Raw genomic sequence first — 57,671 nt, forward strand, 5'->3', positions numbered from 1 at the left:
GCACGGTTTTTCATGCGATAAAAAGCTCTTGTAATTATGGATTTCTTCGGCTGTTCATTTTGTTGACGTTCAATCCATCTTTCTGTAACCGCAGATGCAGCATACATAAACGCCATACTTCTGTCTGCCTTTTTTACTTTTAATATATGAAGAAAATCTCGTATGTTAGACCATTTCTTATGTTGTTCTATTGCTTTTACATATACATCAAATATACGTTCATTATTCACATCTTTTTGTATCACTTTCATCGCAATTTCAATTGCCTTTGCATTTCTATTTTTCACTAATACTTTTGCATAATGATATAAAACTTCTGTATGCTCGCCATCTAATCGTAGTGCCTCTTCAATCTGTGCTTGTTCTTTATCTATTTCATCCATCGCTCCATACACATATGCAATCGCATCTAATCGCCATATTTCAGGTACTTCGTCCGCTAATTGTTCTAGTTCAGCCAGCAATTCTTCCTGAAGATTCATTTCTACTGAAAGCTGTGCCAAATATTCCATATTAATATGCAACGGCTCTTCTTTCATCGCCTGAACCATATGACTTTGTTCTTTAGAACGATTTTCTTCTTTTTCGTATATTTCTGCAAGCTGTAAATGTACACCAATGAAATTCCCATCAAGCTCTAAACATCTTTCATACGCTTGTTTTGCTTCCGTTAATTGTCCTAATGCCATAAGTGTTTCACCAATTCGGTAATACGGTAATGCCGTTTCTTTTTGTTCTATCGCCTTATTATATCTTTTCATCGCCTGGCCGTACTGTCCAATCGACTCATATAAAATACCTGTATAACAGCCATATTCACTTACGTCATTTCTTTCTTTTTGTAACGTTCTTAAGAATGCTATTCCTCGTTGTACAAATACCGTTCCTTTCATTCGATTCACATATTCATCTAACGCACTTGCTACATTATATTCGCTCTGCTTTATACCACTCTCTAACTTAGACAATGCTACTTTAAATCCTTCTTCACTTCCACCAAGTTCAACCTCAGCATCCCATAAAACCATTCCAGCGTTCATAAGGAAATCTTGGCTCTTTTCAATTTGTTTTTCGATACTGAGAATATATTCTTTTGCTTCCTTATATTGTTCTCTTGCCATATAAACTTGCGTAAGTCCGAAGTGAGAATATACATCATCATGATTTTCTTCTAAAGCACGAGTATACGATGTTTCCGCTTCTTCCAGACTATCCTTTTGAAAATGGTAGTCACCGAGTTTTACGTATAGAGATGCCTTATCATCACAATTCTCAATACCTTTTAATAAAACTTCTTTCGTACTTTCTTCATCCTTCAAATCAGATTCGTATATTTCTGCAAGTTTCGTATAAATGTATGGTGCATTACTATCCAAATGAATTGCTATTTTAAGCCCTTTTATCGCTAAATATAATTTCCCTAAATGATGCGCACATCTCGCTCGCTCATACCATACATGTGCTTCATTTTTATATTCTTTTAACAAATCATTAAAGATTTCATACGCTTCTTCATATCTTTCTAAATCTATTAATATTAACCCGTGATTCGTTAAAGTAAATCGTTCAGGGCTACGTTCCAAGGCGACTTGAGAAAACTGCAACGCCTTTTCAGATTGATCGATATACATATATGATAAAGCGAGAAAACTCCAAGCAATCGGCTGATCCGCGTCTAATTGTAACGAGGAACGAAAACTTGAAATCGCTTCTAAATAACTTTCCTGCTCAAAAGCATACCTTCCGTTTATGAAATGATATAAGGCACGATTATTTTTCTTCTCAACACTCGCAAGCATGTGTCCAGCTTTTTCTAACTCTTCAAGGCGAATAAAGCACTGTGCACCATGTAATTTAACAAAATCTGAGTTAGGAAATTTCTCCATTAACTTTTCTATACAATATAAAATAAATTCTTTATCTACTTCAACATCTAAATGCTTAACCGTATATAACCACGTATTCGGATTATCACTCGTCCCTTTTAAAAACTGTACTAAGTCATGAATCCCCTCTTTATCTTGTTCATCCAAATGATCTGTTAAAGAAAAAATAGATTTAAAATAATGATGTTCTTCTTCATTTAAAGATGATAGTAGTTCCTTTTTTTCTTTCGGAACAAACGTAATCGCTAAGCAGCCTGTATAACGATATTTTTCTTGCAACTTACTATATTCCACAATAACTGGTTCGATAAAATTCGGATCTTGAACATAAAAAGCTTGTAACATATCATCGTATCCAGCTAGCACTTGCACATGTGACGCATGCTCAATATCTATACTTAATAAAACGGGAATCCCCTGATCTAACAGTCTCTTATAATTTTCTACATTCCCTTTAAAATAACGATATTCATAACCTAATTCTTCTAAATAAGAAACAGTATCTGAAAACTTCGATCCCGTCATATCAAAAATAAACTCTGCTATCTCATCTTGTGTACGTTTGTCTCCCCATAACTGCAACATCATTTCTAAACTTGTCGGTACACAATAATTATCCTTTTGTACAATTGGAACGATTGGTAAGTGAACCTTTTTGCCATCTGGATTTTTTTCTAAATTATGATATAAAGACTCTTTTAAACTTTTTTCTTCTTTTAATAACTGTTGTAAATCTACAATTTTATTCATTTTGTAAAGCGCTTCTGCACGTAAATGTACAAAGTAAGTTTTATACGCATGATAAGGAAGCTGCTTATTTATGTTATCAATTACCACTAACATTTCTTCATACTTCCCTAAATCTAATAAATATTTCACCTTTTCAAAATGAAAATATGGTACTTGCGGGAACTTTACAATCGCATCATCAATTAGCTGTAATGCACGTTTTTGTTCTCCCTTATTCGCATATAACTGTGATAATAAATAGGTAGATAACTCTTCACAATCTTTATGCTGCATACCAGCTATAAATTGTTCTTCTGCTTTCTCCCATTCACCTGTATGCATATACACGTAGCCCCATTTATCAAATACTGCACGTGCACTGTACTCCTCTGCCTTTTGCATATAAAAAAGAGCTTCTTCATTTCGTTTCATTTCCAACAAACATCGTACTAATGTAAAATATGTTTTCGCTAAAAGATCAACGTCTATCTCTTCTTTGTTTACCTCTTCTAATGAGTCTTTTAACAACTGTTCTACTTCAAGTATTTTCCGCTCATCAATTAACTCATCACAATATAAAGAGAGCGTTCTCATATTTGGGAATTTTTTATAGGCATAGCGAATGAGGAATGAACTGTATTGGTGCATAAGCCCTTCATCAGTAAGACGTATTAATATATCAAACTCCTTATGTGAAGGAATATTAGCAAGCCACTTTTTCACATAAGATAAAGTATTCGTTTCTTTTATATATGAAATTTCATTATTTATTCCCTGTAATCCATCTATAAATCTCTTGTCTTTCAAACAAGCATCTAACTGCTCAAAATCTAGCATGTATTCACCTCAAATTTATATTTAAACTGCTACTTGCTTAGATTTTACACATCATATTGTAGGTATTCAACTAAAATCTCCTATAATGGATAGTATTATTTAATATTATTCGAATTTATAACAAAATATAGTAAAATTGATTGTTTTTCTCTGTATTTTGTTTGATTAACTGGAATAACGTAACATATGGATCTTATTTTTATATAGTTGAAATCAGTACATGAAATTATATAGGCGATAATTTAAATATATCAGCGATTCTTTCGTTTTATCGGCGATTTTCAAATTATATCAGCGATTATATGTCGAATATCGACTTACCGACATTAAGCGACATTTTTCATCGTATTGCTCCTTTAACATTCTATTTCACCAAATGTAATTTTCATATTCGGAGCATATACTATAGAGGAATGTAGATGAAACGCTCTAAAAAATTTGAGTTCAGCTTCATATTGAGCTAACGCATCATCATATGTTAATCCTCTGTCTATTAAACGTTCTACAAATTGTTGCTTATCACCGGGATTACCAGCAATCCCTTCTTCTTTTAATGATTGATACAAATCGTTTTTATCATTATGATGCATATTAGAATCTAAAAAGTTCACTTTATCACTTACTCTACATTGAATATTTTTTACGCCTAGTTCACTTAAAAACATTGGTATTTTCATACCAATATTTCCATCTTTTCCGCTTCTCTGCATGTCACTTTCAAATAAATTCTGCAAAGCTCCTAGCCTAATAATTTCCGATTGATTCTCTCCATTTAAAAAGTATGAAGACATATTTGATATCCAATGTGGTTCAAAACAGATTATTTTTCCGCCCTTTTTAATTGAATGTATCATTTTTTCTAGCATCGTTTTTGGTGAACTCATATGTAACAAAAAGGCATGACAGATTGCTATATCGTATTTATCGTTTAATTCTATTTCTGTAGCATCCCCCTCCATAAATTCTGACTCATATGGAAGTAAACGAAATAACGCTCTCGCTTCAGCTAATAAAGTTTCTCCACTATCAATGCCGGTATACTTTGATCCTTTTGGAAGTAATGGCATTAATACTAAGCCTAAATAACCATATCCACAACCGTAATCAACGATATGTACAGGCTTAGTAATCTTCCAAACTGTATTTACTAAAAAGCTTACATAATCGTCGTTGTAATATAAATCTCTCGTGTTTTTTAAATATGTTAGTTTATTGTTCCAATCATACGTTTCCAACATCTAACGCCTCCTTTTATATACAAAACTAAAGTTCTCTATAGAATAGTCGTATTCCTACACTTTTCTTAAAATTTCAAAGCAAAAAGCTAGTGTATTATTAAAAATACACTAGCTTTTTATTTGGAAGAAAAATTTAACAAGTACAATCACAATCAAAACAATCCGTACAGTCTAAATCGTCACAATCTGCTTTCCTATTTCTTTTGTTTCTTTTAAGATAATAATACAGTAGCCCAAACAATAGTATACAAATAACAAAAGCTATTATTGCTTCTGTATACTTATTTTGAGTCATAAAACCAATTCCACTTCCGCCTGAAATAAAAATTAGAATTAAATAAATCCAGAACATCTATGTAAATACCTCCATTACTATATATCTTAAGATAATATCCATATAACACCAGAGGAAATGAATAATCCCATACCATTACCGCTTAATACACCAGTAGTTATTCTTAGCAAATTTGAGCTACTTCTCCATTTCCACTTTTGGGTGAACCCATCGATAAGTAACGGAATTTGGGCGAAAAATGATAGTATGATTGCGAAAAGAAATGAAGGTGTCATATAAAAATAAATTGGAAACATTAAAATACCAATAAGCATGCCTGTACAACGCGCACATAAAGGTATGTACTTTTGTAGTTTAAAAAAACTCCTATCTAATCTTCTATGACAAGGAATTTGTAAAATAAAAGTTCGAATCAATATGAATCACCCTCTCTAAAAAGATTTTAATTGATTTTGCAAAAAAAATATATATCCAATAAAAAAACAAACCAGGTTTATACTAGACCCAGTTTGTCAGTTTACTACTATGTTACATCTCCTCAGGTGCCTCCACCCCAAGTAAACGTAATCCTTCTTTTAATACAATCGTCACAGCATAAACCAATGCGAGTCTGCTGTCTTTTTCTTTACTCTCTTCTAATATACGAACATTACCATAATATTTATTGAATGATTGTGCTACATCTAATATATATTTCGAAATAATCGATGGCTCATTTTTATTGAAAGCTGCTTCAATTATTTGCGGGAATTTATTTAGGAATTTTACGACACTCCAGCTATGATCGTCTTTTAAAGCAAATGTACATGTTTCAAATTCTACACTTTCTTTTCTTAAAATAGAGCAAGCACGTGCATGTGTGTACTGTACGTACGGTCCTGTTTCTCCTTCAAATTTCAGCATATTTTCTAATGAAAATTCGATATTGTGCATACGCTCATTTTTTAAATCGTGGAAGATAACTGCGCCAACACCGACTTGCTTCGCTACTTCTTCTTTTTGTTTTAAGTTTGGATTTTTCTCTTCAATATTTTGTTTTGCAAGTTCGATTGCTTCCTCAAGTACTTCTTCGAGTAAAATAACTCTTCCTTTACGTGTCGACATTTTCTTACCATCTTTTAAAATGAACCCAAACGGTACATGTTCCATGCCGTCAACCCAAGTGTAACCCAGCTTTTTTAATACAGTGAAAAATTGATTGAAGTGTAAACTTTGTTCTGGGCCAACTACATATAGCGCTTTATCAAAACTAAATGTGTTTTGACGATATAGTGCTGCTGTTAAGTCACGCGTTGCATAAATCGTCGCACCATCTGATTTTCTAATTAAGCAAGGCGGCATTCCCTCTTCTTCTAAATTAACGACTAATGCACCTTCTGACTCTTCAAGTAAATCATGTTCCTCTAAAATCCCAATAAAGTCTTCCATTAAATTATTATAAAAAGCTTCTCCTTGAAAATTAGTAAATTCAACACCGAGAAGTTCATAAATACGAGAAAATTCTTTTAAAGATTCGTGGCGGAACCAATTCCAAAGCTCAACAGCTTCTTCATCACCTTCTTCTAATTTCTTAAACCAAGCGCGTCCTTCTTCTTCTAATTCTTCGTTGTCTTTTACCTCTTCATGGAATTGAACATATAACTTAAATAGTTCACGGATTGGATCCTCTTTCACTACTGCTTCATTGCCCCATTTTTTATAAGCGGTAATTAACTTTCCAAACTGTGTTCCCCAGTCTCCAATATAATTAATCCCTACAACTTCATAGCCACATTTTTCAGCGATATGTTTCAGTGAATTTCCAATCATTGTAGAACGTAAATGCCCCATTGAAAAAGGTTTCGCAATATTAGGAGACGAATAATCGATAACTACAGTCTTTTCACATCCAAAATGATTTTGACCGTACTCTTCTTTCTCCGCTAAAATCGTTTTTAATACTTCATCACTTACTGTTTCACGATTAAAAAAGACATTTACGTAAGGACCAACAGCCTCTACTTTCGCAAAAAACGGATCACTTAATTTCTCTGCAACTTCCTTTGCGATAATAGCTGGTGATTTTTTATATTGCTTCGCAAGTGAAAAACATGGAAATGCAACATCTCCGAATTCATCTTGTTTCGGTGTTTCAATTAAATCTAAAATTTGCTTTTGCGTTAATTCATTCGTAAAAATATTAGATAAACTTTCTGCAAACTGCTTTTTATAATCCATGCTACAACCTCCTTCATTTTTAAAATACAAAAAACTCGTCTCTAAAAAAGAGACGAGTTTGAACCCGTGGTACCACCCTTGTTGTTCATTACGAACCACTTTCCCGTTTATAACGAGGACAGGGGGCCTCGGCTTACTCTACTATTCGTTCAAGAAGCATCTCCGAAGTGCGCTTCATCTTTTTCTTCCGCACTAGGCTCACACCATCCCTAGCTCGCTTTCCTTCTAAAAAAGACTACTCTCTTCATCACAGACAGTATATTTAATTAATTATTGCTTATTATACATCTTTTCAAACAATTAGCAAGGGTCAATTACACCAAAGTGAAACTTAGCACTTTTTCTTTTGTATACGTAAAAATTATGTTTTTCAAATCTAGAACTACGGAAATGGTCTTTCAGAACGACACGCTTTCTAGCCACACGCTTCGCTTCCGCAATTGTTTCATCAGTAATATCATGATACAAAGCGAAGTGTTTTAATCCTTTTATTCCATCTGATTCTATAACAGTTTCTTCAAACATCGGATCAAGATATACGACATCATAACTATTATCTTCACATTGTTTTAAAAATGCGTAATGCTCAGTTTGCTTTACATCAATTCGTTGCATTGCTTTATCAATTTCAGAAACGGATGAAGACCATGTTTTCAAACCATTTTCCATAATATAAGCCATATACTCATTGCCTTCAAGTCCGGTTACTTTTCCGCTTTCACCAACAATATAGCTAGCCACAATACTATCTGATGCCATACCGAGCGTACAATCTAATACTGTCATTCCGCTTTCTAATTTAGCAGCTTGTACGAACGGATCGTGTTCTCCGCGCATTAATCTCTTCACACGAAACATCGCTGAGTTTGGATGAAAGAAAAACGACTCCTCTGTTCCTTTTGGATAAATGGCTAATCGATTTTTGCCTACGACAAGTACATCTTGTTCATACTGCTCATGCAGTTTATGTACTGGTATATCATTACGTTTAACGAATGAACGATTTAATTCTGCGGCTACCTGCTTTGCATAATCTATCATTTCTTTATTCGTTCTTCCTGCTGTTGTTACTATCATTGTTTCACCTCTATATAAAGAAAAGAGGGAGATTTACTCTCCCCCTTCTTTAGCAATTCTTTTCGAAAGCTTGCTCTAAGTTCGTAATAATTTCGTCCATAGTTGCACCTTCAATTTCATGACGGTGAATGAAGTGAACAACTTCTTTTCCTTTTAATAATGCCATAGATGGTGAAGATGGAGGAATTTCTCCGAAGTATTCACGCATTTTTGCAGTAGCATCTTTATCTTGACCTGCGAATACAGTTACAAGATGATCAGGTTGTTTTTCAGCACGAACAACTGCTTGACCTGCTGATGGACGTGCTAAACCAGCTGCACAACCACAAACAGAGTTTACAACTACTAAAGTTGTACCTGTTGTGTTTTCCATAAATTCTGTTACAGCTTCTTCTGTAGTTAACTCTTCAAACCCAGAACGCACTAATTCTTGACGCATTGGGATTACCATTTGGCGCATGTATTCTTCATAAGCATTTGACATCTTGCAATCTCTCCTTCAACTTTCATTCCAAATTCATCATATCACGCTCTATTAATAGGTGCAAAAGAAAGATAACGATGATTTCATTTTTTTGTAGGGATTTCACAAACCCCACCGCGGCAATGTCCAACTGGGACAAGTTTTCTATTGTTAGCGATATAATCATATACGTTACTTCCAAATCCAAGTACGATAGATAGCTTTATAAAAGGCACCGCAAACCAATAAGATGGAATGGACTTTGCTAATACATGTATGCTATGAATGCCGTCATACCACTTATTATTTTTAAAAATATACAATCTTTGTTCCATCTTACTTTGTAGTTCTTGAGAAAGTTCATACTTCTCAACTACATCTTCATCTCGAAATGAAACAAATTTCACCTTACCCTTTTTATCTAATTTCTTCGTACGTTCTGCAACCGCCGTACACATCGGACACCAACTATCATAGAAAACAATCATACATTATTCCCCTTTACGAGACTCCGTCATTTGTTTCCATACGGAACCTTTTGCTTCTTCTCCGCCTTCAATACGCTCTAACGCTAGACGTGCTTGCATTGCTACTTCAAACTCTGGATCATCTTGCGCTGCTTTTAATGCTGGAATTGCACTTTCATCTCCAAGTTCAAATAAGAACATCGCTGCACGCCAGCGTACTAATTTACTTGGATCTTTCAGAGATTTAATCATAACGAACATCGCCGCCGGATCACCTACATCTGATAAACAATCTCCTGCAGTACGACGAACACTTACAGAGCGATCTAATAAGGCTTTATATAATAACGGTAATACTTCATCACCTTTTACCATACCTAAATATGCTGTTGCTAAACGGCGAATCGAAACTTTTTCATCATCTAACGCCATCTTCAACACTGGAATATCTTCTTCAGTAGGATCCATTTGTTCTAAAGCTGCAAAACGTTTTTTCCAGTCAGCATCTTTCATCATCTCTTCTGTTACTTTATATGGCTCACGCTTTTGAATCGTTACTTCAACAGCACCTGCCTGATTTAATAATTCTTTGACCGTTTCATTTATACGTTCTTCCGGATAAGCAGCAACAATCTCTTCTACTACTTCTTTCCCGATTTCTTCAAAATTACCGTAACGTGTACTTTGTTCCACCCATTTACGTTCTTTTACAACGTTTGGTGCAGACATTTGAACTTTCATAATTGATTCTTTAAAACGGTCAGGTAAACCAACACGTTCTTCCGTCGTTCCATCTGTTAACTTTACTTGCATTGGGATAGTAAAGAACATTTGAACAAATACTTTCACTTCTCCAAAATGAGCAAGTTGTTGTTCTTCACTTTCTTCTACTACTTCTTCGCCAAAAACAGCACGAACTTGCTGTAATAAAACTTTCCAGTCATACTTTGCATTTCGCTCCACTGCTAAAAAGTCGGCTACATGATATACACCTTTAATACCTTCAATTTTCAAAATTTCTTGCACTTGCATTGGCGCTTGTTCTTTATTTTCATTTGTATAATTATTACGTGCTCCTGATGGTAATACTTCATTCAAAATAACTTTCATTGTATTTGGACTTGGCGTCGGTTCAATTGCTTTAATCTTCACGTAAAAAACTCTCCTTTATTGCATGTTCTTAGCTGTATTGTAACATGTTATCACTCTATACTCCTACTCGGATGCTTAATTTTACTATTTACTTTTCTACATTGCTGGGAAGTTTCATTCATTCTATTTTCACCTAATCATTCCATAACTATAGTTAAAAGTATAATTGACAATTACATAAAAAGGGATTAACCTTAACTCATAAAATGACCAAGGTCATTTTATGAACAAAGTCATTTTATGAACAAAGTCATTCAAAGGTGGAGTGATAACAAATGAACAATGTCATAATTATTGGTGGCGGTATTGCTGGACTTTGCGCAGCAATTTCCTTACAAAAAATAGGAATAGAAGTAAAAGTATATGATAAAAACACTGAGCCTACTGTTGCTGGTACGGGTATTATCATTGCTCCGAATGCAATGCAAGCACTTGAGCCATACGGAATTTCTGAGAAAATCAAAAAATTCGGCAACGAAAGTGACGGTTTTAACCTTGTATCCGAAAAAGGAACTGTTTTCAATAAATTGATTATCCCATCTTGTTATCCAAAAATGTACTCTATTCATAGAAAAGATTTACATCAATTGCTACTTTCTGAACTACAAGAAGATACTGTCGAATGGAGAAAAGAATGTGTAAAAATAGAACGAAATGAGGAAGACGCCTTAAAAATAGTATTTCAAGATGGTAGTGAAGCATTTGGCAATATACTGATTTCTGCCGATGGTATTCATTCTGTCGTTCGAAAACAAGTAACACAAAGGGATAATTATCGTTATGCAGGATATACGTGTTGGCGTGGCATAACTCCTACTAATAATCTTTCTTTAACAAATGATTTTATTGAAACTTGGGGAACGAACGGTAGATTTGGTATCGTCCCTCTTCCCAACAACGAAGTATACTGGTATGCGCTCATAAACGCGAAAGCTAGAGATCCAAAATACAAAGCTTACACAACAGAAGATTTATATAATCATTTCAAATCTTACCACAATCCCATACCATCTATTTTGCATAATGCATCGGACGTTCATATGATTCATCGTGATATTGTAGACATTATGCCAATGAATCAGTTTTTTGAAAAACGCATCGTTTTTATTGGGGATGCTGCCCATGCACTTACTCCGAATTTAGGCCAAGGTGCTTGCCAAGCAATTGAAGATGCGATTATTTTGGCTGAATGCATCAAAAATAATGCCCATTATCGTCAAGCATTTATAGAATACGAACAAAAAAGACGAGATAGAATTGAAAAAATCTCAAACACTGCGTGGACAGTTGGAAAAATGGCGCAAATAGAAAGTAAACCTTTAACTATAGTAAGAAATGAAGTAATGAAACGTATTCCAAAATGGATTTCTGAAAGGCAAGCACATGAACTATATAACTTTCATTTATAATAATAATAAGAAACAGCATTCTCTATCCTTCTTTCAATTACATTAAACTTAATCATGAAGTAAGATTTTATTTGAGATTATCTATTAAACAGATATAATTGTTTGTGTTAGGAGTAGATTATATGCTGAGAGAAACGAGAAAAAAAGAATTAAAAGAACTTATATTCCTAAAAGCAGTACAACTCTTCCAAGAACGCGGGTACGAAAATGTAACGGTTCAAGATATTACTACTGCATGCGGGATTGCAAAAGGAACTTTCTTCAATTACTTTCCGAAAAAAGAAAACATATTATTATTTTTAGGTGATTCTCAAATTGAACTATGGAATGAAAGTTTAAAAACATATGCAAATGTAGAACATCCAAAAGAAAGAATTAAACTTGTTCTAGGAGACTTACTAGACCGTTTTACTGGACATGGTGATTTAATGAAGCATGCCGTCTTTGAGATTATAAAGTCTAATTACTTAGTAGAAAATGAAGTAAAAAGTATACAGCAGCTACAAAAAGGTTTGTCTTCAATTATTACAGAGGCGAAAGAGACAGGAAAATTAAACAGTCAATGGGATATACATATTATCACTTCTACTATTATGAGTACTTATTTTTATACATTAATGTCCCATTCACTATTACATGCTAATGAAATAAACGCGAAAAATACACTCAACCAACAATTAGATGTTGTTTGGGAAGGGATCAATCAAAAGTGATAGAGGGCTATATTACTAAGCCCTCTTCTTACGATGCGCCCTCCCTCCTTCTCTCCAAAAATGTAATGCTCTCAATCACAACTTCCGTTATATATATTCTCTTTCCTTGATTATCCTCGTAATTCCTCGTATGAATACGTCCAGTAATTCCAACAAGTGAACCTTTCGTACAATATTCAGTTACATTCTCAGCTGACCTTCTCCATACGACGCAATTAATAAAATCTACTTGCTGCTCACCTAAGCTATTTCGAAAACCTCTATTCACCGCAACACATACTCGTGCATACGCGACGCCTTGCTTTGTGTAGTATAATTCTGGCTCCTTTGTCAATCTACCGATTAATACAACTCGATTCATCATAAGTTATACCACCTCTCATATTTTTCTTCATTGTAAAGAAAAATATATGAAGGGTAAAAAGCTTAAAATAATATACTTTATAATAAAAAATATATTTTTATACCTTATAAAAACTAAAAAGAAACCTTACATACTTTAAACATGTAAGGTTTCAAAAAATTATACTTCACTGCATGAAATGTAATATCCTCCGCGGGCCATCTTTACTTCCGCACGATATAATACTTCTTCTAAGTAGAAAGTTATCGGTTTTACTTTACTCTCAAATTTCAGTTGTTCATTACATTCAGCTGCATAACTTTCAATAGCTGAAGTAATAACTTCTCCCGATGGATACGTTAAAGCATCATCTAGTTCTATGAAAAAACTTTTAGAAAATAGTTTTTTCATAATCCCTTTCTTCTCTTTCATCATATTCCATCCCCTTCAATTTAAGGTTACCAACATCCATATTATACCACATCATCAATATATCTTTGAAAATAAAAAATCCTGCATTTTTCACGCAGGATTTTTTTATTAGTCATTTTTCGTAAAGTAAGAAACGAAACGAAGAATTTCTAAGTATAACCATACTAATGTAAGCATTAGTCCCATTGCAGTGTACCACTCCATATATTTCGGAGCTTGACTACGTACACCATTTTCGATTAAATCGAAATCTAGTAATAAGTTTAATGCAGCAACTACGATAACAACTGCACTAATAATAATACCGATCGTACCACCTTGGTGAATGTACGGAACAGTTACACCAAACATGTTTAGTAGAAATACGACTAAATACATAACCATAATTCCAAGTGTTGCTGCCATCACGCCTGTACGGAATTTATCCGTTACTTTTACTACGCGTGTTGCATATAACACTAACATCGCAAATAGAATTGAGATTGTTAGTAATACAGCATTTAAAACGATAGAATCTCCAAACTTCATTGTATAAACAGCTGAAATACTACCTAATACAACCCCTTCTACCGCCGCATAGATTGGTGCACCAAAAGGTGAAATACGCGGGAAGAACATAGACGCAAATGCGATGATTGCCGCAACGATTAAAGCGCCAATTAATACTGGCATCTTCATCGTACCCTCTATCATCTGTATGTATGAATAGACAGACGTTGCAAGTAGCAAGATAAGCATAATAAACGTTTTGCCTACTGTTCCGCCAATAGTCATCGCAGAAGCACTTGCTCCTTCTTTACGGAATGCCTCTTTTTTCAACATTGGATTAGATGTTCTCATTTTTTCCCTCCTAAAATAGGTTCTACCAATAGTGTAAAGTTTTTCTCTTTACTTTTCAATATATGCAGCTTGTTTTTATTTTAATCCTTCAACAATGTCGGATAGTTCACTCCATCTTTCCATCGTTTTTTCTAACTCTTCTTCTGTTTTTTGCTGTGCTTCAGACAATTCTTGCGCTTTCGTAAAATCAGAACCAACATTCGCAAGCTCTTCTCCAATTGATTCTAGCTTTTCTTCAAGTTCCGCAATTGTATCTTCAATTGTTTCCCATTCGCGCTGCTCGTTATATGAAAGTTTACGCTTACGTTGTTGTTTCGGTGCTTCTTCTACTACTTTTTTCTCTTTCTGTACTTCCGCTTTCTCAATAAGTTCTCTCGTTTTTTCCATTTCTAAGTAATCCGTATAACTACCTAGAAATTCGCGCACTTCTCCTTCTCCCGTAAAGATGAACAATTCATCTACTACTTTATCTAAGAAGTAACGGTCATGCGATACAGTTAAAACGACACCTGGGAAATCTTCTAAATAATCTTCCAACACCGTTAATGTTTGTGTATCTAGATCATTCGTAGGCTCATCTAGTAATAGTACGTTCGGTTCTCCCATTAATATACGTAATAAGTATAAACGTCTTCTTTCACCGCCAGATAATTTGCCAAGAGGTGTACCATGTGAATGCGGCGGGAATAAGAAACGTTCTAACATTTGAGACGCACCAATTACTTTTCCATCTGTCGTATGAATAACTTCCGCAATTTCTTTAATGTATTCAATCATACGTTGATTTAAATTCATTTCTTCATTTTCTTGCGTATAGTAAGCAATTTTTACTGTTTGTCCAACTTCAATTTCACCACTATCAGGAGATATTTTACCTGCAAGCATATTTAATAGTGAAGATTTCCCGCTTCCATTCGCTCCAATAATTCCGATACGATCGCCTGGTTTCACGATATGATTGAAGTTGTTTAATACTGTTTTATCGCCAAATTTTTTCGTTACATCTTTTAACTCAAGTACTTTTTTCCCAAGGCGACTACCGCTAAGCGCAATATCAACTGACTGTTTTGCAGCTGGACCTTCTTGACCTTTTAACTCTTCAAATCGTTGAATACGTGCCTTTTGCTTTGTCGAACGAGCTTTTGCACCACGGCGAATCCACGCTAGTTCACGGCGATATAAGTTTTGACGTTTTGATTCTTGCGCAAGTTCTTGTTCTTCCCGAAGTGCTTTCGCTTCTAAAAACGTACTGTAATTTCCTTCATAACTATACAATTTTCCATTATCTAATTCGAAAATACGATTCGTCACACGATCTAAGAAATAACGATCATGGGTTACAAGTAATACCGCACCTGTGTACCTTGCTAAATATTCCTCTAACCACTCAACTGTCTCATGGTCAAGATGGTTCGTAGGCTCATCTAAAATTAATAGATCCGGTGTTTCAATAAAACACTGCGCCATCGCAATACGTTTTTTCTGTCCACCAGATAAATTTCCAACAATTGCTGTGAAATCAGTAATTCCTAATTTCGTTAATAACGATTTTGCATTCGCATTTGCTTCCCACGCACTCATCGCATCCATACGTTGTTGCACTGCAAATAATTGTTCCTGTACCTTTTCATTACTTGGATCTTTTTCGATATGTAATAGCGCCTTTTCATAATCACGAAGAAGACGAATTAAAGGTGTATCACCATGGAAGACTTGCTCTAATACTGTTAATTGTTCATCAAACTCTGGTTGCTGTGATAAATAACTAATTGTATATCCACGTGAATGAGTCATATCACCTGTATCAGGAATTTCTGCCCCTGCAATAATTTTTAATAAAGTTGATTTACCAGTACCGTTTACACCGATAATTCCGGCACGTTGTCCTTCTGCAATACTAAATGATAATCCATCAAATAACGGTTTTTCTCCATATGATTTTGATAAGTTTTCCACAGTTAACATTTTCATATTTGTGCATTCCACTCTTTCATAAATTGTTCAATAAACTGTTCCATATAACGATGACGAACTTCCGCCTCTTGTTTTGCTGCATTCGTATTCATTAAGCCTTTTAGTTTTAAAAGTTTTTCATAAAAATGATTTAAAGATGGGTCATTATTTTTTCTATATTCATCTTTCGTCATCACTTCACGAGGAGGAATAGTTGGATCATACATTAATCTCCCTTTCGCCCCGCCATACGCAAATGTGCGAGCTATTCCAATTGCACCAAGAGCGTCTAAGCGATCTGCATCTTGAACAATCTTCCCTTCAATTGACTCCACTTTACCGCCATGACCACCTTTATAAGACATATTGGCGATAATATGAAGAACATGCTTACTTTCCTCTTCTTCAACATGTAACTCTTCTAACCAATCAGAAACTTTTTTCATTCCTGCTTCTTCACTTTCATTTAACTTCTCATCTGCCACATCGTGAAGTAATGCTGCCATTTCAATTATAAAACGATTTCCTCCTTCTTGCTCGAATAAAGAAATCGCCAGTTTATGTACGCGCTCAATATGATACCAATCATGCCCACTCGCATCTTTTTCTAAAATATGTTTTACAAAAGTAATTGTTTTTTCTATCTTTTCTTGTTTTGTCATTTTATCTTCACCCAGTTACTTATTGTAACACGCCCGCATTTTTTCATCACATATTTTCTTGTCCGCCCATACACTAGGTGGTAGGCATCATCATGAAGGAGGAATAAATATGTTCTATAATAATCAACCGCCTTACCCACAACAACCATTTTACCCTCAGGCGCAGGAACAAGAACAAAGATATACAGAACAATATGAAGAACAAGAGCAACAATATGAACAAAATCCATATGCAGCGCCACAAACTCAAGAACAACAATTTCAGCAAAATCCATATGACACACGTCCAAGTTACGAATATCCTCAAAATCCATATGCAGTACCACAAACTCAAGAGCAACAATTTCAACAAAATCCATATGTAGCACCGCAAACTCAAGAACAACAATTTCAACAAAATCCATATGTAGCAACACAAACTCAAGAACAACAGTTTCAACAAAACCCATACCCAACTCAGCCACAACAACCTCAATATCAACAACAAATGTATCAACCAAACTACGACGCACGTGTCTCACCACCTAAACCACCAACAGTAGATATTACACAACCACAAATTTTACCACCTGGACCAACATTAGATATTACACAGCCACAAATCTTACCACCTGGACCAATTACAGAACCAACGCAACAACAAATTCAACAAGTTGTCGGTACACAGTTCTTACCTTTAAAGAAACCTGTACTAGATTTCGTAAAACCTTGGGTAGATTACGGTTTAAATGAAGCAAAACATACATCACACAAACACGCTTTAACAGAAGTTGCTGCCATTATGTTTTTAGTTGGGAAAGGATTCAATCCGACGATTGCACATTATATTGTGGAATCTTGGGAGAAGAATGAGCAGTTTTAGAGGTTTTTATTCTTACAAAACTATAAAAGTGTCACAAATGCCTGGTTTATAGCATTTGTGACACTTTTTTGTTTGTTATGTTAAATGTCATTTCAATAGTGAATTACTGCAGTTACCTTTTCTTCCTAGGACCTATAATTAATTTAATCGCCGTTCTTTCTTGTTCATTAATCGTAACCTCTTGAAATGCTGGAACGAAGGCTAAATCGATACCACTTGGAGCAACAAATCCTCTTGCGATTGCTATTGCTTTAATCGCTTGATTTAAAGAACCAGCCCCAATCGCTTGAATTTCTACATTGCCACTTGTTCTTAGTACACCTGCTATTGCACCTGCAACTGAATTTGGGCTTGATTTTGAAGATACCTTTAATATATTTTCCATGTAAGTTGCTCCTTCTATAATTTAATCGTTCTTTCGTTACGGTTTAAAATATTTCAACGTATCTTTTACTATTATTCACACCAAAAGCAAACAATGCTACATATGTACATTCATTCGATACTTTTCGTCTTCTTCCTGCCCATCTACATAAATAAAAAGCGATAACTAAAGACTCTAATATACCAACATTCAAATCATAGAAATTCACTACTCGATAACATTAGTGCAACTGAAGATAATAATGTTTCCTTTTCAAGTGAAATTAATATAATAATCATTTCTCCTATACTTCAATCTATTAAGAACCTCGGCTCATTTTTCTAGCAATTCATTAACCTCCTTCAAAAAATTCACAAATAATATCCTAATACTATATTTCATTATTTGAGCACGTTATCTTCCAAATCTATTATCTTTTCTTCTATATAGTACAAGCATACAAACAAATTTCCTCCCATTTACATAAACTACTATGTGTCTTAAATCTATTAATAATAGGAGGTAATAGATTGAATCCTCACTTTCATTCTTCAAAATCGTTTAAAAGATGTTCCTGCCCCTGTCCCCCCAGCTCACACAAACCATCCGGTCCAGCTTATGGGGCTTTTTGGCAAACTGAATTTATAACTGTTTCTTTTGGCGATCCTTTTCCATTTAATCACTTCGGCCCTATAGCAGGAGGAGTTTCCTTACTAAATCCTACTACTATACAATTTAGTCAAGCTGGTGATTATAGAGTTTCTTTCATTTCAACTATTAACACTACTTTAAATCCTGTATTTCCACATATTCCAGTCATGACTATATTCTTAAATAACAATCCCCTTGCTAATAGCCAAGGAGATTTCGCAATTCAAATGACTAATTCAGCAAATAACGAATGTCTTCAACTCGTTGGTGAAACAATTGTTACGGTACCAGAAAATTCTACCATTCAACTTAGAAATAACAGCGGTTTTAATAAGCAAAAAATTGTAACTTGTGATAATGGTATAAATTCACTTGAATTAACTGTAACAAAATTAAGTAAATAAAAAGCCGCCTTAGATTAAGATGCTAGCTCAGCATCTTTTTTTAATAACTAATCCTCTTCTTCAATTTCTAGTCTCTCTTATAGAACATAAACGCCCACTGAATATTATCCCGCAAATAGCGGGATAATATTCAAAAAAGTGCAGAAATCTTTCTAACACAAGATTTCTACACTTTTATATTAATATCTATTCGTCCTTACTTCTCCACATAAACCGACTTAACAATTGTACGATTATAAGGCAGTCCTTCTTTATTCATCCCTTTTATATCCATCGTAACGTTATATACTCCTGGTTGCTTTATGTCCTTCAAAGCACCAGTAAATGTATTGTTATTAACATTTTGCAATTCATTAAATTCAGAGACTAGTTTCCCTTCTTCATTCACAACTCTTACTGTTATGGAAAGATCCCCTTTCATTTCAGGTGCTACAGGTGATTTTTTCAGTTTATACTCAGGTTTATTTACTTTAACTTTGGTAGGCATTTGAAGAACAAATGGTGCGTCATTCTTGTAATCGCTTATAACTAGATATGCATCTTTCGACTGCTTCGCCATCATTTTAACTTTCCATTCTCCTACATCCATTTTATCAAATTTAAATGTTCTAATTGTTGCACCACCAAAGAAAGATTCTTCTTCACCAGTAGTTATAACGCTATCCTTATTTGTATACATTTTTCCTTTTGGTGATATCATTTGTACTTCTACATTAGACGAAGCAGTTAATATAGAAACGATTCCTTCTGACTTTTTATCAACTGTAACAGTTTGCTCTATCCACTGATTTTGTGGCAATTCTCCGCCTAAAATGTTTTGGTTTGAAGTTGTATTTAATTGTTCTATGTTTTCATTTGAACTAGTGCTGGATGCTACTAAAGCTGGTACGGCTACATTTGATGTACGTAAATATGGTTCAATTCGTGAGAACACAGCAGATCCTTTTCGTATATTATCATGATCAAATCTGGAATCTGTAAATAAATGAGTTCCATACGGCAACTTAGCACTCCACTCATTTACTAGTCCATCATTTGAACCGTATGATGACAAATATAATCCGCCCATGGATAACGCCGAGAATACAGGGCCCCAACTAGTTCCCGTAACTGTATAATAACGGTTTAATTTAGCTGCTGGATTATTATCAATCGTTGAACGAAATTTTGCCATTTCGCCCATTTGTAATGAGTACGTACCATCATCTTTTTGACCTAATATAGAGGCAAGCCATCCCGCCCACCAACTATATGATAAATCAGCTAAGTTTGATCCATGATGTGGTGTCGCAAGCGTAATAACATTTCCGACAAATCGATTTGCACCATATCCTACTAATGCAGCCTGTGTATCGATACCGCCTTTACTATGTGCTACAATATTAACTTTTTTACCGAAATGATTATATATTTCTTCTAATTTTTGTGCTAACAATTTTCCGTTGTCCCACTGACTAGCTGATCCTTTTCCAGCAGCATCATATAATTGTATAAATACTGTTTGATAGCCTGCTTTCAAAGCATAGTCATACATATCATTTATATCGTGATACACTGTCTTTCCATACCAACTATCAGCATTCCCATTCCTTCCTTGTACAAAAAGAATTGGAGGTTTATTCTCATCATAATTTGCAGGTTTTTGCCCTAAAAACCAATCTCCAGGTGTAAAGACTTCTTGATCTGGAAAGCCTGTTTTAAGCTCTTTTACAACTTCTGCTCGTACATTTGTGCTAATCATTGGAACCATGATAAAAAATACAATTAGTAAGGCAACACATCTTCTCATCAATCGCATGTTACTCCCCCCACTTTTTTTGAAAGAAGGTGCTCTTTGTAATTTTTTATCTTCTTTCTTAATACTAGATAATCTTTTTACTTTAACAAAATCTTGTCCCTATTCTCAAGAGATTACTAGTACCCCTTCTTCCTTAACACACGTTATTCTCTTTGTTTCTATCTCTTCCTTTTGAGAGAACACTATAAAAAAGTTTCTCAATAATTGTTAACCGTACTAAATCCAAATATCTCTTAATCATCATTGTCTATATAAAGTATACAAATCTTGAAAAAACTTTAGAAAAATAACACTTTATTACTACCTAGTTATAAAAAAAGAGGAATGAAGATATGTACTTTTATTTAATTTAATACAAAACAAACGAATAGAAGCTTATGCTGTAAGACTTTCCTACGCCGAAAGATTAAACTGAAATTTCTAAATAGATAATAAGGTTTTCAGAAACATATATTATGATAATTTTCGCAGACTTGAATTAAACTTTTAGAAGTACTAACCTAGCGGTGAGCAGAAGAAAATTCTGTAAAAAGAAAGGAGAATGCTTTATGTTGACCAATTTACAAAAGGAGTTTTTTAAACGACTAAAAATTCCTGTAAAAGAAGTAACATTTGATGATTTAAATGAAATCCTCTTAAAGATGGGCTTGATTCTTCCCTATGAAAATCTCGATATTATGGCTGGTACGATTAAAGATATCTCAAAAAAGAACTTAGTAGAAAAATTACTTATTCAAAAACGAGGCGGTCTTTGTTATGAATTAAACTCCTTATTGTATTACTTTTTAATGGATTGTGGGTTTCAAGTATATAAAGTAGCTGGTACTGTTTATGATCTTTACGATAATAAATGGAAACCCGATGATGGTCATGTCATTATCATATTAAATCATAATAATAAAGATTATGTTATAGACGCGGGTTTTGCATCTCATCTACCTTTACATCCAGTCCCCTTTACCGGAGAAGTCATCTCTTCTCAAACGGGAGAATATCGAATTCGCAAACAAATGACCCGAAAAGGTACACACATTTTAGAAATGAGAAAAGGAGCTAACGGGGAATCTACAAATTTCTTGCAATCTGAACCTTCAGATGAATGGAAAATAGGCTATGCCTTTACTTTAGATTCAATAGATGAGAAAAAGGTGAATAACATTCAAAAAGTGATTGTGGAACATAAAGAATCTCCTTTTAATAAAGGGGCTATTACTTGTAAATTAACTGATTATGGGCACGTATCATTAACAAATAAAAATTATACAGAAACCTTTAAAGGCATCAAAAATAAACGACCAATAGAATCAAAAGATTATGCTCGCATTCTTCATGAATCTTTCGGAATAACACAAGAAAAATATGTAGGAAAAACACTAGAAAGAGGCTAGTTGACTAGAATTATTTCATAATAAAGCAGATTCCATATTTAGAATCTGCTTTATTTTATATTTTGTTATAAAGGAATTTATTTTTGCTGGTACCCTTTAATTTTCAATGATATACTCATCATCATATTTATCATATTGGAGGCCTGATCCTATTTTTGATTCCGTAACTTGATCTCTTAAAAACGGTGCAGCTTCCATTTTGCTAGTTGCAATTTCAATTCCATATTTTTTCGTTAAATGGGCTAATTCTATTAAAAACCACTCTCTTCGTAATGTGACTGGAATATCAAATGTTCTTCTTTTCATATATAATAGCACCTCTTTAATTTTCATAACTTAAAAAACATTATAGTATATGCATGTCCATTCTAAATGTGCTATTACTAAAATAACATTTTAGTTTACATAAAATAATTATGTATTAGTAGAAAGAGGCTTGTCCTCCTCTTTCTACTGTAGAGATTTAAATTAAGAACATCTTGGTACACCTAAAGCTAAGAATAAACCTGCTACTCCCGCAGTAATCGGTACTTTTAACGTAATTACATCGTCTACCTTCGTTACTAAAAAGTAAGCATTACCTTCTTGTAATATACAATTCACTAACAATTGAAATTCCATTCAAATCCCCTCCTTTCAATCGATATATTATACTTTATGAATTTTGTTTAAAAACGTAATAGGAAATATATCTATTTTCCTTATATACGAAATAAATGTTTATAAGTCTATTAAAAATACTAATTTTCTAAATTTATATAAATCGTGTACTATCCAATGAATTCCTATATAATCAATAGTGAAAATCTTACAAATGGAGGTATAAAAATGACGATTTTGAGTAATATTGGTGCAGCTTTATTTTTTATTGCTTTTATTCTTTTCATTCTATGTATCATCTCGTTTTTCAAGAAAAATGGAAAAGCAAAACAATATGGTCGTCCTGCCGTTATTCTTTTTATGATTTCAATTCTCTTAACAGGAATAGGCACTACAAAATCTGAACACCCAGTCATCGATTTTTTTGCTACTTTAAGTTTAATTTTATTTATTTTTTTCCTTGTTCTAGCAATCTTATCCGTAATTAAAAAGACAGGTGTAGCAAAAAAACAATTTATTATCACTGCTATTTTATTTGTCATTTTTGGTGCGTTATCAAGCATTTCAAACCCTACTTCTGAAAAAACAGCAGCAACTAGTAAAAAAGTTACTTCTAACAATGCAGAAGAAAAAGAGAGCGAGAAGAAAAAAGAACTAGAAAAGAAAGAAGCGGACGAAAAAACTCAAAAACAAGAAGATGAGAAGCATCAAGCTGAAGAACAAACTCGTAAGCAAGAGGATGAAAAACGTCAAGCCGAGGAACAAGCTCGTAAGCAAGAAGATGAAAAACGTCTCGCTGATGAGCAAGCTCGTAAACAACAAGAAGAACAAAAGCGCCAAGCTGATGAGCAAGCTCGTAAACAACAAGAAGAGCAAAAACGCCTCGCTGATGAGCAAGCTCGTAAACAACAAGAAGAGCAAAAACGCCAAGCTGATGAACAAGCTCGCAAACAACAAGAAGAGCAAAAACGCCAAGCTGATGAACAAGCTCGCAAACAACAAGAGGAACAGAAAAAAGCACAGCAAACTCAAACACAACCTGCTTCAGGAAATACTAGTAGTGCATATTACAAAAATTGTGCTGCAGTTAGAGCTGCTGGGAAAGCTCCCCTATATAAAGGACAACCAGGTTATGCCTCACATCTTGATCGTGATGGCGATGGAGTTGCATGTGAAAAATAGTAGTAAAAAAGAAGCTTCTAGTAAGCTTCTTTTTTACTATTACGTATAGTAGCAATGCGCATGTCCTACTTTTATTCACGCTTCATCATCCTCTCAATCCAAATAACTACATTTCCTATTCGCTTCTCTTTTCACATTAAACTACAAATCATTATTTACCATATTGCCCTAAGTTACGGAAACAATTATACTAGATGTAATCAGAGTAAATAATCTGAATATTCTTAGAATTAAAGTTGAAATCTTTACTGCCCTCAATTAGATGGATACATTCTATTTTCCACTAAATAGATTAGAAAACGATAATAACACATTAGGAGGATTACGATGCACCAGCTTGATTCATTACATCCCATTATAGAAAAAATAATTAACAATATTGAAAAGTTAATGGTCGGAAAGCGAAAAGAAACACTATTAGCTTTAACAGCTCTCTTAGCTGAAGGTCATGTACTATTAGAAGATGTTCCTGGCGTTGGGAAAACGATGTTAGTACGTGCTCTTTCTAAATCTATTGATGCTGATTACAAACGTATTCAATTTACACCTGATTTACTTCCATCAGATGTAACAGGTGTTTCTATTTACAATCCGAAAGAGCTCCAATTTGAGTTCAAGCCTGGACCAATCATGGGGAATTTTATACTTGCTGATGAAATTAATCGTACATCTCCCAAAACACAATCCGCCTTACTTGAAAGTATGGAAGAAGGCAATATTACAATTGATGGTATGACAAGACCGTTACCCAAGCCATTCTTTGTAATGGCTACACAAAATCCTGTTGAATATGAGGGAACATATCCTTTACCAGAAGCACAGCTCGATCGTTTCTTGTTGAAACTAAAAATGGGATATCCTACACAAGAAGAAGAATTTGAAATTTTAAACCGGATGGAAAAAACAACCCCCCTCTCCCATTTACAAGCTATTACTACAATAGAAGAATTACTTTATTTGCAACAAAGCGTCCGGGAAATAAGCATGGACAAAGCCATTAAGCATTACATTGTAAAGCTTGTTAGTCAAACTCGGTCTTATAGTTCTATACAACTAGGTGCAAGTCCGCGTGGCTCGATTGCTTTAATGAAAGCTTCACAAGCTTATGCATTTATCCATGGCAGAAATTATGTTATTCCAGACGATGTTAAATTTTTAGCTCCTTACGTGTTGGCTCACAGACTCATTTTAAAAATGGAAGCAAAATTTGAAGGAATAACAGGAGAACAAGTTATCGCAAAAATCGTTGCACGAACTACCGTGCCTACCCAAAGGAAGATGAACCTTTGATGAAAAGGATTCTACGAGTACTCTATCATTTTACTAAGTTATCATTCATTCCGTTATGCCTAGTCTTAACATTTTTATACGCTATGCTTCAAGGAGGATTTGTAAGTTGGTTTTTGTTTTACAGTACAATTCCTATTGGCCTTTATTCACTATTACTCCCCTTCTATGCTTTGCGGAACGCTGAAGTAATACGAATAACAAATCAAGACGAATATGCAGCAGGAGAACCTTTTTTAAGCACCATTACAATAAAAAGAAGATTTTCTTTTCCATTACTTTACTTAATTATAGAAGATGAATTACCATCACAATTTACAAAGTGTAAACAAACGAAGATGAATAAAGTAATACTTTTTCCAGGATTGAAGCGAAATATTTCGTTTCAATATGCAATCGACACAATCCCTAGAGGAGAGCATACTTTTTCAAGCGTACGTGTCAAAACTGGCGATTTATTCGGTATGATGGAGAAAGAAGTAATTTTTTCAGTTCCAGATACATTTTTAGTCTACCCTCAGTATGTAGATATAACATATCGACAAATGGAAAATCATTTCGAACAAGGAGCACTTTCAGCAAATATAAATTTAGTAAAAGACTCTACCATTTCTGTCGGTGTGAGAGACTATAAACCTGGTGACCGCTTTTCATGGATTGATTGGAAAGCAACTGCACGAACAAACAACATTATGACAAAAGAGTTTGAACAACAGCGCAGCCATAATATTATGATATTCATGGACAGAACCCCGTCCCCTCTATTCGAATCAGTCGTCACATTTACTGCCTCTATTGTCAGATCTGTTTTGAAGCAAAATTCACCGGCGTCATTCGTATCTGTCGGAAAAGAACGAACCTTTTTCCCTTTAGACAATGGAGATAGTCAGTTACATCAAATCTTTTGTCATTTAGCGAAAGTACAAGCGGACAGTGTATTCCCGCTCTCCCAAAGTGTAGAAATGGAATTAAGAAAAGTTTATGAACCCGTAACGATTATACTCGTGACAAGTGATCTTTCTCCCGATATTCAAAAGGCAGCTGACTATGCTGCTATAAAAAATAGAAAATTAATGGTGTTTGTCGTAAAAGAAAAAGCAAATCAACTATCACATCGAGAACTTAGTATTCTAGAAACTCTACAAAAACGAAAAATATTTGTAAATGTGGTTTATGGAAACCAGTATACAAACGTGTTTTTTGAGGTGAGCAAATGATAACATTACAGACAAAAAAACAATGGGATATGACTAGATTTTTCATGCATGCATGCGCATTTCTACTTTTACTAGAATGGCTAAGGCCCCTCATCGGTATTACAAACGTAGGTAGATTAGATATTTTTGTAATATTTATAGGGATTTGCTTCACTCTCTCTTTTTTTCAAACAAAGTGGCAGATTCCAATAAAAGTCTTCACGATTTTATTCACCATTCATTTCTTATACTATAAAAATGCTTTTATAAATCCATCTTGGTTAACAAAATTTTTTAATGATATTTCTCAAAATTCCTCTCTGTTATTTCAAGGGAATTTGCTAGATATTTCTCCAGTTTTTCCAACACTTTTATTTTTTTTATCATTTTGGTTTTTGAGTGCTTTCATCTCCTTTTGGATGATTCATAAAAAACGTGGGTTGTTATTTCTTATATTGACTATTATTTATATCACCGTTTTTCATAACTTACATGTATACAATGCAAACTACGCTATTATTCGTACTGTTGTCATCGGCTTTTTTATGCTTAGTCTTCTTCGCATAGAACGAATAAAAGAGAGTGAACACTTACAAAATTATGCTAGAGAAATCTCCAAATTACTTAGACCTCTTACATTATTTATTATATTGTCAGCAACCATCGCATACTTTGCTCCAAAATTTGGCCCTCAATGGCCAAACCCAATGGATTTTTTACAATTCAACACATCCGAAGCAAGTAAAAAACAAGAAGTTTCTAAAATTGGATATGGTTTAGATGACTCGCGATTAGGTGGTCCTTTTAAAGCAGATCCTACAATTGTTTTTACAGCAGCAACACAAAACAAACAATATTGGAGAGTCGAAACGAAAGATTTTTATACCGGAAAAGGCTGGGAAGTTTCTGAAAATCAAAAGAAGGTTTCTTTTAAAAATAAAAATGACGTCGTGAGTTGGTACGAACAAAATACAAAAACGGAGACAACAAAGGCAACAATCAACATGCAAAAAAGTTATCCTCACCTTACCTATCCAGCAGGGTTAATATCAGTTGAGGCTTCTTCAGATGTATCATACAGCGTTGACCCATTTTCTGAAAAAATCTATACGATGGATGGAGATTCTTCTACTACTTTACATTCATATAAAGTAACGTATGAGGTCCCGGAGTTTTCCATAGAAAACTTAAAAGCTGTAAAAACGAATGAAGGTCAAGAATCAAATCCTTATTTCATGACAAAGTACACGCAACTTCCAGAAGCATTACCGCAGCGAGTAAGAGACTTAGCTAGTAGTCTAACAAAGGATAAAGACACCCGATACGATAAAGTATTAGCTATTGAAAACTATTTCACCGACCATTCTTTTGTATATGAAACAACGAATGTCTCATTCCCTGCCCAAAACCAAGATTATGTAGATCAATTTCTTTTCGATACAAAAAGCGGCTACTGTAATAATTTCTCGACATCTATGATCGTGTTACTTCGTTCTGCCGGGATTCCAGCTCGCTGGGTAAAAGGTTATACAGAAGGAACTCTTGACAATACGCTGGTGGGTGCTGAAGGTGAGGATGTTTATAAAGTCGCGAACGATAACGCACACTCTTGGGTCGAAGTATATTTCCCAGAATACGGATGGATTCCATTCGAACCGACAAAAGGATTTACGAATCCCTATAATTTTATAAATAATACTCCTGCTCCTACTCTACAAAATAGCGAAGAAACTAATTCTCAAAACGCGCAAATGCACGAAAGAAACAATGAAGCAAAGCTTAAAAGTTTAATAGAAGATACTGAAGAAACTCCTACTAAAAAAATTACAAATGCTAAAAATAAATTTTCTTGGTGGTACGTATTCCTTTCTACGATACCAATTAGTATCATCGGCTACACTCTCTTCGCTACTAGAATGAAATGGATTACATTTTTTATCATTCTTTTCTATAAATATCGAAAAGATGATGCTGTTTATACAAAAGCTTACGATTCTCTCCTAAAACAATTTGCACGAATTGGTATACGACGAGACGAGAGTCAAACATTCCGAGAATATGCTCTCCATGTTGATACACTTTACAACTCGACGGATATGCAACAACTTACTTTCAATTATGAGAGTGCTATATATCAAAAAGGACAAGCCGCAGCAGAATGGAAAAAATCCGTACACTTATGGGAAGTACTTATGAAAAAAGCAACTTCTCCGCCTAAATCAAATGACTTCCATTCAGCCATTTAATCTTGGTAATGTGAATGTAAAGAAAACGCCTCAAAGAACAAAGTAGTTCTTTGAGGCATTTTTTAATTAAGTGAAACTCCTAGTTATTCCCCAAGTACCTTCTCAATCTCAACCTCTAAATCAACCGGCTTCGTTTGCGGCGCAAAACGCCCTACTACTTTTCCGTCTTTTCCAATTAGAAATTTTGTAAAGTTCCATTTTACTGCTTTCATACCGAGTAAACCTGGTGCTTGTTCTGTCATGTATGTATACAGCGGATGAGCTTTATCACCTTTCACATCAATTTTTGCAAACATCGGGAAATTCACACCATAGTTTAACTCACAAAAACTAGTAATATCTGCTTCTGTACCTGGTTCTTGTCCTCCGAATTGGTTACAAGGGAAACCGAGTATTTCTAGCCCTTGTTCTTTATATTTATCATATACTTCTTGTAATCCTTTATACTGTGGTGTAAACCCGCATTTACTAGCTACATTTACAATAAGAAGCGCTTTTCCTTCGTAATCTTTTAACGATTTTTCTTCCCCTGTTATCGTTTTAGCTGAAAAATCATAAACTGTCATTATCCTTGCCCCTCTCTTCACTATCATTCTATGTTTATACTATACTACATTCGTGAATATACAGCTCTTATTACGTACTTACAACCAGAAATGATAGCGCTTTACTTTTGTTCGAAAATTCGACACAAACTACTAGACTTTTAAGATGTAAAGTTTTACAATTAAATTGTGAACAAAATGTGACAGTTTATATTCTATTATTATAGAAAAGGATGGTGTTCGATATGAAAACTGCACAACATGAAACGATTTCAAATCGCGAGTTTTATTTCGTACTATATATGATGTTATTGTATGTGATTGGCTGGGTAATCGATGTAAATGGTTTATTTTTAAGCTCCTACTTTAATTTAGCAGGAGAAATTATGCTTCCATTAGTTGGCGGCATTGTTGGGCTGTTCGTTATGTCTATCAATAAACAACAAAAGCAATAATTACAATACAAAAAGGCAGAAAACGAGGCTTTCGTTTTCTGCCTTTTTGTATTTTTAACGTATAATAGTTACATACCGTATATAAGGAGTGATAAAGATGAAAAAAGTAGAGCAATTATCTTCTCACCTATATCTTATTGATGATTTCGATTTACAACATAATGAACGAACTGGTACGTACGTTTTATTAGGTGACGATATTACTTTAATTGAAACTTGTGCAGCCCCTTCTCTTCCGTATATTTTAGATGGCTTACAACAATTACATATTGACTTAAACGATGTAAAAAACATTATCGTTACACACGTTCATTTAGATCACGCCGGTGCAGCTGGTTTAATGATGAAACAGTGTCCAAATGCTACTTTATATGTACATTCTCGTGGTGCTCGTCATATGATTGATCCAACAAAACTCATTTTAGGCGCAAAAGCTGTGTACAAAGAAGATTTCGATAAACTTTTCGATCCCATTCTTCCTATAGAAGAAGAACGTGTTCGTATTGTACAAAATGGTGATACGTTAAAAATTGCAGAAGACCGTACACTTACATTTTACGATACACCAGGACATGCGAAGCACCATATTAGCATTCACGATTCATTAACAAATGGTATTTTCACTGGCGATACAATTGGAATTTATTATAGAGAACTTGCAGACCTTGGTGTAGAACTATATTTACCATCAACGTCCCCTTCACAATTCCAACCAGATGCGATGATTGCTTCTAAAAATCATATTCAAAGTATGAATGTAGATACTATTTATTTCGGCCATTACGGCGCATCATCCAATGTTACAGAAGTATATAAGCAACTAGAACATTGGTTACCTATTTTCGTTCATACTGGTAAAGAGGTCTTTGAAAAATATAATGATTTCGATGAGGCTACTAAAGCTTTGCAAACTGTATTAATGGATAAGGTCTCTTCTCACCTTACAAAGTTAAACGTTCCATCAGATCATTCCGTTTATAACATTTTACATCTAGATATAGAAATTAGTGCGATGGGCATTATAGATTATTTCACGAAGCAAGAAAAAGCAAACGCCACTATTAAATAACCGTAAAAGAAGAGATATACAGCAGTAGTTATTGTATATCCCTTCTTTTTTTGAATATATTTTGAGTAAAGGATGGTGGAATATAATGCAAAAAGTGATGCTATACCTCTGCTTTACATTATTTATCGTCTTATTATTATTTGTCGGAGTGAAAATTCAATTTTATTTAGATACAGATGCCCAGGCGAACTTTAACGTTTATCCAAGATTATTCTACTTTACACTCTTCCCTCTTATCGTTGGCATTTTATTACGATTCCTCCAATCTATTAATCGCGAAACGAGTAAACAAAACTGGCGCTTTCAACCGGATAAATTTATTGCTATTACGTTGCCTATGCTATTCATTTCCTTTTCTCCAGCCCTACTCTTTTCACCAGTTGGTTCGTACTTACCTTATTTAGCTAATATTATTCTTATAAATACATCTTTTGTTACGATAATTAGTTTAATAGCTGGTTATTCACTGTTAGATTGTTTTATAAAAAAAGACATTGCAAATATGAAAAAATATAATTGATAACCAATACTTAAATGTCATTGGTTTCGGCGGTTTATTTATAAATGCAATATTACTTGTAAAAGTCGCTATCCACGAGAAAAGGAAATTTATGTTAAACTAAAGAAAATTAAGTACTAAGTCAAATTACATTTCAATCAAGGGAGAATTATTATGTATAGACTTTTTGGATTCTCGTGTCTAATGTTTCTCGCAAGTATATGTTCTTTCTTTATTCTAAGAGGACCTCATACAAATTTAACCTTAATTATTACGATTCTAGGTATACTTTCATTACTAGGTATTATTTTTGCAATCGCATCAAAAAATTGGTTATTCAGAATAGTTGGTACTGCATTAAATGGCGTAATATTAGTAGTTGTATACTTCCTATTGCTAGCAAACGGCATAGGTGGTTAATATATTTACGTTTCAATAAGAAAAGCTCGGAGCTTAGACTCTGAGCTTTTTTACTTATCTCACCTTTTCATCTACATACTCCATAAACTGCTCCGCTTTCATAAATCTTTCTTTATATGCCTCAGGTACTTCTTCTACTTTTATTGCACCAGTTGATTTTGTTTTCACTCGTACTATTTCATGTGTCATTAAAGCTTCCATATAGCGATCAAACTCTTCTTGCGTTAATACTTCTTTACTAGATTTATGACCATTTAATTTATCAAAGTATGGTTGAAGGCCCATACTTACCGTTTTCATTTCTTCTCTTTTTTCTGGTGATAATGCATCATAATCAATATTACCGTTCGCATCTCCGTACACAAGCTTTGCATTTGTTAATTTCTTTAGTTCTTTTGTAAACACTTCATATTCTTTTGTCCCCATTTCATCTTTCGCTTCTGATAGCTTTGCACTAAAACGCATGTACGCCTCTAATGTCATCGTTCCAGCATGTTTTTTTACATTCTCAAAAGATCCGTATATACCATCTGCCATAATAGATTGATACGCAAAACCAGTCGTCGGGATTAAAAAAGCTGCTGCAAGCACTCCTGCAATAAGATGTTTCTTTCTCTTACGTCCTCCTTGATTCATTTTAATTTGAACGATTACTTTTTCTTTTAACTCCGGCGGGGCAACAATCCCCTTCGCTTCTTCTCGTATAGATTCTCTAACTCTACAATCTAAACTCATTTCACATTCCCTACCTCTCCTAAAAAGATTTCTTCTACTTGCTCTTTTTGACGTAGTTTTTTTAATGCCGCGTGAATTCTAGATTTCACAGTACCAATTGGAATATGTAATATTTGTGCTACTTCTTCTTGTGAATAATCGTGTAAGTATCTTAAGATAATAACTTGTTTCAATTTATACGGTAATTTATGAATAAGTTCGATTAGTTTTTGGTTTGATATTTTACTTATTACATCGTTAGAAAAATCAATTTGTACTGGTTTTCTTTGCTCTTCTGCTTTTTTTATAATTCGTAGTCGCATCCACCTCTTTCTTCTATAAGAGTGAATTTGTTTAATCGCAAGTCCAATTAGCCAAGGACGAAATGGCTTCTCGCTATCATACTTACGAAGCGATTCATATAGTTGTATGTATATTTCTTGAACGACATCATCTACATCCGTTTTATCTTCAATCAAAAAATGTGCTGTTTTATATACTTCTTGAATCGTTTTATCATACAATTCGCTATACGCTTCTTTATTTCCCGATAAAGTTAATTGGATTAAATCTGTATACACTGTTTCATCCTTCATATACCATCCCTCCTTTGTCTTACACTATATATTGGAAAGTAATCCATATTTCGTTCGATTTTTTCAAAAGTTTTTTTATATAGATTAATATAATGATTCAATATGTTCATAAGCTCCACTTATAATCACACATAACTATTATATAATTTTCCAATTTCTAATGAAGACTTAAAATGATTTAGATAGTCAAATTTAGGAGGATATATAATGAAAGCTATCATTGTAACGTCGTTCGGTGGTCCTGAAGTGATGAAATATACAGATGTGGATATTCCAGCTATTTCAAAAGATCAAGTTTTAATTCGTGTTGTTGCTACAAGTGTTAATTTTGCTGACATTAAATCACGTTATGGCAAAAAAGGAAATAAATCACTACCTTTTATTCCAGGGATAGATGCCGCTGGTATTGTAGAACGTGTCGGTTCTCATGTGAAAAATATTTATCCTGGACAGCGTGTCATTGCATTTCCTCAAAATGGATCATACGCTGAATATGTTGTTGCAAATGAAAATCTTACTTTCGTATTACCTGATGAAATTAATTTCCAAACTGCAGCTGCTTGTCCAATCGTATCTTTTACAAGCTATAATTTACTCGCAAAGGTAGCAAGGCTTCAACAAGGCGAATCAGTACTCATTCATGCGGCTGCTGGCGGAATTGGTACTACAGCTATTCAACTTGCAAAACTATTAGGGGCTGGAAAAGTTATCGGTACTGTCGGAAGTGAAGCAAAAAAAGAAATTGCTTTATATGCCGGAGCTGATTATGTTATTTGTCATCAAGATGAAGATTTTGTAGAGAAAGTCAATGAGCTGACAAATAGAGAAGGCGTAAATATCATTTTAGACTCTATTTCTGGATCTGTTTCGGAAAGAAGTTTAAAATGTCTTGCTTATTACGGTCGCCTCGTTCATTTCGGTAATGCTAGTGGTGAAATTGGCAATTTCCATACGAAAGATTTACATGCAAGTTGCCGTTCTATACTCGGTTTTAGCTTTGGAACTACACGAAAAAAACGTCCTGAACTACTCCAAGAAACTGCAAATGAAGTATTCCGTTATTTGCGTGACGGGCGTTTGCAAATCAATGCTACAAAATCTTTTCCACTCCAAGATGCAGGGAAAGCACATGAATGGGTCGAAAGTAGAAAAAGTACAGGGAAAGTAATACTAACTGTTCAGTCATCTTCCTGAAATGAATACTTGAAACCGAGGTGTCATTCATGGGATCACGAATTATGCATGCTATTATTGCTAACAGGATTGCCGAGAAATTATGTATTCAAGATAAAACTTCTTTCATACTTGGAGGTGTAGCCCCTGATGCAGTTCATTCAGCAGAAGAAAAAGGAACTTCACATTTTTACGCAGGCACGACGAAAAACTATACGCGAAGGATAGATTTCAATTCTTTTTTTCAAAAATATAAAGTTCATATGAATTCCCCTTTTCTCTTAGGCTATTACACCCATCTCATTGCCGATGATAATTGGCTAAGTGGCTTTTTTCTACCTTGGCTAAAAAATAGAATAGAAAATGATGAAACGATCGCACCTATGTACTATAACGATTTTAAATTGTTAAATGCAAAATTGCTTCATCATTACGATAAAGAACAACAGCTCTTCTCTCTTCTCAATCAAGAGGCTCACATTGTCGATATTGAAGAGGTTTCTAAAGAAAACGTTTTTTCTTTTCGAAAGTATCTTTTTGAAGATATGTTGTATCCGGAGCAAAATTTGCATGAAGACTTACAAGTATTTACGTTTAATCAAATCGTTGGTTATATTGAGACAGCTATTGAAAAAGGCGTATTTTATATTAATCAATTCTCTAATGAAAAATCCACTTCAAACATGTAATCCCCCTCAATATATTTGATGGGGATTTTCACATAGTAATATTATTATTTGTTCTTTTCCATAACCGCAAAATAATTCCCTTCACTATCAGCAAAGTTAAATACTTTACCAGAAGGCATAGTTACCATTTCGCCAACAGTAACATTTTTATTTTTTAAATCTGCATATAATTGATCAAGATTTTCTGAGAAGAACATTAAAGACGGTGTACCAAGATTCAATTCTGGGCTCATTTTAGAAATCACTTCTTTATTATGTAATATAATGCTCGTTTCTGCACCGCCCATTGGAGCGATTTCAATCCATCTCATTCCTTGCTTATTATCTTCTTCTGCAACTACATGAAACCCTACCTTTTCCGTCCAAAAATTGACTGCCTCATCTTGATTATTTACATATAACATAATTTGTCCAACTTTATGAATCATTGCATTTCCCCCTAATGATTTTTATATTCTATGTAGGTTTCTACAAATACTATCGTTATTCCTTTTGAGTTGGTATGTACTTCTTTGCAAAATTTATCGACTGACTCATCCCATCTAGTTCGTCAAAATAATCATTTCTTTCAATCATGTTATATCCGTCGAATCCAATTTCATCTAATACTTTGAAGAATATATCGAAATCCACTTCACCATTTCCTACTGCTACTTCTATATACTTACTTAAACTATCACTTTTCACTTCTTTACAATCTTTAATATGAGTTTGTACTATATAATCTTTTAATAGTAATAAACCTTCTTCCGGATTTTCATTTACATCACTTATTAAATTTGCTGGGTCAAAGTTAACAGCTAGTCCTTTCGAGTTTGCAGTTTCTAAAAATCGTTTTAATACTATTGCTTTTTCAGATCCCGTCTCAATAGCAAAGAATCCTCCAAATCTGAATGCTAATTCCCCTATTTCATTACAAACACGTATCATTTTATCATAGTACTCACTGTTTTCATCATCAGGGATTTTCCCAATATGGGCTGTTACTATGTTAGCTCCTAACCTTAACCCTTTATCAGTAATATATTTAAAACTCTCTATTGCACATTCAGCTTCAGTTCCTATCATTCCATTTTCTCCGAAGCTAATTGCTAATGAGGGGACTTGAATCTCATTAAAAGATAAGTTTTCTTTTAAAGTGTTCCATTGTACCTCTGAAATGTTAGCTAAGTTGAAAGTCGAATTCATAGCATATAATTGAATATATTCTCCCCCCCATTCTCTCGCCTTCTTTATTCCTTCGTTTACTTCAATATGTTTCGTATTTAAAAACATCCCTAATTTCCTATCCATATGTGTACCTTCTTTTTATTATTTCGTGTCAGTTTAATATTCGACTTTTTTTATATTATTTCCTTGTATAAACGAAATGAATAAACTAGCCTTTTATCAATACTCCCAGTAGAAGCATATATGATAGGTACATAAAAACACCACTACAATTCCCATTATCACTTGATTACAAACAAAAAAGACGTAACTACAAATAGTTACGCCTTCCACATTATTTATCTAGGCTTTTTCTTCCCAGTAAACGCTGGTTTCTTTTTCTTTGGTGCTTTCGGTTTCGTTTCTACAAATGATCCTTTGAACATTTCTTGCTTCGTAAATACGATACCTAGTTTTTTCGCAAATTGTAGTAATTTACGCTCTTCTTGCGGTGTTACAAGAGATACAACAGTTCCTTCTTTACCCATACGTCCAGTACGTCCTGAGCGGTGAATGTATTGGTCTACTGTGTCTGGTAATTCTAAGTGAATTACATGTGTTAAGTCGTCAATATCGATTCCACGTGCTGCAATATCAGTAGCAAGTAGAATTTCTAATTTCCCGCCGCGGAATGCACGCATCGTTGCTTCACGTTCTTGCTTACTTGCTTCTGCATGAAGAGCCGCTGCTTTCATTTTACGGAATTTCAATTTCTCAGTAATTTCATCTAAACGGAATGGATCGTTTAAGAAAGCAACTGCTTTTACATCGCCCATATGCATAATTCTTCTTACGTAATCATTTTTTTCGCGTCGCTCACAAATAATATACGTATGCTCAACTAAGCTTTTTGATTCTGCACGTGTTACACGTACTAATTGTGGTTCAACTGCTAAATCACGTGCCGCATCTTCTGCAGCTTTTGTCATTGTAGCCGAGAAAAATACTAATTGACGATCACGCATCGTAGATTTAATTACATCTTGCACTGCGCCCATCATTTTTTGCTTTACAATTTGATCAAACTCATCAAATACAATTGTTTTTACTTCATGCATTTTTAGCTTTTTCATACGAATTAATTCTAAAATACGTCCTGGTGAACCGACAATTACTCTTGGGTGTTTCTTTAATTTTTCAACTTGGCGCTTAATATCTGCACCACCAATTAAAGATGCACCTGAAATTTCAGTTCCTGCTGTAAACTTTTGAACCTCTTCATGAATTTGCATGACAAGTTCACGTGTTGGCGCTAAAACAACAACTTGTGGCTGTTTTACTTCAGGATTAATTTTATGTAAAAGGGGTAATAAGTACGCTAATGTTTTTCCTGTTCCAGTTGGAGATTCAGCTATAACGTCTTGTCCTTCTAAAATAGTTGGAATCGCTTGTTTTTGAATTTCAGTTAACTCTTTAAAACCAGCCTTCTCCCAAGCTTGTTGTAAAAATGGTTGCATATCTTTTATCATTTGTTTTTCTCCTTTATCTCTATTTTTGAAGAAAATGCTGTATTGTTCGCACCGTTTCTATCATGTGTGAAATAACAGCTATTAAATCATCAACATGGTCTTCTGTAATCGCTTTTTGAAATAGAACCTCTACCTTATTATGATATGAAATCGCTTGCTTATTATATTCGTATGAAACTTTCTGCATAATCATTCTTTCTTTTCCCCATATAGAACGCATTAATGTTTCAATTTCTTCGCATTTTACTTCTGGTTGTTCTAACGGGAATGAAAATGCTAGCTTCATCTCACAACCAGGTGTAAACTGAGGCACTTCTAGTATTTCACCAGACAAGTTCTTTGCATCCACAGATAATGAAAATGTTGCTTCTACTAACGGTTCAAACGGTTCTGTTAATTGAAATGAGATATGATATATACGACTTAATGAAGCAAGATCCATCATATCTTTTCGATCTGTTACAAGAATATCTCCATGTAGATCAAAATCATACACAGCACCTTCTACGATTACTTTTAAATTGTCAAAAGCAGTTGGATCAAACATAATTTCCTCCAAAAAACAGGCGCCTTTCGATGGAAAGGCGCCACTTGATGTATATATAGTTTACAGATAAACGAGATGAATTACAACCTTTTAGAATAAACCTACTGCTTTTCCATCTTCATTTACATCCATTTGAAGTGCTGCTGGTTGTTTTGGAAGACCTGGCATTGTTAACATTGTACCTGTTAACGCAACGATAAAGCCTGCACCGATAGATGGTTTTAACTCACGAATTGTAACGATAAAGTCAGATGGACGACCTAATTTTGTTGCATCGTCAGAAAGAGAGTATTGTGTTTTCGCCATACAAACTGGTAGGTTACTCCAACCTTCTCCTTCATATTGAGCTAATTGCTTACGTGCTTTCGGAGCAAATTCAATATCTTTTGCACCGTACACTTTTTGAGCAATTGTACGGATTTTTTCTTCTAATGGTAATTCTAACTCATAAAGTGGTGCGTAGTTGTTTTCGCCTTTTTCGATTTCTTTTAACACTTTTTCAGCAAGGTCAACTCCGCCTTGGCCACCTTTCTCCCAAACTTCTGTTAAGGATACTGCATAGCCACGCTCATTACACCATTCTTGTAAGTATGCAACTTCTGCATCTGTATCTGTAATGAATTTATTAATTGCAATTACGAAAGGCACACCGAAGCTTTGAATTGTTTCAACGTGCTTCTGCAAGTTTTCCATACCTTTTGCTAATGCATCTACATTTTCTTCTTTTAATTGATCTTTTGCTACGCCGCCATGCATTTTAAGCGCACGAATCGTCGCAACAATAACAACTGCTTCTGGTTTAATACCAGCTGCACGAGCTTTAATATCTAAAAACTTCTCTGCACCTAAATCAGCACCGAATCCAGCTTCTGTAATAACATAATCACCTAATTTTGCTGCCATTGTTGTAGCAATAACACTGTTACAACCGTGAGCGATATTCGCAAATGGTCCGCCGTGAATGATAGCTGGTGTATTTTCTAACGTTTGCACTAAGTTTGGCTTTAATGCATCTTTTAATAATAATGTTAACGCACCTTCTACACCCAAATCTTTAACCGTTACAGGTTGATTTGCAAAGTTATAAGCAACTACGATGCGCGATAGACGTGCTTTTAAATCTTGAATATCTGTCGCAAGGCAGAATACGGCCATAATTTCAGATGCTACTGTAATATCAAAACCGTCTTCACGTGGTACACCTTGAACCGGTCCACCAAGACCAATTACTACGTTACGAAGGGCACGATCATTTAAGTCAACACAGCGTTTCCAAACGATTTTACGCGTATCAATTCCAAGTGTATTTCCTTGTTGGATATGATTATCAATAAACGCTGCTAACGCATTATTGGCAGTTGTGATCGCATGGATATCCCCAGTAAAGTGAAGGTTAATGTCTTCCATTGGTACAACCTGTGAAAAACCACCACCTGCTGCTCCGCCTTTTAGTCCCATCGTTGGCCCGAGAGATGGTTCGCGAAGTGCAATTACTGTTTTCTTACCAATTTTATTAAAAGCTTGACCTAAACCAACTGTTACTGTTGATTTACCTTCTCCAGCTGGAGTTGGGTTAATCGCTGTTACTAAAACAACTTTACCGTCTTCCTCATTCTGTAAGCGCTTAAAAATATCAAGAGATAGCTTACCTTTATAATGCCCGTATGGCTCTAATTCATCTTCTAAAATATTTAAATCAGCTGCAATTTCTTGAATCTTCTTCATACTCGCTTCTTGTGCGATTTCAATGTCGGATTTAACTGTTGTAGTAGTTGTCATATACCCTAGTCCCCCTTTAATTGGTTCTGATGATATTGTATCAGTTTTTTGTATTTTCTGCACTTATTTACCTCCTAAAAATTCTTTCATTTCTTTATACGTTTTTTAACATAAATACCCATAAGAATGTTAACGATTGTTGTAACTCTGTAGGGAGTTGACCTAACATCTTCTCATTTACTCCGCGCTTATATACACCGATTCCATCTACAACTTCAAAACCTTGTTCTTTCGCTAACTGTTCAAATTCCCAAGGCATCATCGTATTACAAACAACGTCTTTGCCGTATAAACGAGGATAACTGTTCTCTCGCGGCTTTGCTGTCGGTCCTAAAATTGCAATACATGCATACCCATCGCTTTTTAAAACGCGCTTTATCTCATTTAATGCTTGTAATGGCTCCTCGGTCCATTCTAAAGAATTAATTGCCATAATTGATTCAAATTGTTCATTTTCGAACGGTAAGGAAGAAAGATCCCCTTTTATAAAGGATAAATCCGGTCCCTCTCCGCGTTCCTTCCCTTTTTGAATCATCACTTCTGATAAATCTACTCCAACTGCTTTATAGCCTGCGCGACTTAATTTATATGTACCGTATCCATCTCCACAACCAACGTCAAGCACCTTGGCTTCTTTCTTCACGTATTGTTCAAAAAATGGAATAATCGTACTCCTACTCCCGCTGTCCCACATCTCCTGACTATTTTGGTTCCAAAATTCTGCACTACTATCCCATTTTTTCTCTGCTGACTCATGCCAATTAAATCTTGTCATGCAATCCCCTACCTTTACGCTTTGTCACTCATTTCATTCTACATCATTTTCCAAAATTCCTGTTTTATCTTCCTTAGGAGATGTACATGCTAACGATGGAATCTTTATTCTCCAATTTTTGCTTTACTTGGGTTTAACTCATACTCATGTTCTTCTCTTTATGAAAGATACTATAGGTACACCCAATTGAAAGAGAGGGATGTACATGCGAAGAAAGAGAAATCATCATTTTAAAAGTGGTGAAAAAAACGAAGAGTATGCAGCTGAAATATCACCAGCTGGCATACCAATTAGACATAAGCGTAAAGAAATTGCAAATGAAATAGAAGGTACAAATACCGGTGCAATGATAGGTTATGTCGCTTTATTTCTTTCGCTTTTCTCAATTGCATTTTATCCAGTTACACTCGGTTCCCTTGCAATTTTAATTGGCTTATTAGCTGTCAATTTTGGAGCAAGAACACTTGGATATACAGCAATTGGTTTTGGTAGTTTTTCTGTTTTATTTACTTTACTTTATCCGCTTGCTTTGTCAGCGTTTTAAAAAAACACACCAAGTTATACTTGGTGTGTTCATTCGTGATACAACATAATATGACCGCATCCACAGCAATGTTTCGCTGTAATTTCTTGAAACACTGGATAATTTTCTTCATCCCTATGCTCAATAAACACCTTTTCAAAACGGTACATATTTGGCGCATATGCCCAGTCTTGTTTCGTACGTGCATATAATGTAGAAGAGAAAAACTCCTCACCGCCGCAAACAATACATGTGTTCTTCATCAATACCCCTCCTATGCTTGTCTTACTTCATCTATATGAACATAAGCATAAGAAAAAGACCTTCTATTACTAGAAAGTCTTCTCTGAAACAAAAAGAAATGTACCAAACATTCCTACTCCGCTATATTCTTTCGTAACACCAGCTTCAGTTTTAAATGTTTGCTTTACAGTCATAAAGAATACACCATTTCGTGCATCTGTACTTTCAAATTTTAGTTTTTCTTTTTTACCATCTACATTTTGTGTGCATTCAAAACTACTCTCATCACATTTCAATGCATACTTATCTTCCAGATACAATTTAAAATCTGATTCTTTCGGACAAGTTATAAGTAATATTGCCACGAGAATAATACTTACAATACCCACAATTGTATAATATTTCTTCATTTGTACTCCTTTCAAAAGACAAGAAAACTTGACTGCATGCGCCAAGTTTTCTTAGTCTACAACCCATTGCCACTCTTGTTCTTTCTTATCAAAAATAAGCCAACCAGTCTCTGTCGCTTCTTCTTTCAATTCATCGATATTATCTAGTACCTCATCCGTACTTTCATACGAACCCACTACATATACCGGAATTTCAAGACCCCTTCTTGACTCAATTTTCCCTGCCAGATCAATATAAAGACCATCTTCCATTAATGGAATAAGCCCCATAATCACTTCTTTTGAAATTGCTGGGAAAATTTTTGATTTTTGGAAGAAAGAAAAACGTTTCTTACCGAAAGCACCGAGTTTATAAGGAATGACTTTACTTAACATTCCTACAAAATCAGCAATTCTACGATAATACACTTTGTTGTACCATCCGTCATCATGTGAAAAATAAACAAATCTATTTTTCAATAACGGAAAGAACGTTCTTGCAAGTGGTTCTTTTTTGTGAGCCAAATATAAAAGTTCTGCAATTTCTTTTGGCTCTAGTTCATCTAAATCGCTTGCATCATCAAAATCTACCCAACAAAATTCATCAAATTCATCAATCTCTGCTTGAATTAACTTATGTATATTTTCTTCCTCAACATATTCAAATAAAGTATGATAATGAAAATCTGTCCATTCAAAATTATGCTTTAAAAGCAACACTTGATGAAGCGGTGAAGGGATGTTACTTGCAAACTCTTTAAACGTAATTCCTGATGTAATAAAACAATGACCTCGACGATTACCATTAATATATATCATATTCTTTACTTGGTCAGATCCTCCAGACAAAGCACCTAGCCACCTTCGTTTTATATGTTTCAATTCTATAGCATATTTTAACATGAAAAATTTTAGAAACATAGAAAAAACTTCAAAAACTATTTACAATTTCATGTGTTTTATTACATAGTGATTACAAGAAAAAACACCTGCTCGTAAGCAGGCGTTTTTAAAGGATTTCATCTGGGTTTTGAGGATGATGATTTCCCTCTTTCTTTTCATTTTTTTGGAACATCGATTGAATCTTATCAATTGTTTGTGGAGCTAATTCAATCATTTTCTCTGCTAAATGTGTCGCATTTTGTAAATGAAGAATATTTACTCCCTCTTTATTCACTACAAGAAATGCCACTGGTGTAATAGAAACACCACCCGCGCTACCGCCACCAAATGCAGGGTTACCGTTCGCTCTTTGTCCATCATTCGTTTGGAAATCAGAACCTCCTGCTCCAAACCCGAACGCTACTTTAGAAACCGTTAACACCACACCACCGTCAGCCGTTTGAACAGGCTCTCCAACAATCGTATTTACATCGACCATTTCTTTTAAATTTTCCATTGCTGCTTTCATTAACCCTTGAATTGGATGATCCACCGTTCATAACCTCCTTTGTCATATCTTTCCTAGTTTTTCCGAAAGTTTGTGAACTAAACATAAAATTTTATATTGCTTTCAAAAAAATTAAGTTGTAATATTTAGAAAAATAAAAAAGAGGTCGATTCGTTATGATGCGAAAATTAACAAAGAAAGATCATGAACAAGTATTCGCTTACCTAAAAGAAGAAGCAGCCCTTAACTTATTTATTATTGGAGATATTGAAGCTTTCGGTTATGATACAGATTTCCAAGAACTATGGGGAGTATTTAAAGAGAATGGGACATTAAAATCAATTTTGCTCCGCTTTCACGATTCATTTATACCATATAGTAAAGAAGAGTTTGTAGTAACTGACTATGAGGCACTTCTTTCCGCATATAAGCCGCTGAAACTCTCTGGTAAGTCAACTATTGTTGAACGATTTGAAACCGTTTCAAGTATACAACTAGGTACTAAAAATGAAATGTATTTTTGTGAATGTCTAGATGCCGACAACTTACCTAGTACGCCTGCCCAAGAAACCATTAAACTTGCCACACTAGATGATGTAGAGCGAATTATGCAATTACGAAGTAACATCGCTGAATTCCCAACTGCTAATGAATCAGAGAAAATATTAAGACAAGCTCTCGAAACAAATACAGGACGTACGTATTATATTGAAAAAGACGGTGCTATTATTGCATCCGCCTCTACATCTGCTGAAAATTCATTATCTGCTATGGTAATTGGCGTATGCACACATCCGAATTATCGCGGGAGCGGATATGCTTCGCTTATATTACAAAAAATGATTCGGGACTTTACGAATGAAGGCCGAACACTTTGTTTATTTTATAACAATCCAGCTGCTGGACGAATTTATAAACGATTAGGTTTTAAAGACATTGGAATGTGGACGATGTATCGATAATTAAAAGCCGATTTAAAATCGGCTTTTATACATATGGTGCTATTCCAGCTTCAAAAGCTTTCTTATCATTATTTAGTACGCCAAATAATGCTTCTTGAAGCGCAAATGTACTCTTATAAAAATCCATTCGCTCCTTTACTGCTTCTAAATTAGGATAATAGGCTTCAAATAGTTGTAAAAACTCTTCTCCATAACTAGCTAATATCCCAGCAAAATCATAAGCCGGATCTCCAATGCTCGCTCCACCAAAATCTATGACCCCTGAAATATTCTTTTTTGTTACACTATATAAAATGTTTGTCATGCCAAAGTCCCCATGAACAAGACTAGGAGTAAAGTTAAAATGACTACTTTCATTTAAATATAACTCAAAGGATGTTGAGACCTCTTTTCTCGCTACATTTCTCATGAATGGATAAACATGTTCTTTTAATTGGCTATATAAACTATTTATTTCTGAATACATATCAGTACTATCACATTGCATAATACCTTCGAATGTAGATAATGGAATTTCATGCAACTCTTTTAAAAATCTCGCCAATGTGCACGCAAGTTTTTGTAATTGCTTTTCATCATTTATTTCCGTAAAAACATTTTTCCAAAACGGGTCTCCTTCAATCATCTCATAACCTGCAAATACTTTCCCTGGTACTTCATTTTGAAACCCTTGATAACTTGGCTTGGGAATTTGAAGCGTAATGAAGGGTCTTATTTTCTCTAGTAACTGTGTTTCTATTCGAAGTTTCTGAATACCTTTTTCATATTTCGGAAACCGGAATACTATATTATCATTTACAATTAACACATCATTATTTTGACCTATTTCATTTATATAAACAGAATTTATTTGTAATTCAGGATACAACCTTTGTAAATACACAACATACTCATTTTCTTTTCTCACTCTTTCTCTTCTCCCGTTTAAACTATTATTCTCACTTCAAAGTCATAATGACCTGTCTTTCAACAAAACCAAACTCTTCGTACATCTCTTTTGCAAAATTTCCAGCAAATACATTCAAACGAATTTCTGAATAATTCTTTTGTAATTCCTTAATACCAGCCTCCATTAACTTTCTTGACAATCCTTTCCCGCGGTACTCTGGAAAAACATATAATTCGTATATAAACCCTAGTTTTTCATGAGAAAAATAGTCCGTATTTTCCCCTATTAATATCCAACCCATTACAACGTTTTCTTCTTTAACGACTAAATAATACGCTCCCTTTTCTACAATCGGCCTTGTAATTTCAATCGCTTTCTCTGTATTTAAACGACAATTTCCCCTCGTACCTTCAAAAAGCGATTGAGCTGCATATTGTATTATTTCGTCCGTTTCTTCCCGATTTGCCTTTTCTATCATTTTTCACAACTCTCCTCTTTAATAGGCATTAATATCGCTCGTTCAAGATCCTCCGCTTCCATAACAATTGCCATTAATCCATGCTCTGTACTTGTCTCATGAAACTCACCCTTCTCCCAAAACACAGCTTGTCCCGCTTCCACCTTCACTTTTTCTTTATCTGTCCCGCATACATATCCTTCTCCGTCCACAATAAGAAGCAGTTGCGATACAACTGCTTCATGATATCCAATTATTCCATTCTCTTTTACATGCATAGCACCGATATGTATATTCCCTCGATGATTTACTATTTTCGACATTATGAAATTAGATTGAAATGCTGTGATTTGCTTTCCTACTTTTTCATTAAAATCAAAAATTTTCACTTCTAGTCCTCCTTATATGTATAAAACCATCCTTACTGTCTGCATCATATGCCCTTCAAAATCTTCTTCAAATTCCTCTAATTGTGCAAAACCTTTCGCTTCATAAAACCGCTTTCCTTTTTCATTCGCTGCTTCTACATGAATGTATAGTTTCCGAATTCCTTTTAATACCGTTAACCCTTTTTGTAATAAAGCACTTCCTATCCCTTTCCCCTGTTGATCTGGTAACAAATAAATTGCTCCTAATTCTGCTTCGTTTTGCAGTCTAACAGGTGAGAAATTTGCAAAGCCAATTACTTCTCCCTCTTCTTCTGCAACGAATAAATGTGTATTCTCAAGACGATATTTCATTTTTTCATCAGAATAAGCCTCGTCTAAAAAACTGTCTTGAGTCTCTCTCGGAATAATGCCTTCGTATGTATCATGCCAAGCTATTTTCGCTACTGATTGTACAGCATGAATATCTTCTTGCTTCATTTCTCTAATTACATATGTCATCTCGATGTCTCCATTCTCTTTAAATTATATTCTGCTAATATACTAGAAGAAATGGCAGAACCATTTTCATAATTCACCTTTATTAATTTTAATTTCTCAATTGAAGCTGTTGCAAAATCAAATTTTTCATAAATATATTCCATTACGCTTAAAAACTGATTTGTATGTAATCTATTTGCAAGCGTACAATGCGGAACCCACTTTCCCGGTACGTAATATGAATTTGGGTTGTCATGAAAATTGTTAAAATAATCATGATAAGAATGATGTAATTTTAACAATGCATCAGTAACAGTCGGTGCTAGAAAGACTGTTCCGTTAGTAGGAAAAACTCCAACAGAAGGAAAAGTTACTGGGTCCGTATTTTCTTGCATAACTACAAACTCCCCTAATTTCTCCTTATACAAATGAACATTTAACTCATTATAATCAGCTAACGTAATATGAGGTTCTGCTCCGGCTAATTGATTTGTGCCAATGATATTTGTTAATTCATTTTGCAATTCTGTAATTTTATTAGTAAATACACGATCAAATGTAGCAATAATAGCGTACATATCCCTTCACCCCTTTGTTACACATAGCGCTTCCCATTCTTCACGAATCATTCCCATTCGAATAGAATCATAGTACGTTCCGTTATAATAACGGCATTTGCGCATTCTACCTTCTAAAGTCATTCCTATTTTCTCAGCTACTTTCATCATTCGTTCATTGCCAGACCAAGTCGTGAGCCCTACTCTACCAATCTCCATCTTCTCAAATAATAAATCTCGATATAACGTTAACGCTTCTGTACCGTAGCCACCATTCCAGTAAGCCGGATTATAAATAACAATTCCCATCTCCAACCAACGCGTCGGTTTATACTCCCAATAAAATCCGACCGTCCCTATAACTTGACCGTTATTTTCTATAATTAAATTGGATAGAGGTTCTTCTTTTAAACGAGTTTGCATCTTTTCCTTATAGGCTGAGTATTCTTGCATCAAAAACGGAAAATACGGTGCATCCCATTTTTTCCACTCTGGATTTTCTTCTTTAAACACGAGATTCCATAATGTTTTTATATCTGATTCTTCAATTGTACGAATTGTTACTCTATCCCCTTTTACGATTACGCTTTTCATAATTTCCTCCTACACTCCTCTTTATTTCATATATAATTATAATATTTTTTCTGAAAAATCAAAACAAATATCGTTTATTATATTGTATAATTTTGTTATAAGATACCAATTATTCATGTAGAAAGCTGGTGATTCAATGAATAATCGATTTAGTATCACTTTGTTTCTCACTATTATTACGACAAATATTATTCTCTATTTCTTCTTACCATCAAGTATTGTTACGAAATGGGACTTCAATGGAACGCCTACGTCAATGATGGATAAAAGCACTTTTGTTATCGTAAATATAATTATATGTTCCTTCTTATTCTTTTTATTTTTAGCTTTATCTAAAGCAGCGAGTAACGAGAAATTTCTCCATTGGATCGGCAACACAATGTTACTATTCTTATTTTTTGTTGATATTGTCATTGCCCTTATCGCCCTTGGCTTTTCACTTTCTCTTGATTATTTCATATTTTTAGCATTAGGGCTTTTATTTATATTAATAGGTTATTTCAGCTCCAAAATTGATACGACTAAATCAACCGTTTCATTGGAATGGAATGATAAGCACCTTGAAAAAAGAGCTTCAAATATTTGTAGTATTTCAATGATGATAGCAGGTATTTTCCTAGCGGGGCTTCCATTTATCGTTTCTGCTCCATATAGAGGTTATGCCATACTAGCGATTATTTTAGGAATGACGCTTTTCATTTTACCGAGTACGATTTATTTACTTATTAAAGATAGCAAGCAATCTACTTCTTAAAAAAAATAGGAGGTTACATCCCTCCTATTTCAGCTAAATATTTTCTTTTTCGTCTTTTCTATCTCAACTAAAATCCCTTTCTCTATCCAGCCTTCTACTCCATCTTTTTTAATTAAATCATAGCCTGAACAGCTACTATCAATAAGAGAAACAATGTCACCTTTTCTTACACTTATTTGCGCACAAGATATATCCGTTTTCACTGTGTATTCACCTGAATCAAGTTGCCTAATGTATTCATCTTTCACAGAAAGTAATGTATTCGTTTCCTTTTGCCTGCATATTGTGTAATCTTGCTTCTTCTCAATAGGCTCTATGTAATAATGTGGATAGGTAACCCCGCCCTGCATTGTTGCATCGGCATGAAAATCTGCTATTACTTCATACTCTGGAAAACAGTCTACATATGTATAAGAAAACTTATCACCTGTTGGTTTCCTCTGAATGATAAATGCATTTAATTGTCCTGCCTCTTTAATCGTATTTCCGCCGTCAATTGCAATAATCTTTTTTTCCTTATCAATAACAGGATTGTTAGATGGTGCCTTCTCTGAATAGTTTACAACAGGCCAATGTCCAACAACTACATACTTATTTACTTTATGTGATTGATTGAAAAACTCCGGCATTGCTATCGCATTTTTTCGTTCTGTTTCTTTCCAATCCTCTCTATCTTCAAGGCCAGCATGTACAAAAATATAATCTTCCGTTTCAATCGCTGTTGGTAATTCTGTTAGCCACTTTATTTCTTTTGAGAAATGGCTCATTAATTTTGTTTTCAATTCACGGATATCACTCTCTTCATGAACGTTAATATTCAATTGCGCTAGCCATTCATTAAAAATTGTATTTTTCCGCGTACACAAATAATTTATTAAAGCAGGATTTTCATTTACAAGCGCTTCAACTATAACTTCACAATTCCCTTCAACAACATGAACATTTGAATTGTTCTTTACAAGATTCATGACATAGTTTACGACGCCAATACTATTTCTTCCTTTCTCACAAAGATCACCATTAATAATTAAATAATCCTCATCGTTAAAATTAACTTTATATAATAGTTCCTTAAAAAGATCTAATTCTCCATGAATATCAGAAATAATGATGACTCTTACATCATTTGGTATAGATAATTCCTTTATTTTTTCCAAGTTTAAACGCTCCTAACATTCTCTAAATTCAAGATTCTATTTTTAATTTCTAATATTCGACAAATCATATTGCTAGACCTGTTCCTAGCTCAAATCTGAAAAAGAAAATAGGTTCCATATATTTGTACATATGGAACCTACTTAATATTATAACGCTTTATAAAAAGAATAGCTTACCTTATTAAAGCCCTCTCTTTCATAAAAACGATGTGCATCAATTCTTGGAAACGCAGATGTAAGAACGATAGAACTGCATCCTTTTTCTTCCCCCCATTTTTCTACATATGACAGCAGAACCTTACCATACCCTTTTGATCTGTGAGCTTCCGCAGTTACAAGGTCATACACAAAAACATGTTTCTCATTATAAAAATTCGTACAAATCGCTACACCAGCTAGACTAACAACTTCATTCTCTTCGTTACGTAGCGAAAATAGTTTGTAATTTTCTTCTTTCATTTTTTGAAATAAAGAACTTGCCTCTTCTCTTGAAATTTTCGTTCTTAATTGTTGTAATACGGGAAATACATCGTGTAAATCTGCTTCTGTTACTACTGCTTTAACATTCATTATGATTCGCCCCTTGCTATTTATAAAATTTTCTAAATGTTATATCATCATTATAGAAAGCGACTGCCCTTAGTTTAAGTGACAGTTCTATTCTTTTTTATAAGGCCAGTATAAAAAGGAGCGTCTACAAATGGATCTGAATATTCCTTTAGTGTTACAAAGTAAAACACCTATTTACTTACAAATTTACAAATATATGAAACGCGAAATCTCTCATGGATCACTATGTGCTGGTACACGCCTTCCTTCTCACAGAAATTTAGCTATGCAGCTTAATGTGAGCCGTATTACAGTTGAATCCGCTTATCAACAATTACTAGCTGAAGGTTATGTAGAAAGCAAACCGAAACGCGGGATTTTTGTTGCGGAAGTAGATATTGATATCATTCAAAAGAAACAACAAATTGCGTCAAACAGTGCTAACAATAAAGAAAAAGAACAATATGATTATGATTGTAGTCAAGGACTTATTGATCAAAAAGCTTTTCCCATAACAAACTGGAAAAGAGCATTACACGAAACTTTATTTCAGTATGAAAATGAATTATTTGCCAAAGAGGATCCACAAGGTGAGCTCGTTCTACGAGAACATATTTCAAAATATTTATATCATGCTCGCGGGGTACATTCTTCACCTGATCAAATTATTATTGGAGCAGGTACGCAGCCTCTTCTTTGGCTACTCCTTCAACTACTTGGTTCAAAAAAAGAATACGGAATTGAAAACCCTGGATTTCACCGTATACCTGCTATGATTCAAAGTTCTGGACTTCCTGTTCACCCTATCCCTTTAGATGATAAAGGAATTCATATTTCTGCTTTACGTGAATCGGGTTCCAATGTGGCATATGTCACTCCATCTCACCAATTTCCACTCGGAATCATTATGCCGTTATCTAGAAGACTCGAGTTATTAAAATGGGCGAATGATTGTAAAGGGTATATTATTGAAGATGATTATGATGGAGAATTTCGCTATATTGGAAAACCTATTCCTTCTTTACAAGGACTAGATTCAAATGAACGTGTTATTTATATGGGAACTTTTTCGAAATCTTTTTTACCTTCTTTACGAATGGGATATATCGTTTTACCACCTCATCTGCTAAAAACCTATAAAGAACTTGGTGGCATGTATAAACAAACGGTTTCTACAATGCAACAACTTACCTTTGCTACCTTTATTCAAAGTGGGGATTGGGAACGTCATATTAACCGAAGTCGTACGTTATATAAAAGAAAGCATATTTCTTTAATTAAATCTATTACAAACGAGATGGGGAATAACGTGCATATACTCGGTGAACAATCTGGACTTCATATTGTACTTCACGTTCATAATGGTATGAACGAACAAGAACTTATTCATGCAGCTGCAAAACAACGTATTAAGTTATACCCTCTCTCGACATACGATTCTGTTCATAATTTGAGGGAGGAGTCATATGTATTACTCGGTTTTGGTAGTATTCCAGAGAATCGTATCGAAACCGTTGTCCAATTATTGAAAAAGGCCTGGTTCCCCAAATAAGAATAGCTCCACGTAAGTATAACTTACGTGGAGCTATTTCATTCACTATTTTTCTGATCTCGCTGCCCTTCCCGGACGTTTGACACCAGTTGTTTCTGTTGAATAAGACGCTTCAATTATAGCAGTTGGATCTACAGAGAGAACGAGATCTTTCATTTTCGGATAAATGAAACGGTTTGTAATACAATAAATGATTCTCTTATGTTCTCCTAAAAAACCACCTTCTCCATGTAGATACGTAACGGATAATTGCAATTCTTTCATAAGTAGATCGCCTATTTCTTTATTTTTGCCAGAAATAATCATAACGCTCTTTCCTTGATTAATGCCATCTAATATGAAATCAATCATCTTCGTAACAATATAGAAAATTGCTAATGAGAACATCGCTTGTTCAATTGAAAACAAAATGGCAACAAAGATGAAAATAACTGCATTTACAGCAAGTAAAAATGTACTAATTGGCACTTTAAAATGCTTATTCATCCAAACAGCTAACATTTCTGATCCATCAATTGCTCCGCCCATTTTTACTACAATCCCTACACCAACACCAAATAGAACTCCTCCATAAAGAACAATTAACAATTCAGAAGTTGTAATTGCTGGAAATGGTTTTAAATAAATCAATCCGAGTGTTGTCACAACGTTTGCATAAGACGTACGGATAAAGAACTTCTTTCCCATTACTTTTGCAGTAAATAATAAAATCGGGATATTAATTCCTAAGAACACCCCATAAAGCGGTAACCCAGCAACTTTATTCGCCATAATAGCAATAGCCGTTACCCCGCCATCTACTAATCCGTTAGGTGCTAAAATAAGCTCCAATGAACCCGCTACAATAATCGAGCCAATTGTTAATAATATGTATTCAAATACTTTCTTCATTCATTACCCCCAAAACTTATATATTTTCTTAGTATTATTTTAACGTAATTTCAATGCTAATTCAAAGATATGAGTTTATATACACAAAAGTTTCACCTTTACAATGATTTTTTATGTAATTTATTTATAGAAACACACTTACATATTACAGTAAGTGTGCTCCAAACATTTATTTAAGTTTTGAGTATGAATTCATTTTCATTTTTAATATTTCATCAACTGCCCTATTATAACCACCAGCATTTCGAAGTGACTCTCCAACTTTACGACTTTTTTCCTTAAACGTTACATCATCCATCACTTTCTTTACAGACTCACGTAACATTTCAGAAGTTAATTCTTTACGATTAAGCCTTATTCCAGCCCCTACTTCATTTACTCGTTTCGCAACTAAAGGCTGATCTCCTGTTACCGGAATTACAACTAACGGGACACCGTAATATAGTGCTTCACTCGAACTATTCATACCGCCGTGTGTTACGAATACATCAGCATACTGTAATAGTTCTAATTGCGGCACATAATTATACAACTTAAAGTTATTCGGAATGTTTTCAAATTGACTTATATTTATCTTCTTACCAACAACTAATACGACTGTCGCTTCTACATCTTTAAACGCTTCAAAACATTTTTCATATAACTCAGGTTGTTCATTAAAAACTGTTCCCATAGAAATGAAAATCAATTTTTCATCTTTTAAATCTTCCATAGGAAAGCTACCTACTTCTTTTCGAGTAGCAATTGATGGGCCAACAAACTTATACGATTCATCGAATACATCTGAACGCGGCTGATATTCCTTTGAAGTATACACAATTGTAATATCACCAGGATGGTTCATAATATCATACATACTATTACATTTCATTCCATACTGTTTGTTCCATTTTTCCATTCCCGCTAAACAAGATTGATACAATGGATTCGTTTCATCTACTTCTCTTGATTCATGTTCATCGTTAAAAGTAATGTACTGATTAAAAGCAAACGTTGTACAAGAAGAAACACTAGGTAACTTTAAAACATTGGCTATAATACGTCCTACTGGAAAGTGATTATCATATATCAAATAATCGTACTTTTCCCCTTTTGTTTCTTCTACAATTTGAGTAACAATACGTTCTGATGCTTCCATCATATGAGACAGCATCGTCAAAGGACTCCCACCTTCATTTACTCGTTCCATAATATTAATTTGAGAGAGAAAATTCTCAAAATCTCGGAATTCTGCACCTGTTGCTTCAATCTTCTTTCTATAATCTTCAATACAATAAGAAACAACTGTTTCCCCTCGACGAATTAACTCACTTACAATAGCTAAAGTCGGATTAATATGGCCTTCTCCAGGAAAATTTATTACGAGTACATTTGCCATCATATTCTCTCCTATCTAATATAATTAATTATATTAATTAATTTAAAACTATTATAAAGGAATCTATTCTACTTCTTCATTTTTTTCTCTTCATTTTATTATTGAGAAATATTTTTCATAACCTACGTTATAACCCTTTTGAAAGTAAGCTTAACTCTTCACTTACTGAAAAATACGAGATTTATATTTGGTCTTTTTACAGATTTATTATCAGAAACATTATTTTGATAATTCATACAAAAGTAGAAAAATATAATTTCCACACTGATTTCTTATCATAAATTTATTTAAATTCTATGTTGTCCCTATCATTATCCACTTCATACACATTCTGTTATATAATGAATTTATCGAATTCACAGAAAAAGGAGTGTCTTCATGCTACAACAACTCTTCGCTTCACCTATATTATCTGTTCAAACTTTACATCCAAGTTATGAAGACCATGCAAGCGATGTGTTTCTCGTCCAAACTAAAGATGAAGAAGTCATCGTTCGTTCCTCAAAAATGACTGAAGAACCAAACAATGATTTTTGGTGGGGATGCAAAAACCTTTTTGGAATCGATCCAAGGAACGTACATCATTTAGAATATATACACGAATTATTGAAAAAGCATACTAACTTGCCCATCCCCACTATTTTGCAAAAACATGTTTTAAATGGCCGAAAGTATGTTAGTGTCGAAAAACTAACAGGAAGTACGCTGCAATCCTTTGTCGGACAATCTGATTCAATTTTATTCAGCCTTGGAAAAGGACTAGCAGAAATTCATTCGTTTCAAGCAGAGTTTATAGGAAATCCATCAGGTACTTTCCAAGTTCCACTAGAAGAATTTAAGTCTCACATATTAAAAGTCAGTAAAGAACTTGTAAATAGGTTTTATTCCGATAATACGAGCATCCGTAACGCATTTTCTACTTTTGAATCACAACTTTCTTCCTTGCCAACACCAAAGGAATCTACGCTCGTTTTAATTGATATGGACCCTACTCAGTTTTTATCTGATGGTACAACTATTACAGGTTTAGTAGATACAGAAGCTTACGCAGTTGCTCCCCGAGAGTTTGATTTTATCGGACTAGAATATGTACTTACCGAAAAAGAAGCTCATGCCTTTAAAAGTGGTTACGAAACAATTATGCCAATTCCTCAACTTGAAAAGTGTAGACAGCCTTACCGTTATTTATACCGACTGTTATCTGTTCAAGGAAGTGTGGAATTAGAAAAATGGTTAAGTCATCCATCCTATTTTTAAATACGAATGTGGGGGATTATGAAATGAATATTGAACGAAAGAAATCTTTAACAACGGACGAAATTCAGCAAATGAAAGCTTTAGCTCATATTTGCTGGCAACACGATCGAATTGATTATTCGTCAGATTTACATGTAAACTTTTTAACTGCTCGTAATAAAGAAGAGATAAATGATTTTCTATTTTATGACGATACAAAATTAGTCGGTGTATTAAGTATGTATGACTTTGAAAGACCGACAAAACTGGAGTTAATAGGTTTTGTTCATCCAAACTATAGGAAACAACATATAGGTACTACTCTTTTACAAACCGCAATGAAAGAAATACGATTAAGGGAGGCAGACGAAGCTCTTCTTATTATGAATGGGGATTCTGCTTCTGGGAAAGCATTTGCAATACATATGAAGCTGCCTTATTTATATAGTGAATATGGTATGGAGTTCAAAGCAAATGAAGCGCAAAAAAGAACGAAGAATGCTATACAACTTACTCTAGCATCTTCAAAATCACTCCTTGACCTTATTGAAATTTCTAGTAAAGCTTTTGGAGATTCAGTAGAAAATACCTCTATATGGTTACAAAAAATGATGAATTCACCTTCTCATCAAGTTTACAGTGCTCTTATCGATGAAAAAGTGATAGGAACGATTACAGTTTCGAAGCAAGAGCAATCTACTATACTATCAGGATTTGCCGTTCATCCTTCCTATCAAGGTAAAGGATACGGAAAAGATATTCTTAGTTATATGGTACATACCCTTATTACAGAAGGAGCTTCAACAATTGAATTAGACGTGGAAACAAAAAACATCAATGCTTTACAACTATATACACAAAGTGGTTTTGAAATGAAAACGAAGCATGACTATTATAGTGTAATGAATTTTGAGGTGAATGCATGTGTCTAAAAAACTAATGTATTCTGATTATGATATTTTCGCATCCATTTATAATAAAGTGAAACTTTAATCAGTGGGGGTTTTCTTCATCCCCCACTGATTATTAGTTGAACCAATCGGACTTTTATGGGCAGTTGATCCCCCACCTAACTTCTTTGCTTTCGCTGAATCTTGAGGTGGGGGTCTTACTGCCCATTAAAGTGGGATAAGCATTGGGGGCATTATGCTGAACACTCCTATCTACTTTTGGAAAAACTTGTTTTACAATATGCACCACCACATTCTCATATTTTAGATCTTTGCTGCGGGACTGGTCACCTTACTAAGAAATTAATTGATAATACTTTTGTAGTAACTGGTATAGATGGTTCTGCCCAAATGATTGAATACGCACGTCAAAACGCGCCAAACGCAACCTTTATCGTCGATGATGCTCGCTATTTCAACATAAATGAGCAATTTCAATATGTTATCTCTACTGGCGATAGCTTAAACCATATTTTAAAATTAGATGAATTAAAACGTGTTTTTCGTAATGTTTATTCCGTATTACATAACGAAGGTACATTCGTATTTGATATGAATATGGAAAAAGGATTTCTTGAAAATTGGATTGCTTCATTTCATATTTCAGCGGATGAATATGTTTGTACGATTGATTCTACATATGATGATGAAAATAAAAAAGCCATCATGAACTTTATACTATTTCAACATGACATAGATAATAATTGGGCAAGAAGTGATTTTTCATTTGAAGAAGCTTGTTATTCAAATGAAGAAATAATTTCTTCACTAGAATCCGTAGGTTTTAAAAACATTCAAACACACGGTACAAATAGAGCGTTTTTCATTTGTCAAAAATAAAAAAACTGAATCATATCGATTCAGTTTTTTCTTAGTATATTTACAATAGCAGTCGTTTCATTATTTTCTTTATATACACGTGGAATTCTTCTGTCTAACATACATGTAACTTCATAGTTAATTGTACCTAACATATCCGCTATTTCTTCTACTGCGATGTTTTCTTCGCCTTGTTTACCGTAGAATACTACTTCGTCTCCCACTTGTACTGGCATTGCTTTTGAAACGTCTAACATAAGCTGATCCATACAAACACGACCAATAACAGGTACTCGAACTCCATTTATTAATGCATACCCTTTATTAGATAACTGACGGTTATAGCCATCAGCATAACCAATCGGTACAGTGGCAATCCATTCTTCACCAGTCGTTACATACGTATTCCCATAACTTACACCGCGATTTTTCTTCGCATGCTTAATATGGGCTACTTTTGATTTTAACGACAACGCAGGCTGCAGAGAAACAACTGAATGATCTACCTCTTTTGAAGGATACATTCCATAAATCCCAATACCTACACGAACCATATTTTGAAATGTATTGCTAAGTTCCATTGAACCTGCACTATTTGAACTATGAATATATGGAATATGAATCCCTAATTCTTTTGCTGCATTGACAGCTTTCTCAAATAAACTTGTTTGCATATTCGTATATGATTTATCGATTTCATCTGCCGTAGAGTAATGTGTAAACATTCCTACTACCTCCACATACTCCATACGTTTTAATTCTTCTAAAAATGGTTTAACCTCTTCTTCTTGTAAACCGATACGACTCATCCCTGTATCAATTTTCACTTGAATTTGCGCTTTCTTTTGAAGACGGTTTGCGATTTCATTTATACCTTGTAAATCT

Annotated in this window: 64 protein-coding genes and 1 other annotated feature (2 of these 65 running past the window's edge); of the genes, 22 read left to right on the forward strand and 42 right to left on the reverse strand. The window is 34.3% G+C overall.

Features of this window, described 5'->3' with window-relative positions; genetic code table 11:
- The 9 genes from PDK19_RS05945 to PDK19_RS05985 all read right to left on the reverse strand — a co-directional run.
- Positions 1 to 3,452, reverse strand: the 5' portion of a protein-coding gene (locus PDK19_RS05945; RefSeq protein WP_049112916.1) for a bacteriocin-processing peptidase family protein. It extends 751 nt beyond the left edge of the window; 3,452 of the gene's 4,203 nt are visible here — the first part of the coding sequence; the start codon lies at positions 3,450 to 3,452; its stop codon lies beyond the left edge, outside the window.
- Positions 3,453 to 3,808: 356 nt separating this feature from the next.
- Positions 3,809 to 4,687, reverse strand: a complete 879-nt coding sequence (locus PDK19_RS05950; protein ID WP_208734843.1) for a class I SAM-dependent methyltransferase — start codon at positions 4,685 to 4,687, stop codon at positions 3,809 to 3,811.
- A gap of 136 nt (positions 4,688 to 4,823) precedes the next feature.
- A complete protein-coding gene (locus PDK19_RS05955; protein ID WP_014893788.1) occupies positions 4,824 to 5,042 on the reverse strand; it encodes a hypothetical protein in 219 nt (72 codons plus the stop codon).
- A 29-nt stretch (positions 5,043 to 5,071) separates the two neighbouring features.
- The gene (locus tag PDK19_RS05960) at positions 5,072 to 5,401 is read right to left on the reverse strand and encodes a DUF2085 domain-containing protein (protein ID WP_000621473.1); all 330 of its coding nucleotides are present in this window, start codon (positions 5,399 to 5,401) and stop codon (positions 5,072 to 5,074) included.
- Between the two features lie 112 nt (positions 5,402 to 5,513).
- Positions 5,514 to 7,202, reverse strand: a complete 1,689-nt coding sequence (gene argS, locus PDK19_RS05965) for an arginine--tRNA ligase (protein WP_000384851.1) — start codon at positions 7,200 to 7,202, stop codon at positions 5,514 to 5,516.
- Positions 7,203 to 7,247: 45 nt separating this feature from the next.
- Positions 7,248 to 7,462, reverse strand: a binding site (T-box leader).
- Between the two features lie 40 nt (positions 7,463 to 7,502).
- Positions 7,503 to 8,279, reverse strand: coding sequence for a class I SAM-dependent methyltransferase (locus PDK19_RS05970; protein ID WP_014893789.1), 777 nt, complete (start codon positions 8,277 to 8,279; stop codon positions 7,503 to 7,505).
- Between the two features lie 49 nt (positions 8,280 to 8,328).
- Positions 8,329 to 8,763 carry a BrxA/BrxB family bacilliredoxin gene (locus tag PDK19_RS05975; RefSeq protein ID WP_000063712.1) on the reverse strand — a complete coding sequence of 145 codons (435 nt, stop codon included), beginning with the start codon at positions 8,761 to 8,763 and terminating at the stop codon, positions 8,329 to 8,331.
- A gap of 83 nt (positions 8,764 to 8,846) precedes the next feature.
- A complete protein-coding gene (locus tag PDK19_RS05980; RefSeq protein ID WP_014893790.1) occupies positions 8,847 to 9,230 on the reverse strand; it encodes a thiol-disulfide oxidoreductase DCC family protein in 384 nt (127 codons plus the stop codon).
- A 3-nt stretch (positions 9,231 to 9,233) separates the two neighbouring features.
- A complete protein-coding gene (locus PDK19_RS05985) occupies positions 9,234 to 10,361 on the reverse strand; it encodes a conserved virulence factor C family protein (protein WP_000692569.1) in 1,128 nt (375 codons plus the stop codon).
- 275 nt (positions 10,362 to 10,636) lie between these two features.
- Here PDK19_RS05985 and PDK19_RS05990 point away from each other — a divergent pair, with 275 nt between their 5' ends.
- Positions 10,637 to 11,770, forward strand: coding sequence for an FAD-dependent oxidoreductase (locus PDK19_RS05990; protein WP_001066847.1), 1,134 nt, complete (start codon positions 10,637 to 10,639; stop codon positions 11,768 to 11,770).
- Positions 11,771 to 11,892: 122 nt separating this feature from the next.
- The gene (locus tag PDK19_RS05995; RefSeq protein ID WP_000943165.1) at positions 11,893 to 12,483 is read left to right on the forward strand and encodes a TetR/AcrR family transcriptional regulator; all 591 of its coding nucleotides are present in this window, start codon (positions 11,893 to 11,895) and stop codon (positions 12,481 to 12,483) included.
- 28 nt (positions 12,484 to 12,511) lie between these two features.
- Here PDK19_RS05995 and PDK19_RS06000 read toward each other — a convergent pair whose 3' ends face one another.
- The 5 genes from PDK19_RS06000 to PDK19_RS06020 all read right to left on the reverse strand — a co-directional run bounded on the left by PDK19_RS06000 (position 12,512) and on the right by PDK19_RS06020 (position 16,713).
- A complete protein-coding gene (locus tag PDK19_RS06000) occupies positions 12,512 to 12,847 on the reverse strand; it encodes a single-stranded DNA-binding protein (RefSeq protein WP_000982033.1) in 336 nt (111 codons plus the stop codon).
- A 159-nt stretch (positions 12,848 to 13,006) separates the two neighbouring features.
- Positions 13,007 to 13,261: a DUF4318 domain-containing protein gene (locus PDK19_RS06005; RefSeq protein WP_000975124.1), complete on the reverse strand. Its 255-nt coding sequence runs from the start codon at positions 13,259 to 13,261 to the stop codon at positions 13,007 to 13,009.
- Positions 13,262 to 13,366: 105 nt separating this feature from the next.
- On the reverse strand, positions 13,367 to 14,098 hold the full coding sequence (locus PDK19_RS06010) for a Bax inhibitor-1/YccA family protein (RefSeq protein WP_001260642.1): 732 nt from the start codon (positions 14,096 to 14,098) through the stop codon (positions 13,367 to 13,369).
- A gap of 75 nt (positions 14,099 to 14,173) precedes the next feature.
- Positions 14,174 to 16,069 (reverse strand): ABC-F family ATP-binding cassette domain-containing protein, encoded by a 1,896-nt coding sequence (locus PDK19_RS06015; RefSeq protein ID WP_014893791.1) that lies wholly within the window; start codon positions 16,067 to 16,069, stop codon positions 14,174 to 14,176.
- Positions 16,066 to 16,713: an HD domain-containing protein gene (locus PDK19_RS06020; RefSeq protein ID WP_000165935.1), complete on the reverse strand. Its 648-nt coding sequence runs from the start codon at positions 16,711 to 16,713 to the stop codon at positions 16,066 to 16,068. Before PDK19_RS06020 ends, PDK19_RS06015 begins: the two co-directional genes overlap by 4 nt.
- Before the next feature lie 109 nt (positions 16,714 to 16,822).
- On the opposite strand from PDK19_RS06020, the gene PDK19_RS06025 reads away from it, so the two are divergent.
- A complete protein-coding gene (locus PDK19_RS06025; RefSeq protein ID WP_000499662.1) occupies positions 16,823 to 17,575 on the forward strand; it encodes a hypothetical protein in 753 nt (250 codons plus the stop codon).
- A gap of 112 nt (positions 17,576 to 17,687) precedes the next feature.
- Here the strand turns inward: PDK19_RS06025 and spoVS are convergent, their stop codons facing one another.
- Positions 17,688 to 17,960: a stage V sporulation protein SpoVS gene (spoVS, locus tag PDK19_RS06030; RefSeq protein ID WP_000427805.1), complete on the reverse strand. Its 273-nt coding sequence runs from the start codon at positions 17,958 to 17,960 to the stop codon at positions 17,688 to 17,690.
- A gap of 509 nt (positions 17,961 to 18,469) precedes the next feature.
- On the opposite strand from spoVS, the gene PDK19_RS06035 reads away from it, so the two are divergent.
- The gene (locus PDK19_RS06035) at positions 18,470 to 18,994 is read left to right on the forward strand and encodes a hypothetical protein (RefSeq protein ID WP_001068075.1); all 525 of its coding nucleotides are present in this window, start codon (positions 18,470 to 18,472) and stop codon (positions 18,992 to 18,994) included.
- Positions 18,995 to 19,190: 196 nt separating this feature from the next.
- On the opposite strand, the gene PDK19_RS06040 is transcribed toward PDK19_RS06035, so the two are convergent.
- Positions 19,191 to 20,792 carry an esterase/lipase family protein gene (locus PDK19_RS06040; RefSeq protein WP_014893792.1) on the reverse strand — a complete coding sequence of 534 codons (1,602 nt, stop codon included), beginning with the start codon at positions 20,790 to 20,792 and terminating at the stop codon, positions 19,191 to 19,193.
- Positions 20,793 to 21,340: 548 nt separating this feature from the next.
- Between PDK19_RS06040 and PDK19_RS06045 the strand changes: the two genes are divergently transcribed.
- The gene (locus PDK19_RS06045) at positions 21,341 to 22,180 is read left to right on the forward strand and encodes an arylamine N-acetyltransferase family protein (RefSeq protein WP_074568379.1); all 840 of its coding nucleotides are present in this window, start codon (positions 21,341 to 21,343) and stop codon (positions 22,178 to 22,180) included.
- A gap of 96 nt (positions 22,181 to 22,276) precedes the next feature.
- On the opposite strand, the gene PDK19_RS06050 is transcribed toward PDK19_RS06045, so the two are convergent.
- Together PDK19_RS06050 and exsG are read right to left on the reverse strand one after the other, a co-directional pair.
- A complete protein-coding gene (locus tag PDK19_RS06050; RefSeq protein WP_000830253.1) occupies positions 22,277 to 22,486 on the reverse strand; it encodes a hypothetical protein in 210 nt (69 codons plus the stop codon).
- A 162-nt stretch (positions 22,487 to 22,648) separates the two neighbouring features.
- Positions 22,649 to 22,801 carry an exosporium protein ExsG gene (gene exsG / locus PDK19_RS06055; RefSeq protein WP_000395674.1) on the reverse strand — a complete coding sequence of 51 codons (153 nt, stop codon included), beginning with the start codon at positions 22,799 to 22,801 and terminating at the stop codon, positions 22,649 to 22,651.
- A 207-nt stretch (positions 22,802 to 23,008) separates the two neighbouring features.
- Between exsG and PDK19_RS06060 the strand changes: the two genes are divergently transcribed.
- The 4 genes from PDK19_RS06060 to PDK19_RS06075 all read left to right on the forward strand — a co-directional run bounded on the left by PDK19_RS06060 (position 23,009) and on the right by PDK19_RS06075 (position 28,691).
- The gene (locus tag PDK19_RS06060) at positions 23,009 to 23,962 is read left to right on the forward strand and encodes an excalibur calcium-binding domain-containing protein (protein ID WP_270706740.1); all 954 of its coding nucleotides are present in this window, start codon (positions 23,009 to 23,011) and stop codon (positions 23,960 to 23,962) included.
- Between the two features lie 327 nt (positions 23,963 to 24,289).
- On the forward strand, positions 24,290 to 25,252 hold the full coding sequence (locus PDK19_RS06065; RefSeq protein ID WP_000553999.1) for an AAA family ATPase: 963 nt from the start codon (positions 24,290 to 24,292) through the stop codon (positions 25,250 to 25,252).
- A complete protein-coding gene (locus tag PDK19_RS06070; protein ID WP_270706804.1) occupies positions 25,252 to 26,466 on the forward strand; it encodes a DUF58 domain-containing protein in 1,215 nt (404 codons plus the stop codon). Before PDK19_RS06065 ends, PDK19_RS06070 begins: the two co-directional genes overlap by 1 nt.
- Positions 26,463 to 28,691 carry a transglutaminase TgpA family protein gene (locus PDK19_RS06075; protein ID WP_270706742.1) on the forward strand — a complete coding sequence of 743 codons (2,229 nt, stop codon included), beginning with the start codon at positions 26,463 to 26,465 and terminating at the stop codon, positions 28,689 to 28,691. Before PDK19_RS06070 ends, PDK19_RS06075 begins: the two co-directional genes overlap by 4 nt.
- A gap of 83 nt (positions 28,692 to 28,774) precedes the next feature.
- Here the strand turns inward: PDK19_RS06075 and bsaA are convergent, their stop codons facing one another.
- On the reverse strand, positions 28,775 to 29,257 hold the full coding sequence (bsaA, locus tag PDK19_RS06080) for a glutathione peroxidase (protein WP_000219435.1): 483 nt from the start codon (positions 29,255 to 29,257) through the stop codon (positions 28,775 to 28,777).
- Positions 29,258 to 29,481: 224 nt separating this feature from the next.
- Here bsaA and PDK19_RS06085 point away from each other — a divergent pair, with 224 nt between their 5' ends.
- The 4 genes from PDK19_RS06085 to PDK19_RS06100 all read left to right on the forward strand — a co-directional run bounded on the left by PDK19_RS06085 (position 29,482) and on the right by PDK19_RS06100 (position 31,679).
- Positions 29,482 to 29,691 (forward strand): DUF3925 family protein, encoded by a 210-nt coding sequence (locus tag PDK19_RS06085; RefSeq protein WP_000844977.1) that lies wholly within the window; start codon positions 29,482 to 29,484, stop codon positions 29,689 to 29,691.
- Between the two features lie 97 nt (positions 29,692 to 29,788).
- Entirely contained in the window at positions 29,789 to 30,760 is a 972-nt protein-coding gene (locus PDK19_RS06090; protein ID WP_049113300.1) for an MBL fold metallo-hydrolase, read from the forward strand.
- A gap of 85 nt (positions 30,761 to 30,845) precedes the next feature.
- Positions 30,846 to 31,280, forward strand: coding sequence for a hypothetical protein (locus tag PDK19_RS06095; RefSeq protein ID WP_001174525.1), 435 nt, complete (start codon positions 30,846 to 30,848; stop codon positions 31,278 to 31,280).
- A 153-nt stretch (positions 31,281 to 31,433) separates the two neighbouring features.
- On the forward strand, positions 31,434 to 31,679 hold the full coding sequence (locus PDK19_RS06100) for a hypothetical protein (RefSeq protein WP_049113297.1): 246 nt from the start codon (positions 31,434 to 31,436) through the stop codon (positions 31,677 to 31,679).
- A gap of 54 nt (positions 31,680 to 31,733) precedes the next feature.
- Here the strand turns inward: PDK19_RS06100 and PDK19_RS06105 are convergent, their stop codons facing one another.
- Both PDK19_RS06105 and PDK19_RS06110 read right to left on the reverse strand, forming a co-directional pair.
- On the reverse strand, positions 31,734 to 32,414 hold the full coding sequence (locus PDK19_RS06105; protein ID WP_049113295.1) for a DUF3600 domain-containing protein: 681 nt from the start codon (positions 32,412 to 32,414) through the stop codon (positions 31,734 to 31,736).
- Complete coding sequence (locus tag PDK19_RS06110; RefSeq protein WP_000651116.1) at positions 32,411 to 32,989, reverse strand: sigma-70 family RNA polymerase sigma factor; 579 nt, start codon at positions 32,987 to 32,989, stop codon at positions 32,411 to 32,413. Before PDK19_RS06110 ends, PDK19_RS06105 begins: the two co-directional genes overlap by 4 nt.
- 207 nt (positions 32,990 to 33,196) lie before the next feature.
- On the opposite strand from PDK19_RS06110, the gene PDK19_RS06115 reads away from it, so the two are divergent.
- Positions 33,197 to 34,183, forward strand: a complete 987-nt coding sequence (locus PDK19_RS06115) for a quinone oxidoreductase family protein (RefSeq protein WP_049113294.1) — start codon at positions 33,197 to 33,199, stop codon at positions 34,181 to 34,183.
- A 29-nt stretch (positions 34,184 to 34,212) separates the two neighbouring features.
- Complete coding sequence (locus tag PDK19_RS06120) at positions 34,213 to 34,851, forward strand: zinc dependent phospholipase C family protein (protein ID WP_000535603.1); 639 nt, start codon at positions 34,213 to 34,215, stop codon at positions 34,849 to 34,851.
- Between the two features lie 44 nt (positions 34,852 to 34,895).
- Here the strand turns inward: PDK19_RS06120 and PDK19_RS06125 are convergent, their stop codons facing one another.
- The 6 genes from PDK19_RS06125 to PDK19_RS06150 all read right to left on the reverse strand — a co-directional run bounded on the left by PDK19_RS06125 (position 34,896) and on the right by PDK19_RS06150 (position 40,630).
- On the reverse strand, positions 34,896 to 35,279 hold the full coding sequence (locus tag PDK19_RS06125) for a VOC family protein (protein WP_000581469.1): 384 nt from the start codon (positions 35,277 to 35,279) through the stop codon (positions 34,896 to 34,898).
- A gap of 55 nt (positions 35,280 to 35,334) precedes the next feature.
- A complete protein-coding gene (locus PDK19_RS06130; protein ID WP_049113293.1) occupies positions 35,335 to 36,144 on the reverse strand; it encodes a sugar phosphate isomerase/epimerase family protein in 810 nt (269 codons plus the stop codon).
- 215 nt (positions 36,145 to 36,359) lie between these two features.
- Positions 36,360 to 37,529 carry a DEAD/DEAH box helicase gene (locus tag PDK19_RS06135; protein WP_000588613.1) on the reverse strand — a complete coding sequence of 390 codons (1,170 nt, stop codon included), beginning with the start codon at positions 37,527 to 37,529 and terminating at the stop codon, positions 36,360 to 36,362.
- Positions 37,530 to 37,548: 19 nt separating this feature from the next.
- Positions 37,549 to 38,076 carry a hypothetical protein gene (locus tag PDK19_RS06140; RefSeq protein WP_000460219.1) on the reverse strand — a complete coding sequence of 176 codons (528 nt, stop codon included), beginning with the start codon at positions 38,074 to 38,076 and terminating at the stop codon, positions 37,549 to 37,551.
- Between the two features lie 90 nt (positions 38,077 to 38,166).
- Entirely contained in the window at positions 38,167 to 39,855 is a 1,689-nt protein-coding gene (locus tag PDK19_RS06145; RefSeq protein WP_049113306.1) for a formate--tetrahydrofolate ligase, read from the reverse strand.
- A 94-nt stretch (positions 39,856 to 39,949) separates the two neighbouring features.
- Complete coding sequence (locus PDK19_RS06150) at positions 39,950 to 40,630, reverse strand: class I SAM-dependent methyltransferase (RefSeq protein ID WP_014893799.1); 681 nt, start codon at positions 40,628 to 40,630, stop codon at positions 39,950 to 39,952.
- 205 nt (positions 40,631 to 40,835) lie between these two features.
- On the opposite strand from PDK19_RS06150, the gene PDK19_RS06155 reads away from it, so the two are divergent.
- Complete coding sequence (locus tag PDK19_RS06155; protein WP_001253196.1) at positions 40,836 to 41,174, forward strand: hypothetical protein; 339 nt, start codon at positions 40,836 to 40,838, stop codon at positions 41,172 to 41,174.
- Between the two features lie 29 nt (positions 41,175 to 41,203).
- On the opposite strand, the gene PDK19_RS06160 is transcribed toward PDK19_RS06155, so the two are convergent.
- From PDK19_RS06160 to ytfJ, 4 genes are all read right to left on the reverse strand, one after another.
- A complete protein-coding gene (locus PDK19_RS06160; protein WP_000798747.1) occupies positions 41,204 to 41,416 on the reverse strand; it encodes a hypothetical protein in 213 nt (70 codons plus the stop codon).
- A gap of 69 nt (positions 41,417 to 41,485) precedes the next feature.
- On the reverse strand, positions 41,486 to 41,806 hold the full coding sequence (locus PDK19_RS06165; RefSeq protein ID WP_000761181.1) for a hypothetical protein: 321 nt from the start codon (positions 41,804 to 41,806) through the stop codon (positions 41,486 to 41,488).
- A 51-nt stretch (positions 41,807 to 41,857) separates the two neighbouring features.
- Positions 41,858 to 42,634: an oxalate:formate antiporter gene (locus PDK19_RS06170; RefSeq protein WP_000014090.1), complete on the reverse strand. Its 777-nt coding sequence runs from the start codon at positions 42,632 to 42,634 to the stop codon at positions 41,858 to 41,860.
- Between the two features lie 160 nt (positions 42,635 to 42,794).
- Complete coding sequence (gene ytfJ / locus PDK19_RS06175) at positions 42,795 to 43,220, reverse strand: GerW family sporulation protein (protein WP_014893800.1); 426 nt, start codon at positions 43,218 to 43,220, stop codon at positions 42,795 to 42,797.
- 131 nt (positions 43,221 to 43,351) lie between these two features.
- On the opposite strand from ytfJ, the gene PDK19_RS06180 reads away from it, so the two are divergent.
- Positions 43,352 to 44,137 (forward strand): GNAT family N-acetyltransferase, encoded by a 786-nt coding sequence (locus tag PDK19_RS06180; RefSeq protein WP_049113953.1) that lies wholly within the window; start codon positions 43,352 to 43,354, stop codon positions 44,135 to 44,137.
- Between the two features lie 25 nt (positions 44,138 to 44,162).
- Here PDK19_RS06180 and PDK19_RS06185 read toward each other — a convergent pair whose 3' ends face one another.
- The 6 genes from PDK19_RS06185 to PDK19_RS06210 are packed head-to-tail and all read right to left on the reverse strand — an operon-like array spanning position 44,163 to position 47,500.
- On the reverse strand, positions 44,163 to 45,044 hold the full coding sequence (locus tag PDK19_RS06185; RefSeq protein WP_270706752.1) for a phosphotransferase family protein: 882 nt from the start codon (positions 45,042 to 45,044) through the stop codon (positions 44,163 to 44,165).
- 31 nt (positions 45,045 to 45,075) lie between these two features.
- Positions 45,076 to 45,504 carry a GNAT family N-acetyltransferase gene (locus PDK19_RS06190; RefSeq protein ID WP_000570288.1) on the reverse strand — a complete coding sequence of 143 codons (429 nt, stop codon included), beginning with the start codon at positions 45,502 to 45,504 and terminating at the stop codon, positions 45,076 to 45,078.
- Positions 45,501 to 45,872: a cupin gene (locus PDK19_RS06195; RefSeq protein WP_074567853.1), complete on the reverse strand. Its 372-nt coding sequence runs from the start codon at positions 45,870 to 45,872 to the stop codon at positions 45,501 to 45,503. The genes PDK19_RS06190 and PDK19_RS06195 overlap by 4 nt, the downstream gene beginning before the upstream one ends.
- 12 nt (positions 45,873 to 45,884) lie before the next feature.
- Positions 45,885 to 46,370, reverse strand: coding sequence for a GNAT family N-acetyltransferase (locus PDK19_RS06200; RefSeq protein ID WP_000222828.1), 486 nt, complete (start codon positions 46,368 to 46,370; stop codon positions 45,885 to 45,887).
- Positions 46,367 to 46,927: a 2'-5' RNA ligase family protein gene (locus tag PDK19_RS06205; protein ID WP_270706754.1), complete on the reverse strand. Its 561-nt coding sequence runs from the start codon at positions 46,925 to 46,927 to the stop codon at positions 46,367 to 46,369. Before PDK19_RS06205 ends, PDK19_RS06200 begins: the two co-directional genes overlap by 4 nt.
- 6 nt (positions 46,928 to 46,933) lie before the next feature.
- Positions 46,934 to 47,500: a GNAT family N-acetyltransferase gene (locus PDK19_RS06210; RefSeq protein ID WP_270706756.1), complete on the reverse strand. Its 567-nt coding sequence runs from the start codon at positions 47,498 to 47,500 to the stop codon at positions 46,934 to 46,936.
- A gap of 136 nt (positions 47,501 to 47,636) precedes the next feature.
- On the opposite strand from PDK19_RS06210, the gene PDK19_RS06215 reads away from it, so the two are divergent.
- Complete coding sequence (locus PDK19_RS06215; protein WP_074567851.1) at positions 47,637 to 48,254, forward strand: DUF1648 domain-containing protein; 618 nt, start codon at positions 47,637 to 47,639, stop codon at positions 48,252 to 48,254.
- Between the two features lie 29 nt (positions 48,255 to 48,283).
- Here PDK19_RS06215 and PDK19_RS06220 read toward each other — a convergent pair whose 3' ends face one another.
- Together PDK19_RS06220 and PDK19_RS06225 are read right to left on the reverse strand one after the other, a co-directional pair.
- The gene (locus PDK19_RS06220; RefSeq protein WP_049113945.1) at positions 48,284 to 49,411 is read right to left on the reverse strand and encodes a metallophosphoesterase; all 1,128 of its coding nucleotides are present in this window, start codon (positions 49,409 to 49,411) and stop codon (positions 48,284 to 48,286) included.
- A gap of 147 nt (positions 49,412 to 49,558) precedes the next feature.
- The gene (locus PDK19_RS06225) at positions 49,559 to 49,981 is read right to left on the reverse strand and encodes a GNAT family N-acetyltransferase (protein ID WP_016717300.1); all 423 of its coding nucleotides are present in this window, start codon (positions 49,979 to 49,981) and stop codon (positions 49,559 to 49,561) included.
- A gap of 130 nt (positions 49,982 to 50,111) precedes the next feature.
- Between PDK19_RS06225 and pdxR the strand changes: the two genes are divergently transcribed.
- Entirely contained in the window at positions 50,112 to 51,512 is a 1,401-nt protein-coding gene (gene pdxR / locus PDK19_RS06230; RefSeq protein WP_074615102.1) for a MocR-like pyridoxine biosynthesis transcription factor PdxR, read from the forward strand.
- A 45-nt stretch (positions 51,513 to 51,557) separates the two neighbouring features.
- On the opposite strand, the gene PDK19_RS06235 is transcribed toward pdxR, so the two are convergent.
- Positions 51,558 to 52,403 carry a YitT family protein gene (locus tag PDK19_RS06235; protein WP_000755119.1) on the reverse strand — a complete coding sequence of 282 codons (846 nt, stop codon included), beginning with the start codon at positions 52,401 to 52,403 and terminating at the stop codon, positions 51,558 to 51,560.
- 169 nt (positions 52,404 to 52,572) lie between these two features.
- Complete coding sequence (locus PDK19_RS06240) at positions 52,573 to 53,781, reverse strand: macrolide family glycosyltransferase (protein WP_074615103.1); 1,209 nt, start codon at positions 53,779 to 53,781, stop codon at positions 52,573 to 52,575.
- Between the two features lie 378 nt (positions 53,782 to 54,159).
- Here PDK19_RS06240 and PDK19_RS06245 point away from each other — a divergent pair, with 378 nt between their 5' ends.
- From PDK19_RS06245 to PDK19_RS06255, 3 genes are all read left to right on the forward strand, one after another.
- The gene (locus tag PDK19_RS06245; RefSeq protein ID WP_000941363.1) at positions 54,160 to 55,038 is read left to right on the forward strand and encodes a hypothetical protein; all 879 of its coding nucleotides are present in this window, start codon (positions 54,160 to 54,162) and stop codon (positions 55,036 to 55,038) included.
- 23 nt (positions 55,039 to 55,061) lie between these two features.
- On the forward strand, positions 55,062 to 55,949 hold the full coding sequence (locus PDK19_RS06250; RefSeq protein ID WP_001019755.1) for a GNAT family N-acetyltransferase: 888 nt from the start codon (positions 55,062 to 55,064) through the stop codon (positions 55,947 to 55,949).
- Between the two features lie 162 nt (positions 55,950 to 56,111).
- Complete coding sequence (locus PDK19_RS06255; protein WP_088339256.1) at positions 56,112 to 56,807, forward strand: class I SAM-dependent methyltransferase; 696 nt, start codon at positions 56,112 to 56,114, stop codon at positions 56,805 to 56,807.
- A gap of 20 nt (positions 56,808 to 56,827) precedes the next feature.
- Here the strand turns inward: PDK19_RS06255 and alr are convergent, their stop codons facing one another.
- Positions 56,828 to 57,671: the 3' portion of an alanine racemase gene (gene alr, locus PDK19_RS06260; RefSeq protein WP_011040256.1), read on the reverse strand. It continues 332 nt past the right edge of the window; the window shows 844 of its 1,176 coding nt (coding positions 333-1,176); its start codon lies off the right edge, out of view — the gene reads right to left on this strand; it ends in the stop codon at positions 56,828 to 56,830.

The sequence above is a fragment of the Bacillus cereus group sp. BcHK124 genome (genome assembly GCF_027712065.1).
In the GTDB taxonomy this organism is placed as follows: domain Bacteria; phylum Bacillota; class Bacilli; order Bacillales; family Bacillaceae_G; genus Bacillus_A; species Bacillus_A pacificus.

Coding starts and splice junctions, on each gene's coding strand:
- PDK19_RS06235 (WP_000755119.1), bottom strand. CDS start 52,403: ATGAAGAAAGTATTTGAATACATATTATTAACAATTGGCTCGATTATT.
- PDK19_RS06085 (WP_000844977.1), top strand. CDS start 29,482: ATGAAAACTGCACAACATGAAACGATTTCAAATCGCGAGTTTTATTTC.
- PDK19_RS06120 (WP_000535603.1), top strand. CDS start 34,213: ATGGGATCACGAATTATGCATGCTATTATTGCTAACAGGATTGCCGAG.
- pdxR (WP_074615102.1), top strand. CDS start 50,112: ATGGATCTGAATATTCCTTTAGTGTTACAAAGTAAAACACCTATTTAC.
- exsG (WP_000395674.1), bottom strand. CDS start 22,801: ATGGAATTTCAATTGTTAGTGAATTGTATATTACAAGAAGGTAATGCT.
- PDK19_RS06115 (WP_049113294.1), top strand. CDS start 33,197: ATGAAAGCTATCATTGTAACGTCGTTCGGTGGTCCTGAAGTGATGAAA.
- PDK19_RS06200 (WP_000222828.1), bottom strand. CDS start 46,370: ATGACATATGTAATTAGAGAAATGAAGCAAGAAGATATTCATGCTGTA.
- PDK19_RS06100 (WP_049113297.1), top strand. CDS start 31,434: ATGTATAGACTTTTTGGATTCTCGTGTCTAATGTTTCTCGCAAGTATA.
- PDK19_RS06110 (WP_000651116.1), bottom strand. CDS start 32,989: ATGAAGGATGAAACAGTGTATACAGATTTAATCCAATTAACTTTATCG.
- bsaA (WP_000219435.1), bottom strand. CDS start 29,257: ATGACAGTTTATGATTTTTCAGCTAAAACGATAACAGGGGAAGAAAAA.
- PDK19_RS06215 (WP_074567851.1), top strand. CDS start 47,637: ATGAATAATCGATTTAGTATCACTTTGTTTCTCACTATTATTACGACA.
- PDK19_RS06160 (WP_000798747.1), bottom strand. CDS start 41,416: ATGAAGAACACATGTATTGTTTGCGGCGGTGAGGAGTTTTTCTCTTCT.
- PDK19_RS05990 (WP_001066847.1), top strand. CDS start 10,637: ATGAACAATGTCATAATTATTGGTGGCGGTATTGCTGGACTTTGCGCA.
- PDK19_RS06000 (WP_000982033.1), bottom strand. CDS start 12,847: ATGATGAATCGAGTTGTATTAATCGGTAGATTGACAAAGGAGCCAGAA.
- PDK19_RS06245 (WP_000941363.1), top strand. CDS start 54,160: ATGCTACAACAACTCTTCGCTTCACCTATATTATCTGTTCAAACTTTA.
- PDK19_RS06205 (WP_270706754.1), bottom strand. CDS start 46,927: ATGTACGCTATTATTGCTACATTTGATCGTGTATTTACTAATAAAATT.
- PDK19_RS06135 (WP_000588613.1), bottom strand. CDS start 37,529: ATGATAAAAGATATGCAACCATTTTTACAACAAGCTTGGGAGAAGGCT.
- PDK19_RS06020 (WP_000165935.1), bottom strand. CDS start 16,713: ATGACAAAACAAGAAAAGATAGAAAAAACAATTACTTTTGTAAAACAT.
- PDK19_RS06040 (WP_014893792.1), bottom strand. CDS start 20,792: ATGCGATTGATGAGAAGATGTGTTGCCTTACTAATTGTATTTTTTATC.
- PDK19_RS06210 (WP_270706756.1), bottom strand. CDS start 47,500: ATGAAAAGCGTAATCGTAAAAGGGGATAGAGTAACAATTCGTACAATT.
- PDK19_RS06095 (WP_001174525.1), top strand. CDS start 30,846: ATGCAAAAAGTGATGCTATACCTCTGCTTTACATTATTTATCGTCTTA.
- PDK19_RS06005 (WP_000975124.1), bottom strand. CDS start 13,261: ATGATGAAAGAGAAGAAAGGGATTATGAAAAAACTATTTTCTAAAAGT.
- PDK19_RS06125 (WP_000581469.1), bottom strand. CDS start 35,279: ATGATTCATAAAGTTGGACAAATTATGTTATATGTAAATAATCAAGAT.
- PDK19_RS05955 (WP_014893788.1), bottom strand. CDS start 5,042: ATGTTCTGGATTTATTTAATTCTAATTTTTATTTCAGGCGGAAGTGGA.
- PDK19_RS06140 (WP_000460219.1), bottom strand. CDS start 38,076: ATGTTTGATCCAACTGCTTTTGACAATTTAAAAGTAATCGTAGAAGGT.
- PDK19_RS06225 (WP_016717300.1), bottom strand. CDS start 49,981: ATGAATGTTAAAGCAGTAGTAACAGAAGCAGATTTACACGATGTATTT.
- PDK19_RS06165 (WP_000761181.1), bottom strand. CDS start 41,806: ATGAAGAAATATTATACAATTGTGGGTATTGTAAGTATTATTCTCGTG.
- PDK19_RS06250 (WP_001019755.1), top strand. CDS start 55,062: ATGAATATTGAACGAAAGAAATCTTTAACAACGGACGAAATTCAGCAA.
- PDK19_RS06105 (WP_049113295.1), bottom strand. CDS start 32,414: ATGAGTTTAGATTGTAGAGTTAGAGAATCTATACGAGAAGAAGCGAAG.
- PDK19_RS06240 (WP_074615103.1), bottom strand. CDS start 53,781: ATGGCAAATGTACTCGTAATAAATTTTCCTGGAGAAGGCCATATTAAT.
- PDK19_RS05995 (WP_000943165.1), top strand. CDS start 11,893: ATGCTGAGAGAAACGAGAAAAAAAGAATTAAAAGAACTTATATTCCTA.
- PDK19_RS06065 (WP_000553999.1), top strand. CDS start 24,290: ATGCACCAGCTTGATTCATTACATCCCATTATAGAAAAAATAATTAAC.
- PDK19_RS06155 (WP_001253196.1), top strand. CDS start 40,836: ATGCGAAGAAAGAGAAATCATCATTTTAAAAGTGGTGAAAAAAACGAA.
- PDK19_RS06060 (WP_270706740.1), top strand. CDS start 23,009: ATGACGATTTTGAGTAATATTGGTGCAGCTTTATTTTTTATTGCTTTT.
- PDK19_RS06050 (WP_000830253.1), bottom strand. CDS start 22,486: ATGAAAAGAAGAACATTTGATATTCCAGTCACATTACGAAGAGAGTGG.
- argS (WP_000384851.1), bottom strand. CDS start 7,202: ATGGATTATAAAAAGCAGTTTGCAGAAAGTTTATCTAATATTTTTACG.
- PDK19_RS06145 (WP_049113306.1), bottom strand. CDS start 39,855: ATGACAACTACTACAACAGTTAAATCCGACATTGAAATCGCACAAGAA.
- PDK19_RS05975 (WP_000063712.1), bottom strand. CDS start 8,763: ATGTCAAATGCTTATGAAGAATACATGCGCCAAATGGTAATCCCAATG.
- PDK19_RS06025 (WP_000499662.1), top strand. CDS start 16,823: ATGTTCTATAATAATCAACCGCCTTACCCACAACAACCATTTTACCCT.
- PDK19_RS06010 (WP_001260642.1), bottom strand. CDS start 14,098: ATGAGAACATCTAATCCAATGTTGAAAAAAGAGGCATTCCGTAAAGAA.
- PDK19_RS06070 (WP_270706804.1), top strand. CDS start 25,252: ATGAAAAGGATTCTACGAGTACTCTATCATTTTACTAAGTTATCATTC.
- PDK19_RS06015 (WP_014893791.1), bottom strand. CDS start 16,069: ATGAAAATGTTAACTGTGGAAAACTTATCAAAATCATATGGAGAAAAA.
- PDK19_RS05970 (WP_014893789.1), bottom strand. CDS start 8,279: ATGATAGTAACAACAGCAGGAAGAACGAATAAAGAAATGATAGATTAT.
- spoVS (WP_000427805.1), bottom strand. CDS start 17,960: ATGGAAAATATATTAAAGGTATCTTCAAAATCAAGCCCAAATTCAGTT.
- PDK19_RS06130 (WP_049113293.1), bottom strand. CDS start 36,144: ATGGATAGGAAATTAGGGATGTTTTTAAATACGAAACATATTGAAGTA.
- PDK19_RS06180 (WP_049113953.1), top strand. CDS start 43,352: ATGATGCGAAAATTAACAAAGAAAGATCATGAACAAGTATTCGCTTAC.
- PDK19_RS06075 (WP_270706742.1), top strand. CDS start 26,463: ATGATAACATTACAGACAAAAAAACAATGGGATATGACTAGATTTTTC.
- PDK19_RS06190 (WP_000570288.1), bottom strand. CDS start 45,504: ATGATAGAAAAGGCAAATCGGGAAGAAACGGACGAAATAATACAATAT.
- PDK19_RS06090 (WP_049113300.1), top strand. CDS start 29,789: ATGAAAAAAGTAGAGCAATTATCTTCTCACCTATATCTTATTGATGAT.
- PDK19_RS06150 (WP_014893799.1), bottom strand. CDS start 40,630: ATGACAAGATTTAATTGGCATGAGTCAGCAGAGAAAAAATGGGATAGT.
- PDK19_RS05980 (WP_014893790.1), bottom strand. CDS start 9,230: ATGATTGTTTTCTATGATAGTTGGTGTCCGATGTGTACGGCGGTTGCA.
- PDK19_RS06045 (WP_074568379.1), top strand. CDS start 21,341: ATGTTGACCAATTTACAAAAGGAGTTTTTTAAACGACTAAAAATTCCT.